The organism is Flavobacterium lindanitolerans, assembly GCF_002846575.1.
In the GTDB taxonomy this organism is placed as follows: Bacteria; Bacteroidota; Bacteroidia; order Flavobacteriales; family Flavobacteriaceae; genus Flavobacterium; species Flavobacterium lindanitolerans.
Genome location: NZ_PJND01000007.1, coordinates 2,131,454 through 2,189,124, shown reverse-complemented (window position 1 = coordinate 2,189,124; position 57,671 = coordinate 2,131,454). Strand labels below are relative to the sequence as shown.

Annotated in this window: 51 protein-coding genes (2 of these 51 running past the window's edge); 31 read left to right on the top strand and 20 right to left on the bottom strand. The window is 37.6% G+C overall.

Features of this window, described 5'->3' with window-relative positions:
- A protein-coding gene (locus tag B0G92_RS09760; RefSeq protein WP_101471964.1) for a DUF1223 domain-containing protein crosses the window boundary here: on the top strand, window positions 1-630 show its 3' portion. It extends 144 nt beyond the left edge of the window; only the last 630 of its 774 coding nucleotides appear in the window; its start codon lies off the left edge, out of view; the stop codon is at window positions 628-630.
- 65 nt (window positions 631-695) lie between these two features.
- Here the strand turns inward: B0G92_RS09760 and B0G92_RS09755 are convergent, their stop codons facing one another.
- The 5 genes from B0G92_RS09755 to B0G92_RS09735 all read right to left on the bottom strand — a co-directional run bounded on the left by B0G92_RS09755 (window position 696) and on the right by B0G92_RS09735 (window position 4,572).
- Window positions 696-1,463, bottom strand: coding sequence for a LytR/AlgR family response regulator transcription factor (locus B0G92_RS09755; RefSeq protein ID WP_101471963.1), 768 nt, complete (start codon window positions 1,461-1,463; stop codon window positions 696-698).
- Window positions 1,444-2,463, bottom strand: a complete 1,020-nt coding sequence (locus B0G92_RS09750; RefSeq protein ID WP_101471962.1) for a sensor histidine kinase — start codon at window positions 2,461-2,463, stop codon at window positions 1,444-1,446. Before B0G92_RS09750 ends, B0G92_RS09755 begins: the two co-directional genes overlap by 20 nt.
- A gap of 185 nt (window positions 2,464-2,648) precedes the next feature.
- Window positions 2,649-3,077, bottom strand: a complete 429-nt coding sequence (locus B0G92_RS09745; protein ID WP_101471961.1) for an organic hydroperoxide resistance protein — start codon at window positions 3,075-3,077, stop codon at window positions 2,649-2,651.
- 20 nt (window positions 3,078-3,097) lie between these two features.
- Window positions 3,098-3,553: a DUF6130 family protein gene (locus B0G92_RS09740; RefSeq protein WP_218971852.1), complete on the bottom strand. Its 456-nt coding sequence runs from the start codon at window positions 3,551-3,553 to the stop codon at window positions 3,098-3,100.
- Window positions 3,554-3,567: 14 nt separating this feature from the next.
- Entirely contained in the window at window positions 3,568-4,572 is a 1,005-nt protein-coding gene (locus B0G92_RS09735) for an alpha/beta fold hydrolase (RefSeq protein ID WP_245867746.1), read from the bottom strand.
- 378 nt (window positions 4,573-4,950) lie between these two features.
- On the opposite strand from B0G92_RS09735, the gene B0G92_RS09730 reads away from it, so the two are divergent.
- From B0G92_RS09730 to B0G92_RS09720, 3 genes are read left to right on the top strand one after another with little or no spacing between them, the layout of a single operon-like run.
- Entirely contained in the window at window positions 4,951-5,607 is a 657-nt protein-coding gene (locus tag B0G92_RS09730; protein ID WP_101471959.1) for a succinate dehydrogenase cytochrome b subunit, read from the top strand.
- Between the two features lie 11 nt (window positions 5,608-5,618).
- Entirely contained in the window at window positions 5,619-7,535 is a 1,917-nt protein-coding gene (locus B0G92_RS09725) for a fumarate reductase/succinate dehydrogenase flavoprotein subunit (protein WP_101471958.1), read from the top strand.
- Between the two features lie 16 nt (window positions 7,536-7,551).
- Entirely contained in the window at window positions 7,552-8,301 is a 750-nt protein-coding gene (locus tag B0G92_RS09720) for a succinate dehydrogenase/fumarate reductase iron-sulfur subunit (RefSeq protein ID WP_101471957.1), read from the top strand.
- A 98-nt stretch (window positions 8,302-8,399) separates the two neighbouring features.
- Here the strand turns inward: B0G92_RS09720 and B0G92_RS09715 are convergent, their stop codons facing one another.
- Window positions 8,400-9,383: a fasciclin domain-containing protein gene (locus B0G92_RS09715; protein ID WP_101471956.1), complete on the bottom strand. Its 984-nt coding sequence runs from the start codon at window positions 9,381-9,383 to the stop codon at window positions 8,400-8,402.
- A 261-nt stretch (window positions 9,384-9,644) separates the two neighbouring features.
- Complete coding sequence (locus B0G92_RS09710; protein WP_101471955.1) at window positions 9,645-10,541, bottom strand: MerR family transcriptional regulator; 897 nt, start codon at window positions 10,539-10,541, stop codon at window positions 9,645-9,647.
- 326 nt (window positions 10,542-10,867) lie between these two features.
- On the opposite strand from B0G92_RS09710, the gene B0G92_RS09705 reads away from it, so the two are divergent.
- From B0G92_RS09705 to B0G92_RS09665, 9 genes are all read left to right on the top strand, one after another.
- The gene (locus B0G92_RS09705) at window positions 10,868-11,545 is read left to right on the top strand and encodes an SDR family NAD(P)-dependent oxidoreductase (protein WP_180326425.1); all 678 of its coding nucleotides are present in this window, start codon (window positions 10,868-10,870) and stop codon (window positions 11,543-11,545) included.
- A 2-nt stretch (window positions 11,546-11,547) separates the two neighbouring features.
- Window positions 11,548-12,966, top strand: coding sequence for an SDR family oxidoreductase (locus B0G92_RS09700; protein WP_101471953.1), 1,419 nt, complete (start codon window positions 11,548-11,550; stop codon window positions 12,964-12,966).
- Window positions 12,963-13,250: a TIGR03643 family protein gene (locus tag B0G92_RS09695; RefSeq protein ID WP_310793708.1), complete on the top strand. Its 288-nt coding sequence runs from the start codon at window positions 12,963-12,965 to the stop codon at window positions 13,248-13,250. Before B0G92_RS09700 ends, B0G92_RS09695 begins: the two co-directional genes overlap by 4 nt.
- Complete coding sequence (locus B0G92_RS09690) at window positions 13,247-13,387, top strand: DUF2256 domain-containing protein (protein ID WP_101471952.1); 141 nt, start codon at window positions 13,247-13,249, stop codon at window positions 13,385-13,387. The genes B0G92_RS09695 and B0G92_RS09690 overlap by 4 nt, the downstream gene beginning before the upstream one ends.
- A gap of 144 nt (window positions 13,388-13,531) precedes the next feature.
- The gene (locus B0G92_RS09685) at window positions 13,532-14,203 is read left to right on the top strand and encodes a TetR/AcrR family transcriptional regulator (RefSeq protein WP_101471951.1); all 672 of its coding nucleotides are present in this window, start codon (window positions 13,532-13,534) and stop codon (window positions 14,201-14,203) included.
- 3 nt (window positions 14,204-14,206) lie between these two features.
- Window positions 14,207-15,877, top strand: coding sequence for a peptidase domain-containing ABC transporter (locus tag B0G92_RS09680; RefSeq protein ID WP_101471950.1), 1,671 nt, complete (start codon window positions 14,207-14,209; stop codon window positions 15,875-15,877).
- Window positions 15,871-17,220 (top strand): HlyD family secretion protein, encoded by a 1,350-nt coding sequence (locus tag B0G92_RS09675; RefSeq protein WP_056071274.1) that lies wholly within the window; start codon window positions 15,871-15,873, stop codon window positions 17,218-17,220. Before B0G92_RS09680 ends, B0G92_RS09675 begins: the two co-directional genes overlap by 7 nt.
- Window positions 17,217-18,605, top strand: coding sequence for a TolC family protein (locus tag B0G92_RS09670; protein WP_310793707.1), 1,389 nt, complete (start codon window positions 17,217-17,219; stop codon window positions 18,603-18,605). Before B0G92_RS09675 ends, B0G92_RS09670 begins: the two co-directional genes overlap by 4 nt.
- A gap of 140 nt (window positions 18,606-18,745) precedes the next feature.
- A complete protein-coding gene (locus B0G92_RS09665) occupies window positions 18,746-19,936 on the top strand; it encodes a retropepsin-like aspartic protease (RefSeq protein ID WP_101471949.1) in 1,191 nt (396 codons plus the stop codon).
- Window positions 19,937-20,058: 122 nt separating this feature from the next.
- Here B0G92_RS09665 and B0G92_RS09660 read toward each other — a convergent pair whose 3' ends face one another.
- The gene (locus tag B0G92_RS09660; RefSeq protein WP_101471948.1) at window positions 20,059-20,295 is read right to left on the bottom strand and encodes a hypothetical protein; all 237 of its coding nucleotides are present in this window, start codon (window positions 20,293-20,295) and stop codon (window positions 20,059-20,061) included.
- Window positions 20,296-20,430: 135 nt separating this feature from the next.
- On the bottom strand, window positions 20,431-21,225 hold the full coding sequence (locus B0G92_RS09655) for a hypothetical protein (protein ID WP_101471947.1): 795 nt from the start codon (window positions 21,223-21,225) through the stop codon (window positions 20,431-20,433).
- Between the two features lie 259 nt (window positions 21,226-21,484).
- On the opposite strand from B0G92_RS09655, the gene B0G92_RS09650 reads away from it, so the two are divergent.
- On the top strand, window positions 21,485-23,644 hold the full coding sequence (locus tag B0G92_RS09650) for a tetratricopeptide repeat-containing sensor histidine kinase (RefSeq protein WP_101471946.1): 2,160 nt from the start codon (window positions 21,485-21,487) through the stop codon (window positions 23,642-23,644).
- A gap of 290 nt (window positions 23,645-23,934) precedes the next feature.
- Window positions 23,935-25,896, top strand: coding sequence for a tetratricopeptide repeat-containing sensor histidine kinase (locus B0G92_RS09645; RefSeq protein WP_180326424.1), 1,962 nt, complete (start codon window positions 23,935-23,937; stop codon window positions 25,894-25,896).
- A 60-nt stretch (window positions 25,897-25,956) separates the two neighbouring features.
- Here B0G92_RS09645 and B0G92_RS09640 read toward each other — a convergent pair whose 3' ends face one another.
- The 6 genes from B0G92_RS09640 to B0G92_RS09615 all read right to left on the bottom strand — a co-directional run bounded on the left by B0G92_RS09640 (window position 25,957) and on the right by B0G92_RS09615 (window position 34,717).
- Window positions 25,957-27,021 carry an HNH endonuclease domain-containing protein gene (locus B0G92_RS09640; RefSeq protein ID WP_101471944.1) on the bottom strand — a complete coding sequence of 355 codons (1,065 nt, stop codon included), beginning with the start codon at window positions 27,019-27,021 and terminating at the stop codon, window positions 25,957-25,959.
- Between the two features lie 176 nt (window positions 27,022-27,197).
- A complete protein-coding gene (locus tag B0G92_RS09635; RefSeq protein WP_101471943.1) occupies window positions 27,198-28,631 on the bottom strand; it encodes a TolC family protein in 1,434 nt (477 codons plus the stop codon).
- Window positions 28,624-31,794: an efflux RND transporter permease subunit gene (locus B0G92_RS09630; protein ID WP_056071252.1), complete on the bottom strand. Its 3,171-nt coding sequence runs from the start codon at window positions 31,792-31,794 to the stop codon at window positions 28,624-28,626. Before B0G92_RS09630 ends, B0G92_RS09635 begins: the two co-directional genes overlap by 8 nt.
- 235 nt (window positions 31,795-32,029) lie before the next feature.
- On the bottom strand, window positions 32,030-33,109 hold the full coding sequence (locus B0G92_RS09625) for an efflux RND transporter periplasmic adaptor subunit (protein WP_056071250.1): 1,080 nt from the start codon (window positions 33,107-33,109) through the stop codon (window positions 32,030-32,032).
- 179 nt (window positions 33,110-33,288) lie between these two features.
- Window positions 33,289-33,678 carry a hypothetical protein gene (locus B0G92_RS09620; protein WP_101471942.1) on the bottom strand — a complete coding sequence of 130 codons (390 nt, stop codon included), beginning with the start codon at window positions 33,676-33,678 and terminating at the stop codon, window positions 33,289-33,291.
- Between the two features lie 163 nt (window positions 33,679-33,841).
- A complete protein-coding gene (locus tag B0G92_RS09615; RefSeq protein WP_101471941.1) occupies window positions 33,842-34,717 on the bottom strand; it encodes a pepsin/retropepsin-like aspartic protease family protein in 876 nt (291 codons plus the stop codon).
- 152 nt (window positions 34,718-34,869) lie between these two features.
- Here B0G92_RS09615 and B0G92_RS09610 point away from each other — a divergent pair, with 152 nt between their 5' ends.
- The 4 genes from B0G92_RS09610 to B0G92_RS09595 all read left to right on the top strand — a co-directional run bounded on the left by B0G92_RS09610 (window position 34,870) and on the right by B0G92_RS09595 (window position 43,011).
- A complete protein-coding gene (locus B0G92_RS09610) occupies window positions 34,870-38,121 on the top strand; it encodes a toxin-antitoxin system YwqK family antitoxin (protein ID WP_101471940.1) in 3,252 nt (1,083 codons plus the stop codon).
- Window positions 38,122-38,185: 64 nt separating this feature from the next.
- Entirely contained in the window at window positions 38,186-40,036 is a 1,851-nt protein-coding gene (locus B0G92_RS09605) for a DUF3857 domain-containing protein (RefSeq protein ID WP_180326423.1), read from the top strand.
- Window positions 40,033-42,009 carry a DUF3857 domain-containing protein gene (locus tag B0G92_RS09600; protein ID WP_101471938.1) on the top strand — a complete coding sequence of 659 codons (1,977 nt, stop codon included), beginning with the start codon at window positions 40,033-40,035 and terminating at the stop codon, window positions 42,007-42,009. Before B0G92_RS09605 ends, B0G92_RS09600 begins: the two co-directional genes overlap by 4 nt.
- Window positions 42,010-42,165: 156 nt before the next feature.
- On the top strand, window positions 42,166-43,011 hold the full coding sequence (locus tag B0G92_RS09595; RefSeq protein WP_056071241.1) for an EamA family transporter: 846 nt from the start codon (window positions 42,166-42,168) through the stop codon (window positions 43,009-43,011).
- Here B0G92_RS09595 and B0G92_RS09590 read toward each other — a convergent pair whose 3' ends face one another.
- From B0G92_RS09590 to B0G92_RS09580, 3 genes are all read right to left on the bottom strand, one after another.
- Window positions 43,012-43,761 (bottom strand): LytR/AlgR family response regulator transcription factor, encoded by a 750-nt coding sequence (locus tag B0G92_RS09590; protein ID WP_101471937.1) that lies wholly within the window; start codon window positions 43,759-43,761, stop codon window positions 43,012-43,014.
- Window positions 43,762-43,764: 3 nt separating this feature from the next.
- A complete protein-coding gene (locus B0G92_RS09585; RefSeq protein ID WP_143395014.1) occupies window positions 43,765-45,456 on the bottom strand; it encodes a tetratricopeptide repeat-containing sensor histidine kinase in 1,692 nt (563 codons plus the stop codon).
- A gap of 147 nt (window positions 45,457-45,603) precedes the next feature.
- Entirely contained in the window at window positions 45,604-46,125 is a 522-nt protein-coding gene (locus B0G92_RS09580; protein ID WP_101471935.1) for a hypothetical protein, read from the bottom strand.
- 87 nt (window positions 46,126-46,212) lie between these two features.
- Between B0G92_RS09580 and B0G92_RS09575 the strand changes: the two genes are divergently transcribed.
- From B0G92_RS09575 to B0G92_RS09525, 11 genes are all read left to right on the top strand, one after another.
- A complete protein-coding gene (locus B0G92_RS09575; protein WP_101471934.1) occupies window positions 46,213-46,812 on the top strand; it encodes a hypothetical protein in 600 nt (199 codons plus the stop codon).
- Between the two features lie 21 nt (window positions 46,813-46,833).
- Window positions 46,834-47,535, top strand: coding sequence for a DUF2589 domain-containing protein (locus tag B0G92_RS09570; protein ID WP_082482210.1), 702 nt, complete (start codon window positions 46,834-46,836; stop codon window positions 47,533-47,535).
- 28 nt (window positions 47,536-47,563) lie between these two features.
- The gene (locus tag B0G92_RS09565; protein WP_056071227.1) at window positions 47,564-47,845 is read left to right on the top strand and encodes a hypothetical protein; all 282 of its coding nucleotides are present in this window, start codon (window positions 47,564-47,566) and stop codon (window positions 47,843-47,845) included.
- Between the two features lie 20 nt (window positions 47,846-47,865).
- A complete protein-coding gene (locus B0G92_RS09560) occupies window positions 47,866-48,321 on the top strand; it encodes a DUF2589 domain-containing protein (RefSeq protein ID WP_056071224.1) in 456 nt (151 codons plus the stop codon).
- Between the two features lie 34 nt (window positions 48,322-48,355).
- Window positions 48,356-48,745 (top strand): hypothetical protein, encoded by a 390-nt coding sequence (locus B0G92_RS09555; RefSeq protein WP_056071222.1) that lies wholly within the window; start codon window positions 48,356-48,358, stop codon window positions 48,743-48,745.
- 99 nt (window positions 48,746-48,844) lie between these two features.
- On the top strand, window positions 48,845-49,057 hold the full coding sequence (locus B0G92_RS09550; protein ID WP_101471932.1) for a hypothetical protein: 213 nt from the start codon (window positions 48,845-48,847) through the stop codon (window positions 49,055-49,057).
- A 12-nt stretch (window positions 49,058-49,069) separates the two neighbouring features.
- Window positions 49,070-50,296, top strand: coding sequence for a TolC family protein (locus B0G92_RS09545; RefSeq protein ID WP_101471931.1), 1,227 nt, complete (start codon window positions 49,070-49,072; stop codon window positions 50,294-50,296).
- A 15-nt stretch (window positions 50,297-50,311) separates the two neighbouring features.
- A complete protein-coding gene (locus tag B0G92_RS09540) occupies window positions 50,312-51,088 on the top strand; it encodes a hypothetical protein (RefSeq protein WP_101471930.1) in 777 nt (258 codons plus the stop codon).
- Between the two features lie 60 nt (window positions 51,089-51,148).
- Entirely contained in the window at window positions 51,149-52,219 is a 1,071-nt protein-coding gene (locus tag B0G92_RS09535; RefSeq protein WP_101471929.1) for a hypothetical protein, read from the top strand.
- 65 nt (window positions 52,220-52,284) lie between these two features.
- Entirely contained in the window at window positions 52,285-53,559 is a 1,275-nt protein-coding gene (gene gad / locus B0G92_RS09530) for a glutamate decarboxylase (protein WP_101471928.1), read from the top strand.
- Between the two features lies 1 nt (window position 53,560).
- Window positions 53,561-54,577 carry a ligand-gated ion channel gene (locus B0G92_RS09525; RefSeq protein ID WP_180326422.1) on the top strand — a complete coding sequence of 339 codons (1,017 nt, stop codon included), beginning with the start codon at window positions 53,561-53,563 and terminating at the stop codon, window positions 54,575-54,577.
- Window positions 54,578-54,668: 91 nt separating this feature from the next.
- Here B0G92_RS09525 and B0G92_RS09520 read toward each other — a convergent pair whose 3' ends face one another.
- Together B0G92_RS09520 and B0G92_RS09515 are read right to left on the bottom strand one after the other, a co-directional pair.
- Entirely contained in the window at window positions 54,669-55,304 is a 636-nt protein-coding gene (locus B0G92_RS09520; RefSeq protein WP_180326421.1) for a response regulator transcription factor, read from the bottom strand.
- A 6-nt stretch (window positions 55,305-55,310) separates the two neighbouring features.
- Window positions 55,311-57,314 carry a sensor histidine kinase gene (locus B0G92_RS09515; protein ID WP_101471926.1) on the bottom strand — a complete coding sequence of 668 codons (2,004 nt, stop codon included), beginning with the start codon at window positions 57,312-57,314 and terminating at the stop codon, window positions 55,311-55,313.
- Between the two features lie 165 nt (window positions 57,315-57,479).
- Between B0G92_RS09515 and B0G92_RS09510 the strand changes: the two genes are divergently transcribed.
- Window positions 57,480-57,671: the 5' portion of a hypothetical protein gene (locus B0G92_RS09510; RefSeq protein ID WP_101471925.1), read on the top strand. It continues 237 nt past the right edge of the window; only the first 192 of its 429 coding nucleotides appear in the window; its start codon is at window positions 57,480-57,482; its stop codon lies off the right edge, out of view.

Genomic DNA, 57,671 nt, shown 5'->3' with positions numbered 1-57,671 from the left:
ACTTCTGAAGGTTGTTCAAGCTGTCCTCCTGCCGATGAACTTTTGGCCAATATCCAAAATGAAACCAAAGGCAAAAATGTTTATGTTTTAGCTTTCCATGTGGATTATTGGAATCGTTTGGGTTGGAAAGACCGATTTAGCAAAGAAGAATTTACGGATCGTCAACGTCAATACCAAAAATGGCTAGGACTTAATGTGATGTATACGCCTCAATTTGTAATCAACGGTACTAGTGAATTTGCAGGGGACAGTAAGCTGACATTATATAAACAAGTATCGAAAGCGTTAAATAACATAGCTGAATCAAACTTACATTTGGATGCAAAAACTACCGGAAATTCTTTAAAAGTTCATTATAAAACTGATCGAATTTCAGAAAACTCCAGTTTATTTCTAGCCATTGTTACCAAAAAAGCAAGTACAAAAGTAGAACGGGGTGAGAATACCGGAGTTCTTCTAAACCATGTGCAGATTGTTAGTAGCTCCTATACATTTACATTAAAAGGAAAAGAAGATGTTGTAGAAATTTTGAAACCTTCTAGTGTTAATTCCAAAGATTATGAACTTATCGGTTTTGTACAAAATAATGAGACCGGAGCTATAATTTCGGCAACAAGAATTAACCTCTAAACTAAAACCTGAAAAAAACAGAAGATTAACTCTTCTGTTTTTTTCAGGTTTTAAATTTTGAGTTATTATCTATTTTCTAGCCAACTCAAAAAAAGTGTAGCTTTATCTTTTCCTACTAATAATTTTTCTTCCGTAGGAACAGCCAACTTTAAAATTAGCTTACGTGAAAAATAATGTTCTGCTTCTTTTATTGCAGAAAAATTGACTAAATATTGTCTGTTGATTCTAAAAAATTGCTGAGACGACAACAGCTTGCTAACCTCATCCAACGACTGTGTTACCTGGTATTCTAATTTATCAAATGTCATGATTGTGGGAGTCTCATTTTTAATAAAAAAATAAGCAATATTCTCGGTCTGAACCGTCATATACTTATTGTTTTTAAAAACTAAGAAACTGCTTTTACCCGTTTGTTCCCCGGTTTTGGTAAGCAGATAATCAAAATCGGGAAGGTTCTTCTTATTTCTTTGAAAAAAATTCTTCAGTTCACCCGCTTTTTTTATTGCCTGTGCGATACTTTCTCTTGAAAATGGCTTTAAAACATAATCAATTCCATTGGATTTAAAAGCTTCAATAGCATAATCATCAAAGGCCGTACAGAATATTACGGGTGAAATGACTTCAACATTTTTAAAGATTTCAAAACACAGGCCGTCTGCCAACTGAATATCCATAAAAATAAGATCAGGTTGGTCATTTTGTGACAGGTAATTTATGGCACCATCCACACTTTGAATGTATGAAAGTATTTGAATATCCGGTCGAATGCTAAGAATCAACTGGCCAAGAGCTTTAGCCGTTTTAACTTCATCTTCAATTAGTATTATATTCATGAATAATCGGTATTTTTACTTTAAAAATTGTTTCATTTTTGTCTATTTCAATTTCTTTATGAATCAGATGACTGAATCTTTGGTTGATATTGTCAAGTCCGACACCTGTCGATAATACACCTCTTTTCAACTGAATTTGGTTTTGAACTACCAAAAAATCACCTTCATTATACAATTTTATTTCCAGAGGTTTTTCTAATGAAACGATGTTATGTTTGATACAGTTTTCTATTAATAATTGCAATGTAAAAGGTGGGATTGCTGCATCGTGATATTTCGTTTCTATTTCGTTAATCATTATGAACCCTTCTTCAAATCTGGCTTTTAACAAATAAGTGTAAGATTCTAAAATTTGAAGTTCTTCGCGTAAAGGAATCAAATCCAATTTTCTGCTTTCTAATGTAAACCGATAAAAATCTGATAGCTTTAAAATAAATTCTGTACTCTGCGGATCTTGCATTTCCACCATAGATTTTAACGTATTTAAACTATTGAACAGAAAATGAGGATTCACTTGCTGTTTCAGAAGTTCATACTGTGCGCCTAAATTGACTGAAATCGTACGTTCTAATTCTACTCCCATTTGCTGGGTTTGATAATTTTGAAACAGCAGATGCAGAAACATATAAACAATTAAATTTATCAAAACCCCACGCAGTTCAAACATGATTGGTGCATCCATTTTAGAAACCTGGAAAAGTTCTTGATGTGCTATAACCAAAATCACCATGATTACGATTCCGAGGATAACACTCAAAAATAACTTCCAGTTTAAAAAACTCTTTGTGTTGTCTTTAGATGTAAATTTAGGAAGGCTGTAAATATTGTAAAACCAGATAAAAAGCGAAAATAAAAAAGTAATGGATGAATTTATTAGAATATCGCTAACTGTGGAATCTGTGTCAAATAATTTGGGAATCGAAGCCAGAATCGCCAGCGCCAGGGAACTTCCCCAGATAACACGTCGCGACACTTGAAATCTTCTTTTTTCTTTTTCCATTCTTAATGTGGATTAATTGCTGTGATGAGTCATAACCTTCTCAAGTTTCAGGCTGTTTTTTCAAAACAAAGGACTATAAAATTAATGAATATTTAGCCTCAAAAATGGAGGATACTGAAAAGCTATCGCAAAATACTAGAGGGCGCCCCATTATTTTGCGATAGTTCCAATAATTGATTTTTATTTTATAGTAAGTTAATCTCTACATCAATATTTCCCCTACTCATCTTTGAATAGGGACAAGTTTGGTGTGCCCCCTCTACAATAGTTTTTGCCAATTCTTTTTCGATTCCCGGTAGTTTGACGTTCAACCGGGCTTGTAAAAAATATTGATCGCCATTGAGACACAAATCAACCTCTGCATCAACAGCACTATCTTCTGGTAGTTTAATTTTTAATTTGCTAGCAGCAATATTCATCGCTCCGATAAAACAGGCAGACCAACCTGCTGCAAAAAGTTGTTCCGGATTGGTTCCTTTACCATTTGTTCCTGGTGAAGAAAGTAAGATGTCTAATCTACCATCTGAACTTTTTGAATTGCCTTCCCTTCCTCCTATTGTTGTTGTTTTCCCTGTGTACAATACTTTTTCTGCTTTTGTGATGTTGTTTTCCATTTTTATAATTATTTATTTGATTAATGTTTATGCACTGTTTTAATGTCTGGAATTTCAAATGTTATTAGCTGGCTTTGAAGCACTTTATGCGTAGAATCGGCCAGTTCAAAAAGAATGCTGTGTTTTCCCGGACTCATTCCAACTATGATTAACGGCTCGTTACTGGCATCTGCCCAATGCCATGGCAAATTATCTACGGTTATATGCAAGTGCCCAATGCGTGGTGAAATTTTCAAAGCTTCCTGTCCATAAACCGGAAGTATCCTCAGATTTTCTGTTCTGTATTGAACAATAACCTTTGCTTTTGCCAATTCTTCAGCTATTGGCGCATCTACTATGAGCTTTGGAGCCGGTTCTGAAGTAATCGGAATTATTGCCGGCGCTCCAATAAAATCTCTTGCTGATTGTGCGTTTGTATTAAAGCTAAAACCAGCTAAAAATGCGACTGCTGTAATTTTTTTAAATAAATTTTTCATGATTTTTATTATAATTATTTCCACTTTGCAACGTCAAGTATTGCTTGTGCAAAAGCCTTAGGATCTTCCTGTGGCACGTTATGACCGATGCCTTTTAAAATTCGATGCTCATATTTATTCACGAACTTATCGGCATACGTTTTTCCATCAATATTACTTCCGTCGAAGTCACTTCCAATAGTAATTGCAGGCACTTTTATATCTGGTCGTGCTTCAAGTCGCTTTTCAAGAGCATCATACCGCTTATCGCCAGGAGAAAGTGATAATCGCCATCTGTAGTTGTGAATAACTATGGCCACATGATCCTTATTGTTAAAAGATCGGGCCGTTTGGTCATAGGTTGTCGTATCAAATTTCCATTGCGGAGAGGCTAATTTCCATATCTGCTTATTAAATTCGTAGGTGTTTTGCTCATAACCAATTTTACCGCGTTCCGTAGAAAAATAATACTGATACCACCATCCATATTCTGCAGCCGGTGGTAGAGGCTTTTTATTGGCTTCAAGATTTACCAGCAGGTAACCACTCACTGAAACAAGTCCGTTTAAACGCTCTGGCCACAATGCTGCCATTGCTACTGCTGTTCTGGCTCCCCAATCAAATCCGCCAATAATTGCTTTTTGAATGTTAAGAGCATCCATCAAGGAAATAATATCGCTTGCTGTTGCCGCCTGCTGTCCGGTTCTTTGCGTCTTATCTGAGAGAAATGAGGTCGATCCCGAACCTCTCAGGAATGGTGTAATTACCCTATATCCTTCTGCTGTCAACAAGGGAACTACCTCTTCATAGCTATGAATATCATAGGGCCAGCCATGCAAAAGAAGAACAACCGGTCCATCTGCAGGGCCTGCTTCTGTGTAGCCAACATTCAAGAGCCCGGCATTAATCTGTTTTAATTTTCCCAAACTACTTGCTACAGAATATTTCACATCTGTGATATTTTCTGGTAATCCCTGTGCTTTTTGGTTCTGCGCTGATGCTGGACCAACAAAGAAAACAGAGATCAGAAGTACTATCAAATTGAGAGGGTAATGAAGATGATGTGTGTTTTTTTGAATTCCATCAGTCAAGTTTATTGTTACTGCTTTTTTTGTACTACCTATTTCCATTATTTTAGATATTAATGATTGATACTTAGTTAATTTCTGTACCAAAAGTAGCATGGGTATGATAGAACAGAAATTAATAAATAGGCCAACCGGACAAATTGATGGTTGAATCGGACTTTAGAAAAGGGGAATATTTAATTGCAATCCTGATTTCTGAACTTCAAATGATTATTCAAACGTAAAAAAATCATACGTCTGAAAAATCGTATTTTTTTATTGATTATCTTTATTGGCATCAGAGAACTTTGGATACTAATTCCTGGTTAGTAGTAATCTAAACTGAAAAGTATGCTTTCAACTTTATCTCGAAAAATGCTAATGTGCCTTACGGGGCTTTTTCTAAGCTTCTTTCTCCTGATTCATTTCCTGGGAAACCTCCAACTATTTTTACCACAGGAACAGGCGCATCTTCAATTTAATGCGTATTCCCACTTCCTGTCCGGAAATATTCTTATTAAATTAGTTTCATATATACTGTATGCAAGCATTATCCTCCACGCAATTGATGGTTTGGTCATTACCTTAAAAAACAAAAAAGCAGGCGGAAACTACCAAGTGGAAAATCGGGGAAGAGCAAGCAAATGGTACTCCAGAAATATGGGCGTTTTGGGAACACTGATTTTAATTTTCCTTGTCATTCATTTTCAGAATTTCTGGTATGTCTATAAATTCGGAAATCCGCCTTTGGATGCCAATGGAAATAAAGATTTATATATTATAGTAGTGACTGTTTTCCGGGAATGGTGGTATGTCCTTATCTATGCCATTTCAATGATTGCTTTATGTTATCATTTAATTCACGGAATTCACAGTGCCGCCAGAACTTTGGGATTGTACCATCCGAAGTTTGTAAGATGGTTCCAAAGAGTTGGTATCGCCTATTCTGTTATCATCAGTATAGGATTTGCATTGATGCCTGTTTATATATTCTTCACTTACCGCTAAATTGAAATCGTATGGTTTTAGATTCAAAAATACCCGAAGGCCCTTTAGAAAAAAAATGGGAGAACTATAAAAAAACGGCAAAACTTGTAAATCCGGCTAACCGAAAAAAACTGGATGTCATTGTTGTTGGAACCGGTCTGGCAGGGAGTTCCATTGCAGCTTCATTGGGAGAAATGGGTTATAATGTAAAATCATTCTGTTTTCAGGATAGCCCGAGAAGGGCGCATTCTGTTGCAGCGCAAGGCGGTGTAAATGCTGCAAAAAACTATAAAAATGATGGTGACAGTGTCTACCGGATGTTTGTCGACACATTGAAAGGCGGAGATTTCAGGGCCCGGGAAGCCAATGTTTATCGAATGGCAGAATGTTCACTAAACCTGATTGACCAGGCGGTTGCACAGGGTGTTCCTTTTGGAAGAGAATACGGTGGTTATCTCAACAACCGTTCTTTTGGTGGCGTCCAGGTAAGCCGCACTTTTTATGCGAGAGGACAAACCGGACAGCAATTGCTATTGGGTGCTTATCAGGCTTTGATGCGACAAGTCGGGAAGAAAAGCGTACAACTATTTTCAAGACACGAAATGCTCGACCTGGTTGTGATTGACGGAAAAGCAAGAGGAATTATTGTCAGGAATCTGGATACAGGAGCAATTGAACGACATGCCGCACACGCCGTGGTTTTGGCAACCGGAGGTTATGGCAAAATATATTATTTGTCAACGCTGGCTATGGGATGCAATGGTTCTGCCATCTGGAGGGCGCACAAAAAAGGCGCTTTGATGGCATCACCAAGCTGGATACAGGTTCATCCTACTTCCCTGCCCCAATCTGGTGATTATCAGTCAAAATTAACGCTGATGTCCGAATCCTTACGAAATGACGGGCGGATATGGGTGCCATCCAATAAAAACGAAACCAGAAAAGCGAATGATATTCCTGAAAATGAAAGGGATTATTATCTGGAAAGAAGATACCCTGCATTTGGAAATTTAGCGCCCAGAGATATTTCCTCAAGGGCTGCAAAAGAAAGAATTGATGCCGGTTTCGGGATTGGCCCTTTAAAAAATGCGGTCTATCTTGATTTTTCCAAAGCCATAAAAGAACAGGGGAAAGAAAAGATTCAGGAGAAATATGGAAATCTTTTTGATATGTATCTTAAGATTACCGGATATGATGCGTATCAGGAACCGATGATGATTTCCCCATCCGCACACTTTTCGATGGGCGGGCTTTGGGTGGATTATGAATTGATGACGACCATTCCGGGGTTATTTGCCTTGGGAGAAGCCAATTTTGCAGACCATGGAGCCAATCGATTAGGTGCCAACTCCTTACTACAGGCTTCCGTTGATGGCTATTTTATCGCTCCTTACACCATAGCAAATTATTTATCGAATGAAATTCATACCGGAAAAATAGCTACTACTACTCCAGAGTTTGAAAAAGCTGAGAATCATGTGAAGCAGCAAATTGAAAACTTCATCTCTATCAAAGGAACAAAAACGGTAGATTATTTCCATAAAACTTTGGGAAAACTGCTCTATGATTATTGCGGTCTGGCGCGAAATGAAGAAGGATTAAAATATGCCATCAACGAAATCAGGAAACTGAAACAGGAATTTTATAAAGATGTGAAAGTTTCCGGACAAGGAAACGCAATGAATAGCGAACTTGAGAAGGCTGGCCGTGTGGCAGATTACTTCGAAATTGGCGAATTGATGTGTTATGATGCGTTAACCCGGAATGAATCCTGTGGCGCCCATTTTAGGGAAGAATTTCAAACTCCTGACGGAGAAGCATTACGAAACGATGCTGAATTTCAATTTATTTCTGCCTGGAATTGGACGGGTGAAAACAAGGAACCGGAGCTCGTCAAAGAACCGTTAATTTTTGAAGAAGTAAAACCGACGGTTAGAAGTTATAAATAAGAAAAACACAGGAATTATGGATTTACACCTGAAAATATGGAGACAGAAAGACCGTCAAAGTGAAGGGAAACTGGTAAATTATGATCTTACTGAACTTAATCCACATATGTCATTTCTGGAAATGCTGGATACTTTGAATGAAAAGCTGATTCTTGAAGGCGATGAACCCGTAGAATTTGACCATGATTGCCGCGAGGGAATTTGCGGACAATGTGGGATGATGATTAACGGTATCGCACACGGCCCTCTGAAACAGACAACCACCTGCCAGCTTCACCTGCGTTCTTTCAAAGACGGCGAAACAATTTTGATAGAACCTTTTCGGGCAGAGGCTTTTCCTGTCAAAAAAGACCTTAAAGTTGACCGGTCGGCATTTGACCGAATTATCTCTTCCGGTGGATTTGTTTCGATAAACACAGGCCAGGCTCCAGATGCAACAGCCATTGCCGTTACGCATCAGACTGCTGAAGAAGCATTCGATGCCGCAGCCTGTATTGGTTGCGGGGCTTGCGTGGCTACCTGTAAAAATGCAAGTGCAGCCTTATTTACATCTGCAAAAATCACGCATATGGTTTCGCTTCCTCAAGGAAAGGAAGAACGCAGCGAACGTGTGTTGAATATGGTACGACAAATGGATGCTGAACACTTCGGACACTGCTCAAATACAGAAGCCTGTGAAGTCGAATGCCCTCAGGGTATCTCTGTCCTGAGTATTGCAAGAATGAATTATGAATATAACAGAGCTTTGTTTTTTAAGAAAAAATAAATATTGAACGATTTCAGATTATAGCAATAAATTACTAAATAAATGAGGGTGCCTTTAAAAAAGACACCCTGTAAATTCTACTCACTTCTTTTTAGCTATTACATAGGAGGTAAAAGTACCTTATTAATTACATGCACAACACCGTTAGAAGCCTGAACGTCAGTTGCTGTAATTGTAGACACTCTACCATTAGCATCTCTTATAGAAGCCCCACCCTGAGTATTAACCGTAAAGTTGCTACCCTGGAATGTAGTCACGCTCATATTATTCATAAGCGATGCGGACAATATATTTTGTCCTGCCACGACATGATATTTTAGAGTATTTTCCAAAGTTGCCTGTGGAATCTGTGACAGACCCGTAAGGTTAAGTTCGGTCAACAGGCTGGCAAATGCTGAATTGGTTGGTGCAAATACCGTAAATGGTGAATTTTGTGTACCAGAAAGAATGCCAGCAAAGTCAGGCTGATCGTTTCTTGTAAGTGCCTGAACAAGAATCGAGAAATCAGGATTGGCAATGGCATGGCTCGTCACAGTAGGCAAATCGATAACATTTCCCACAATGTGTACTACACCATTACTTGCCATTACATCGGCTGTAGTTACTGTGGCACCTCCATTGGCTGCACCTCCATTGATCACAACCCCATTAGCTGTATTGATATACATACTTAATGTGTTGGTTGCCGATGCACTTCCTTTGGCCATTGTCTTCACATAGCCAGTAGTAAGTGACGATGATGTAACCGCACCTGAAATGACATGGTTAAGCAGTATTTCCTTAAGAACCGGAACCGGAACAGCATCAAGATTCGCAAATCCTTTTTGTTGCAGGAATGCTGTAAATGCCTGGTTAGTTGGTGCAAACACTGTAAAACTTCCGTTTCCGTCAAGAGTTGCCGCTAAGTCAGCTCTATCAAGAGCATCTACCAGCAAAGAAAGATTAGCATTCGATGAAGCTATATCAACAATGGTATTGCCCTGTGGCATTTGCTCATTATCATCATCACTGCACGATGACACAACTGGAATAAAAGCAAGGGTGAGTATTGCAATCCCCTTTCTGAAAAAATTTCTTTTCATAAGTTCTATTTTTAGGTTAGTGTCTCAAAATTATAATACAAAATTTTGTTTAACAAAAACACTTAAACAATTAAACAAAAAATTAATTTTTGTTTAGGTAATAGTTATTTATAGCTGTACTATAAATTACAGAAAGTCTCTAAACAGAAGGCAATTGAATAACTAGAGAATAAAAAACAGGAAGAAAGGCTGAACAAAACCATATAATTTGCTAATGTAAAAGTTTAGATTTAAAATCTAATACACCTATTTGCAGTATAGTTATGATAATTTTGCAGCAATATCCTGCAACGTAGTAAAAAGAGTAAGGCTATCCCTATCATCCAGTGTCAGTTCGGCAACACGGCGACCTACTATCCAAAGTTGCGAATGGTTGTCTCGTACCTTTTCGAGTAATGCCTCAACATATTCATCGAGCGGTTTTTCTTCAGGCAGTACCGTCATGTAGGTGATGAAAGTAACACCTCTGAAAAGCTTGGTAACCTCTGACAGGCTATCTAACGGAATACTGCTCCCGAGATATACGCAACCCTCACCGTAAGAAGTAATTAAGTATTGCAGAAACATGAGACCCAGTTCATGGATTTCGCCAAAAGGAAGGAAAAGCACATACGCAGGCACCGTGCCTTTTCTGACTCTTCTGCTACACAAAGAAATCTGCTGGATTAATATCATACGTATCAGACAACTGATAAAATGCTCGTGAGCCGGTTGGATAGTTCCGGCCTGCCACATCAGGCCAATCTCCTGTAAAAAAGGAATGTAGTACTCAAGGAAAACTTTTTCAAATGGCATTTTTATTAAAAGATGATCAGTGGCATCCAAAAACAGTGGTTGGTCAAAAGTCATCATTGCCAGCTTGAAGAGATGGAGTGTATGTTTGATGTCCTCCCTGCCAACACGAATTTCGCCCACCATCATCTCGATTTCCTCGGTTCTCATTTTGGCTACTTTAGAAATCTTCACTCCGTAACCTGTCAGAAGTACCACATTAAGAAGCTTACGCAATTCATCAAGACCATAATAACGTAAGTTATTTTCGCTCCGCTCTGGTGAAAGAAGACCATATCTTTTTTCCCAAATGCGTATTGTATGTGCTTTTATCCCAGATAGTCCCTCAAGGTCTCCAATTGAAAATACAGTCTTGATGTTGTTCATCGATTAAGGATTTAATACTTAATTGCAAAAGCCGGAAGCTCTACTTATGAACACAAAAATAATAAATTTGTTTAACAAAAACACAGAATTGTTAAACAGAAAAAATGTTTATGTATATTTGTATTTTATTTAAACAAGTAGATAAAATAATATACAACCAATGGAGTTTCAAATGTCATTTAGCAATCTCAAAAAGCAAATCGACAATTTCGAAACCCACTCCTGTGCTTTGCTCCAAAATTCTTTCCCGTTAGCTGACTGTCATTTAATAATTACAATCGTCCAATACAAAATAAATAATGGAAAATATAGCAAATACCTACATTGTGGCGGGTGCAAGTAGTGGAATTGGTCTTGAGCTTGCCACTTTGCTCATACACCATGGATTTGAAGTGTGCGGCCTCAGCCGTACCCCGGGACCGCTTAACGGTCACAAGCTTTACAGACACTACTCACACGATTTCCTTAGTGATGAACCGCTGCCAGATATTACCGTTAAAGCTGCGGGACTGGTGTACTGTCCGGGAAGTATCATGCTTAAGCCTCTGGCAAGGCTATCTAAAGAAGATGTCAACAAAACTATAACTTTAAATGCTACTGCTGCGCTTTTATTTGTACAACAATATCTGGCTAATATAAAAAACACAAAAGATCCTTCTATACTCCTCTTTAGCAGCGTAGCTGTTCGGACGGGAATGCCTTTTCATACTGCAACTGCAATGGCCAAAGGTGCCGTAGAAGGTCTTACCCTTGCCATGGCTGCAGAACTGGCACCCGATGTACGCGTAAATGCCATTGCACCTTCCCTAACAGATACACCGCTAGCAGCTGGACTGCTTAATACACAAGCAAAAATTCAGGCCGCAAAGGCACGGCATCCCATGAATACTTTCGGCACATCAGCAGAAATTGCTAAGGTTGCCTTTCATATGTTGACCGAATATCGTTGGGTAACAGGACAGGTTTATAATATTAATGGAGGTCTTGGAACTATAATTAAATAGGCATGAAGATACTTTTGACAGGTGCAACAGGATATATCGCACAACGGCTCCTTCCGGTGCTGATGGCGCAAGGACATGAGGTAATATGTCTTGTGCGCAATAGCCGCAGGTTTGACACCGGAAAATTTACGGGAATTATTCCTCCGAAAATTTTGGAAGCAGACTTATTGATACCTGAAAGTCTTACTTCCGGAATACCAAAAGATATTGATGCTGCCTATTATCTGGTGCATTCTATGAGTGCCTCAGGCGAATTCACATCACTGGAAGAACAAGCAGCCCGTAATTTTACAGAAGCAATAGGAAAGACAAAGGCTCAGCAGGTCATCTACCTCAGTGGGATTATTAATGACTCAAAGCTATCACCACACCTTGCCTCCCGCAAAAATGTGGAAGATATACTTGCTTCCGGCCATGTTCCGCTTACTTCTTTGCGGGCAGGTATTATTGTAGGTTCCGGCAGCGCCTCCTTTGAGATAATACGTGATCTGGTGGAAAAACTGCCTGTAATGGTAGCTCCAAAGTGGCTACATACCAGATGCCAGCCTATCGCCATACGGAATGTTGTTGAATTTCTTGCCGGAGTGTTGCTTCAAAAACAGACCTTTGACAGACATTATGATATTTACGGTCCTGACATACTGACCTACAAACAGATGTTGATGTACTTTGCTTCCGAGCGTGGATTACAGCGTCGGATTATTACCGTGCCTGTAATGACACCGAAGCTCTCCTCCTATTGGCTTTATTTTGTCACTTCCACTTCATATCCACTGGCAAAAAACCTGGTGGATAGTATGAAAGTGGATGTTGTTGCAGTTCCTAACAACCTTGCCGGGTTATTGAAGATCCAACTTATATCCTATCGCGAGGCTATAGCTCTGGCATTTGGAAAGATTGAACAGGACATGGTGCTCTCTACCTGGAAAGACGCACTCGGTTCAGAACGTCAGGCGCGCCTTTATTCCACAGTTCAGGTACCTGAATTTGGGGTTTTTAAAGATGTCAAAACCATGAAAGCCACAGATCCGCAACAGGCCGCAAATAGAATTTTCGCAATAGGAGGCACAGCAGGTTGGTATTACGCAGACTGGCTCTGGAGTTTTCGAGGCTTTCTTGACAAACTCTTTGGAGGTGTCGGTCTTAAACGTGGGCGCAGGAATGCCTCTCACATTTCTACGGGAGAGTCACTTGATTTTTGGAGGGTTTTGTATGCTGACCGTGAAGAGATGCGACTTCTCCTATATGCTGAAATGCGATTGCCCGGTGAGGCATGGCTGGAATTTACCATCGCTGATGGCATTGTTAAACAAACCGCAACTTTCCGCCCTCTGGGCCTTTTGGGCAGACTATACTGGTACTTTGTACTTCCATTTCATTATTTCATATTTAACGGCATGATAAAAAAGATTGCATCGTGAAAAAGAGGCTGAATACTTTCAATGACCGGGATCTGGACAGGATCATAGAAATGGCCTGGGAAGACCGTACGCCGTTTGAGGCCATAACATTACAATTTGGACTTACGGAGGGAGAGCTTCGTAAACTGATGCATAAAGTATTACGTCCTTCCAGTTACAGAAATTGGCGAAGCCGGATTGAACAGTGCAAAACAAAACATGCATCCAGACGCTTTCAAGGTATCACGCGCTTTAAGTGCAGCAGGCAACGAATTATTACAAACAATAAAATCTCCAAGCGTTGAAACGTGTCGCAAAATCAAACCTCCCAACAAAAACTTGCATTCACTGTGGATTATCCTTCTCCTGGAGAAAAAAATGGAAAAAAGATTGGGATAATGTAAGATATTGCAGTGAACGATGCAGAAAAAGGAAACGATAAATATGTAATTTTTAAGACTTAAACTTCCTTATTTAATAAAGTTTCTATGGTATGTAAATTTTAAAACCTAAACAAAAGTTAAATACTATTAATAATTTCAAACATAATAGCATTACTATTAATTTTGCGTGTAAATTTTACAAAATGAAAAGTTTACTAGCGCATTTAAAAATCCAGGTAAATCCAAAAATTTACCTCAAGGATCCGCAAACTTCCGAGCTGGGACGTAAAATCGTTCAGGAAAGTATCAAACTTATTGATGAAGTGGGATTTGACAACTTCACTTTTAAGAAACTTGGAGAACGTATCGGTTCTAATGAAAGTTCGCTATACCGTTACTTCGAAAATAAGCATAAGCTGCTAGTATACCTTTCTTCCTGGTATTGGAGTTGGATGGAATACAGGATAGTATTTGCTACAGCTAATATTTCTGATCCTTCCGAAAAGCTGCGCCAGGCCATAACGCTTGTAACCGAACAAATAAAAGATGACGCAAGCACGGACTACATTGATGAATCTGTATTAAACCGTATTATTATTGCCGAATTTACCAAGACTTTTTTGACCAAAGAAGTTGATGAAGAAAATAAGGAAGGTTTTTTCTTAATTTACAAGCAGGTAATTAATAGAATTGTAGCAATGATTATTGATTTAAACCCTGATTTTCCCTATCCAAAATCTTTTGCATCAAGTATTGTGGAAGGTTCGCTCCATCAGCATTTTATTAAAGACCATTTCAAAACGATCACGGACTGCAATGAAAAAGTCAGCCCCACTGATTTCTATTTATATCTCATCACATCGTTAAATAAGTAAAAAATGACACCAGCCAAACGATTTTTCAGCCTTTTACGACTCGACAGTAAGGACGTTTCACAGATATTTTTCTATGCCTTGTTTGCAGGGTTTATCAGCTTGTCATTACCGCTGGGCATACAGGCAATTATCAACTTTATACAAAGCGGAAGAGTGAGTGTTTCCTGGATTGTCCTCGTAATTTTTGTTATTGCCGGTGTAGCCCTTGTAGGCATACTGTCATTAATGCAATTGCGAATAACCGAAAATTTACAGCAAAAGATTTTTGTCAGGTCGTCCTTTGAATTTGCCTACAGACTTCCCAAGATCCGTTTTGGAGAAACGCATACTAATGTGTATCCTCCAGAGATAGCCAACAGATTTTTTGATACCATGTCCATACAAAAAGGTGTTTCTAAACTTCTCATTGACTTCTCGTCCGCCTTGCTGCAAATTGGCTTTGGTATAATACTACTGTCATTATACCATCCATTCTTTATTCTCTTTGGAATACTGCTGATTATATTATTGTACCTTATTTTTAAATTCTCCTACCGGCCGGGTCTGGAGACGAGTTTGAGCGAGTCAAAGTACAAATATAAAGCGGCAGACTGGTTGCAGGAAATTGCCAGAAATACTTCCTCTTTCAGGACAATCCTAAACTTTAACTTTGCGCTGGATAAAAATAATACATTAGTAGAAGGATATCTTAAGTATCGCGAACAGCACTTTAATATTATCAGGAGGCAGTTCATCCAATTGATTATCTTTAAGATCATCATTACAGCCGGACTTCTTCTGATTGGGGGATTTCTGGTAATCAACCAGCAAATGAATATCGGGCAGTTTGTCGCTGCAGAAATTGTAATCCTCCTTGTGATTAATTCTGTTGAGAAAATCATTATAGGACTTGAAAGCTTTTATGATGTGCTTACCTCTGTTGAAAAGATTGGCCAGGTATCTGATATGGATCTTGACGATGAAAAATACAGTGATGTCCTTCCGGAAGGAGCCGAAATGACTATTGCAGCAGAAAATGTCCGCTTCCATTATCCTGATGCAAAAAAAGACGCACTCAAAAATGTGAATCTTCAGATTTTACCCGGTGAAAAAATACTATTGCAAGGAAATAACGGAGCAGGTAAAACTACATTAATAAGGATACTTTCCGGCCTGTTACAGCCAACATCAGGTGTACTATCCATAAATGATGATTCCTTGTTAAAAATTGATCCGGCCTCCTACCGTGCAAGGATTGGATACATTATTCAGGGTGAAACGCCTTTTGAAGGAACTATTCGTGAAAACATTACTTTCAACAATCCTTCAATTACCATGGAAGATTTGCGTTGGGCCCTCGATGCGGTACAATTAACCGATTTTGTAAAATCGCTGCCAGATGGTCTCGACACCAAAATTTTCCCGGAAGGAAGGCACCTCTCTTCTTCAAACGCCCAAAAGATATTACTTGCGCGAAGTATCGTTCACAGACCATCGATTCTATTTTATGAGGATCCGACAGACCGTATGGATAACGAAGCCACAAAAGCAATCATAAAATTTATTTTTTCAGATAAAAATCCCTGGACCGTAGTGGTTTCTTCTGCCAGTTTACATTGGGAAGAAGGAGCAACAAGGCGCATTACAATGGAAAACGGCAAGATAATTAACGATCAATACTTCACGCCATGCTAAATATTTCGAATAATAAAAAAGTGCGAATTGAGTCAATGCAGCACTTAAGTACAATAAAGCAATTGTCAGACAGGCCGCATTATAAGATATTGAAAAGGATAATCATCGGACTGTGCCTATTGGGTATAGTGTTGCTATTCCTTCCCTGGACACAAAATGTTTCCGGCAACGGGGCAGTCACAACACTAAAGCCAAATCAGCGTCCGCAGACCATCCATACTGCCATAGCAGGTAGAATCGAAAAATGGTATGTCCAGGAAGGAGATTTTGTAGAGAAAGGCGATACGATACTCTATATTTCAGAAATTAAAGAAGATTATTTTGATCCGAACCTGGTAAAAAATACCAAACAGCAGGTAGATGCAAAAAAAAGCGCCCTGCAGTCGTATGATGGTAAGGTAAAATCACTGGAATCTCAAATGAGCGCACTTTCGAAGGAGCAGAACCTAAAAATACAGCAGGCCACCAACAAAATCAGGCAGGCAGTTTTAAAGGTTAAAAGCGACAGTATTGATCTGGAGGCAGTCAAGACGCAGCTAAAAATTGCCAACACGCAATTTGACCGTTCTGTACAGCTCAATAAGGATGGCCTGAAGCCTCTTACTGATGTGGAAGAAAAACGCCTTAAACTCCAGGATGCGCAAGCCAAGATCATCACTCAGGAAAATAAATTGCTTACCGCAAGAAACGAGCTCATTAATGCGAAAGTCGAGATTGGAAGGATAACGGCAGAATACAATGAAAAAATTGCAAAGTCAAGCAGTGATAAATTTACAGCACTAAGCAGCCAGTATGATACAGAAGCTCAGGTATCAAAGCTCGAAAACCAGTATGTCAATTACAGTATACGCAATGGCATGTATTACATAAAAGCACCCCAAAGTGGTTTTGTTAACCGTGCCTTACAATCAGGGATTGGCGAAACTATAAAAGAAGGTATGCCTGTTGTCAGTATAATGCCGGCAAGCTACGAAATTGCGGTTGAGACCTATGTTAAGCCTATTGATCTTCCCCTGCTTAAAAAAGGCGACAGAGTTCGGGTATGGTTCGACGGGTGGCCAACCATCGTTTTCTCCGGATGGCCGGGTATGTCCTATGGTACATTTGGAGGCAGGATAGTTGCTATTGAAAATTTCATCAGTCCGAATGGCAAGTACAGAGTGCTGATCGCACCAGACAAAAATGAGGCTCCATGGCCAAAACAACTCAGCATTGGTGCCGGAGTACAGACTATAACCCTGCTTGATACCGTACCGATATGGTTTGAAATCTGGAGAACACTCAACGGATTTCCTCCTAATTATTACCAGCATTCCCAAAATCAGAATTCTAAAGAAAAATGATGAAACGAGTTTTTATAATCTTATTGATACTGATTAGCTATCACATTAAGGCTCAATCATTCAAAGAAAAAGAGCTTAGCTTTAGCGAATATATTGGTTATGTAAAGAAATACCATCCGCTTGTGAGGCAATCCGGATTGATGCTCAGCAAATCTGAAGCCGAGCTTTTGACAGCCCGTGGTGGATTTGACCCTAAAATTGAGGTAGATTATGATCAGAAGGATTTTAAGGATAAGAATTATTATTCACTGCTAAAAAGTACTTTTAAGATACCTACCTGGTATGGAATTGAAATTAAAGCTGCATTTGATAACAGCGAAGGCTTGTATGTAAATCCACAAAATACAACACCTAACAATGGTCTGACTTCCATAGGAATATCCATCCCTTTGGGACAGGGACTTTTTATCAATAAACGGATGGCTGATGTCAGGATGGCAAAAGTACAACTTCAACTCAGTGCCGCAGAGCAAAAAATGGAGACAACAGATGTCATATATGAGGCATCCCTGGCCTATTTTAACTGGAAGCGAGCATTTGATGAAGCAGAGTTATATAAAACCTATTTGGAATATGCACAGAAGCGCTACGATGGGATATTACGTCTTATAGAAACCGGCGATAAACCGGCAATTGACAGCGTAGAAGCGGGTATTTTGGTTAAGACACGTGAGCTAAGCCTAAAAGATGCCCAGCTAAAACTTACAAAATCACGACTGGAATTGTCCAACTTTCTATGGATTGATAATGTTCCCGTTGAACTCGAAGAGAATATCACGCCGGAAGAAAATGTCAGAAACAGTGTCGATACCAGCCTGAACACCAATTTACAATTAAACCCGTCCGCTGCTTTAGACAGCCATCCTAAAATACAGTCTTTGCAAAGTAAATTGAGTATGCTCGAAATTGAACGTCGTTACAAGGCAAACATGCTACTCCCTGAAATGAATGTAAGCTACAATTATCTTTCTGAGCCAGCCTATTTTACAGATTACAGGTTTCAGGATTATAAGATAGGTCTAAATTTCAGTTTCCCTTTGTTCCTTCGTAAAGAAAGAGGTTCATTGCAGCTAGCCAAACTGAAAATCCAGGATGGCCAACTGGATCTGGAATTGGAACGTGTAGCGCTAAAAAATAAAATCCTTACTTATAGTGCAGAAATTGAATCGCTTAACCAACAGCAGCTAACCGCAGCTGAGCTTGTAAAGGATTATACCGTAATGCTTTCATCGGAAGAAAAATTGTTTTCCTTTGGGGAAAGCTCTCTTTTTCTTATTAATTCCAGGGAAAATAATGTGGTTAGCAGCAGACTGGCCGAAATCAATACGGAAAACAGGCTTCTTGCCTCAATAGCTAATCTTTATAAGGTCTTGAGCATTCCTTAATAATTACTTTAACAGCCAGATACAACCGTTTACCAACATCAGAAAGTAGTACCCTAAATAAGAAATATCAAATATCTTTTTTTAGCATTCCTATTTTGGCATAAATTGTGTGAATGTGTATTCAACCAATCAAATAATTTATGAAGCTACTTTATCTCGTTTCTGCACTTTTGTGCCTTAATTTATCCACTGCCCAAAACATTAAAACTCTCAATAAAGGCAGGGTTGTCCAAAAAAATTATAATGTCAGCGTTCCTTATCAGGACATTAACGGTCTGGTAATAGTTGAGGCTGTTATTAAAGGGAAGACCTATAATTTTATTGTCGATACCGGAGCACTGAGCGCCATTTCGCAAGAGCTGTATAATGAATTGGGGCTGGAATCTGTTAATGGGCTTGATGTTGGCGATTCCAGCAACCTGCGACAGAATATGAAACTCGTAACACTGCCACCTGTTCAGGTGGGCGATATTACCTTTGCTGATGTCCCTGCAGTGGTTACCGATAGTAGTTTCTTTTTAGAATGCCTAGGAATTGACGGATTTATTGGTAGCAATATGATGCGTAACAGCATCGTGAAATTTTCATATAAGGATAAGACCGTTAGTTTTACCGATAAACTGAAAAATTTTAGCATTGATAAAAAGAAAAGTGCCGGTTTATTAAAGGACCAGTTTCAAAGTAATCCATACTTAAAGATTGACATCAAAAATAAGGATGCAGAAGCAACTGAAACCCTTTTGTTCGATTCCGGAATGGTTGGGCTATATGATTTGTCATTAGGTGTTTACGAAAATGCATTATCCCAAAAAATTAATCTTTTTTCTCTACTCTATCAGGCTAAGGGAGCCTATTCGTTAGGCATACATGGTGTTGAAAGCCAAAAAGAACATTTTATGCTGTCGATTCCCGAACTAAGTTTTGCAGGAGTTACCCTTAAAAATATTACCACGACTACTACCAGCGACACCAAATCGAGAATAGGAAGCAAAATATTATCCTATGGAGATGTTGTAGTCGATTATCCGGGCAGACAACTCTATTTCAATCCTTACCAGGATGGGGCAATAGATTTGGCCGAAAAGAACTGGCCTGTACAACCTGTCATCAAAGACGATAAATTTGTTGTGGGTATAGTGTGGGATGCTGCATTGAATGACAGGATTAATGAAGGAGATGAAATACTAAAGTTCGGGGAATTTGATTTTTCAGATATGAATCCTTGTGAATCATTTAAATTGAACAGGAAACCTCAGACGGATACTGCTGTAATGGTACTGAAAGACATAAAAACAGGAGAAGTCAAAAATGTAGAGCTGGTTAAAAAATAAAGTAATTAACTTCTTTCTCTTGTAAATAATATGAAAACAAAAAACCAACCCATTACAGGTTGGTTTTTTTTATTAACTACAATAGATATGCTTCCGCTTCCCTTTATTAAACCAATAATTACCTATCTCCAGGAATTCATTTCATAATTTGAAAAGTTTGTTTTCATGTCTTCTATCCTGTTTTCAAGGGATTTAATTCCTGTACTTACATATTTTTCCTTTTCAGATTCGTTTAAAGTATACAGAATGTCAAATCCCGGATTTGGTTTAGGAATGGGAACAGATAATGTGATACTATTGTTTTCTTCATAAACATAATAATGCCAATCTTTTTTTTCTATTAGTTTCTTGGTGTTCATTACTACCCTATAATCATTTTTATTTATTTCTCTATATTTTCGTGTGGCTTATTACGTCCAGTTAAAATTAAAGGCTCCACATTTAGGACAGTTTATATACTGATATTTGCAGACGCATAGTATTACACAATACAACTATTCGTCATCTCCAATAATTTCAGCCAGCAAATCTATTTTACGCCATTTTTTCAGGGCTTTCCTTGAAATGTTTTGTGGTACGGGAGTAGTACGGTCGTTGCTGAAATGGGTAAAATTTGAAATAAAATCCTCCAGGCTGTCAGTTTCCTCTTCAAAAGTTTCGAGAAAAGATTCAGAACTTAAAAGATTTATAATCGCAGTATAAGCTTCGTCGTTAAGTCGGTATTCGTCGGTGATATCGATAATAGCTTCAAGTAATTCCTGATTATTGTCAAAGTCATCATCAGCGGTAGCGATAAGCCTTAGTACTTCAGTAGAAGGCGATTTATAATCTTTATTATCTACCATTTGTTTAATTTCCAATACGCAGGAAAGTTCAAAAGGCACATTGGTATTGTATTCGCCTTCAAAGCCCAATTCCTCAATTATGCCTTTCCAGTGTACATCAACTTTGTTGTTCTCAATTTTTCCGAATGTGATTTCATTGTCCTTGATACCGTTGTGTCTAAACATGTAAAAGGTAAACAGATGTTCATCGGTCACATAATCATAGGAATCTTTTACAGAAATGGTTTTCCCAACCAGCGATTGCAAATTGCCCTGCGTAGCCATCATCTGTTCACAACGGATATTCCCGCTATGATTTCCTTCTATAAAAGGAGCCTCATCACTTTGTACCCAAATATCCCAGACGGTACAAACGGGTTCTAAATCTTCTTGGTTGTATTCTTTTATGAATGATTTCTCAGTATTGATAGGAAATTTATAGTCTTTAATTTTAAGGGTATTCATTGGGATTGGTTTTTCCAAATGTAGATAAAAATCAATTCGGATGACCCAATGAAAGATTTTTTCTACAGAATTATATATTCATAAAATATTTATTAATCGATACTAATTTATCAGAACTATTGTATTTTCAATTATAGCAATAAGGAAATAATAAACAAAAACGATACTTGTTTATAGTTTAGTCAGTTTACTACAAAAATTATTCTATTTTTGATTTTCTAAAAACATAACAAAACCAAAAAAAGCCACCGCCTTACTGATGTTTACTATCAAATCGTCCCTATTTCTAAAACGAATTTTTCTTCTATTCTCTTTAGCCAGCCTGTCGAATGGTTTTTCTCAAAATAAAGCAGTAGACAGCTTACAGACCTATACAAAAAAAGATACCATAAGAGTCAAATTATTAAATGCCGCGGCACTAAAAATAATAGAAAGCGATACTGACAAAGCATTGCAGCTCTATAAAGAATCGGAACAACTTTCTGAAGCCTTGCAGTATAAAAAAGGAAAAGCCTATAGCTTACTGATGTCCGGTAGGGCCTATTCCAAAAAAGGAGATTATCCAACTTCCATCACTTATTTTCAGAATTCCCTTGAAGTCTATGAAGATCTAAAGATTAAAGTAAGTGTCGCCAATTGCCATTTGAACATAGGCAGGTCTTATTACTATCTTACCGATTTCCCAAAGGCTTTGGAGCATCTTAAAACTGCCACAGAACTTAGTGAGCAATCCGGCAAATTAAGAGTAGCTTCAAATGCTTTGATGATTATTGCCATGATTTATAACACTCAGGGAGATTATGACAAAAGCCTGGAATATTATAAAAAATCAATTGTAATCGATGAAAAGCTGGGAGACAAAAAGGGACTTGCCGTTACTTATATTAATTTGGCGAATCTTTATAAACAGCAAAACCAACCCACTCTTGCTTTAGAGCATTATAATAAATCCCTGGAGATCTATAAACAGTTTAACGACGAGTATGGTGTTGCTTCCAATTTAAACAATATTGGAACGCTGTATCAGGAAATGGAAAACAACAAAGCCGCTCTTCCTAATTACTATAAAGCATTAGCCATCTTTGAAAAGCTAAAAAAAGATAAGGAAGTTATGGGTTGTCTGAGTAACATTGGTATTATCCTGATGTCGGAAAAAAATCCTAAAGCCTTAGCAATATTTAAGAAAGGATTACGGTTAAGTCAGGAAGCTAATGAAGCCTTTGCCGTTGCTTTTTTCAATAACAATATAGGCGGTTATTACTTTATGACTGAAAACTACGATGCCTCACTTCCTTATTATGAAAAAGCGGTAAAAACATATAAAAAAATAGGAGCTCAGCGGGAATTGTCTAACAGTTACCTGAATATGAGCCGGATTTATTTTTCAAGAAAAGAGTATGATAAAGCATTGCAGTTTGCCAAAGAAGGAAGTGATATTGCTAATGAACTTAAACTATTGAGCCTGCAAACTGATTATTCTCTTTTATTTTCAAAAATTTATTATGCTCTTAAAGAATATAAGTTGGCTTATGAAAGCGGACAGGAACATAAAGAACTGAATGACAGTCTTTATAAAAAAGAAACCTTTGATAAGCTGGCAGAAATAAAATATGAATATGCTTATAAGGATACCCTGACTACGGCAAAGAAAAGCGTGAACACCTTAAAGAAAACGGTAGCAGTTTCAGAATTACAAAAAAAATGGCTGATTGGTGGTTTTATAGGTCTCTTGATTGTTTTAGGTTTCTTACTTGCCTTATTAAAAATCAGACGGGTAAAAATGCAGAACCAACAGCTTTTGTTAGAACAGAAGTTATTAATCACTCAAATGAACCCGCATTTTATATTCAATTCCATACAAAACATCAGAAGCCTGATTAACAACAGGCAAAATGATGAAGCGGTAAATTATTTGGGTAAGTTTTCTAAATTAACCCGTCAAATTCTTGAACACTCCAACCAGAACTATATTTCATTGGCTGAAGAATTGGAAATGCTTGAGAACTATCTCACCATACAGCAACTTTTATATGAAAACAAATTCACTTTCAATATCCATATAGAAGAAAATATGGATACCGAATCGATATTTTTACCGCCTATGCTCGCGCAACCCTATATTGAAAATGCCATCAAACACGGGTTAAGCAACACGACAGAAAACGGAAAAATTGATGTTCATTACTATTTGAAAGAAGAAAAACTCTATTTTGAAGTAACCGATAACGGTAAAGGGTTTGGAACAGATGAGAAAGTCAGCAATCACAAATCACTGGCCATGACCATCACCAAAGAACGTTTGACATTCTATACTAAAAACAAAGATTTTGTGGTGCAAACCAATAACGTAATCGCTTCAGACGGAACTATAGAAGGAGCCAAAGTTGCTTTTGAAGTTCCTTATATTTATGAAAGCTAAAGTGATAAATAATATAAAAATCCTAAAAAAACCAGTTAAAGTATTTTAACTGGTTTTTTATTTTCGCTGGGTTTAGCAGTATGTATCTATCAATTGATTATTTTTACTTCCGTTTTTTAATCACATCCCTCACGTTTATGTTAAATTGCAAGCATTTAGTATCTTTTCTACTCCTTCTCTTTATCAGCCTCCCTGTTTATTCCCAGAATAAAACAATTGATTCTATAGAAACGATATTAGCGAATCGCAAAATTAGTGACACAACACGCATTAATACAATTATTGCGGGTATGGATAACACAATCATGTTGAGCAAAGCACATGTGGCCTACTACAATCAGCTACTTCCTGTTTTTACTAAAGGACTGGCAATGCCCAACCTTCATCCAAAAGTAAAGCAGATATACCAATTTGCTGCAGGTGTGTATTACTACAATACCGCAAAAAAAGAAACAAGTGAGGGCAACAAAAATGCACCAATCCACTTTGATGAAGCTATAAAGTATTGGAAAGCCTCTAAAGACTATAAGCCTATGGCATTAGCGTTGGTTGGTAAAGGAACGTACTACCGCCATATTGCCGACTGGCCAAATACGTTCAAATACTTTTTTGAAGCCTTAAAATTCTACGAGAGCATTCATAATGAAAGCGGAATATCAACCGTAAATATGGAAATAGGAACCGCTTGTATAGCCCAGCAGGACTGGAATAAAGCTATTGTCCATCTAAAAAAAGCATTGCCCTATTATGATGTTCCGGAGTCAGAATTAAGAAAATCAGACCGCCATAGTTTAGCGGTAATTCATAATAACATAGGTACATCTTATACCCGCCTTAAAAACTTTACCGAAGCCCATAACAATTTTCTAAAAGCGTACTACTATATCAAAAAAAATAAAGACCCGCAGGCTGAATCGATAATTTTAGTACAATTGGCGCAATCCTCCAGTGAATTGGGAAAACTAACTGAGTCGGAAGATTATTTAAAAAGAGCCTTAGATTTATGTAATGATGATATTTCAAGGCAAGGAGTATACGGAAGTGCTGCACGTATTAATTACAAGAATAAAAACTATGATAAGGCGGCAGAGTATGGTGAGTTGAGCTACAGCCTGGCAAAAAAGAATAAAAACATCAATTCACAGTCCGGTCTCACCTCCCTGCTATATAAAATTTATAAAGAAAGCGGACAGTATGAAAAAGCATTAAAAATGCATGAAGCGAATATTGTAATAAAAGATTCTACAAATTTAGAAGCCTCAAAAAACGAATTGGCACAACAGGAACTCAAATACCAGTTTGAGAAAAAAGAACTGCAGCAAAAAATACTCCAGCAAAAGAAAGTAACAGCCGTTGAGCTCGAAGCCCAAAAGAAAATGGCACTGGAAACTTCAAAAAATAAATTAGCCCGACAACAGTTGGTATACGATTTTGAAAAAAAACAGCTGAACCAGAAACTCGCTCAGGAAAAGAAAGTAGCCGCCATCAAACTAATTTCTGAAAAGAAAACAGCCGTTAAAAATAACTGGCTGATTGCCGTTTCTTCTGTATTTCTACTTTCGTTATTGGGCGCTTATTTCTACTACCGAAACAATAAGCAGAAACAGGCTATTACGGTACTGGAAAAAAACCAGATCAAGCAAAAGTTGCTCATTACCCAAATGAACCCGCATTTTATATTCAATTCGATTCAGAACATCAGAAGCCTGATTAACAACAGACAAAATGATGATGCAGTAAACTATTTGGGCAAGTTTTCTAAACTAACCCGACAAATTCTTGAACACTCCAACCAGAACTATATTTCATTAGCTGAAGAAGTTGAAATGCTTGAGAATTACCTCGCCATACAGCAACTTTTATATGAAAACAAATTCATTTTCAATATCCGTATAGAAGAAAATATTGATACCGAATCCATATTTTTACCCCCAATGCTGGCGCAGCCCTACATTGAAAACGCCATCAAACACGGATTAAGCAACACAACCGAAAACGGCAAAATTGATATTCACTATTATCTGAAAGAAGAAAAACTCTATTTTGAAGTAACCGATAACGGTAAAGGATTTGGCACCGATGAGAAAATCAGCAATCACAAATCACTGGCCATGACCATTACCAAAGAACGCCTGGTTTCTTACACCAAGAATAAAGATTTTATAGTGCAAACCAATAATGTAATCGCTTCCGACGGAACTATAGAAGGAGCCAAAGTTGCTTTTGAGGTTCCTTATATTTATGAGAGTTAAAGTGGTCGATGATACAAACTCTTTAAAGAGTAATACAAATTTATCATAGTTATAGATATATTATCTTTCAAGATATTCAAAACCATTATTTCTGGCAATTGAAATCAGTGGTGAAATTATCTCTTTAAATTTCTCATATCCGAAGTCAAATTCGTGTTGTTCTTTACCAAACAGATTTATGTATTCTTCAAGTAATTTAGACTTTGGATTATTTTGTGACACTATTTCAAAAGCAGTCTTCTGAATTTTGTAGAATTTGTCAAAGTATAGGTTAATTTCTGGAAGCATATCGCTCTTAACAGAATTAAATGAAACACTTATTGGAACGAGATTCCATATTAGATCATGTGAAACAAAGGCATGAGGAATAAAATGATCTAAAGCATACTTTTGAATACTTAATGGCACGCCAGTATAAATACAATCAATAGTTCCTAACTCTCTAAAAACTATATCCCAGAAATTTTTACGCTGGTTAAAAAGTGTGCTCCGCATTGGCGGCTTGATAAGCTTTCCTTGAATATTTGGTACATTTGGATTTCTTACTTGCAAAAAACCGGATAAGTTCCAGTAACAATAGTCTTTCAAAATTTTGGCATTATTAGTAAGATAGTTAATCCATATTGGATTAATATAAATTCTATCTGGAAACAAGGCGTACAAAGTTTGATTAGAAAACTGTTGAGATTCGGAAATAATCCTTTTGCAATACTTTGTATCATTCTCTTCTTTACTCCGGCCAATCCAAGGAGTTAGAAACCTGTGCGGAACATTTTTGTCAAAGTGTTTAAGAATGTCGTTTGTCTTCTTATGGGGGCTATTCAATAAAAGATGTAGTAAATTATGTTTCTTTATATTAATAGGAATTGTTTCATTTTTTGAAATATTCTTGATTGCCCTTTGTATCAAATCTTGATTACCAAAAGATATATGGAAATAATTTACTGTGTACCATGAATTTGTAAGCATCCTAGCAAAAAGTTCCTTTTTTCCTATTTCTGATTTTCCTTCCTCGAGTGATTCAATTATGGCTAGCAACCAATAAAATTTGTACGTTGCTGAAGTATTGTTGAAAGCAGATGATAAGGGGGCAATATTTAATGAATGAGATAGTGGCAGGCTCATTTTAAGTCTATAAAGAATTGGGTATTTTCCTTTTAATTTCTGCTAAAGATAGTGATTGATATTATATTTTAGAATTTTTGACATATTTTAGGAATTAAAACTTTATTGGACATAAAAAAAACTAGCCAAGGAATAATACCCCTTGACTAGTTCTCCAATCAACCTAACAAATCAACCTATTTCCAGCCTCCTCCTAAATCTTTATATACATGAACAACAGCGTTCAGTTGTTCTTTTTTGGTTTCTATCAATTCGAGTTTGGATTCCAAAGCATCTCTTTGGGTCATCAGTACCTCGAAATAATCGACTCTTGCCGATTTAAACAAATCGTTTGAAATATCAATAGATCTATTCAAAGCATCCACCTGTTGCGATTTTAAATCGTAGCCTTTTTGTAGGTTTTCGATTTTAGAAAGTTGGGTAGATACTTCCAGATAAGCATTTAAAACTGTACGGTCGTAATTGTACAGTGCCTGAAGCTGTCTGGCATTGGCACTTTTAAATTCTGCTTTGATGGCATTTCTGTTAATCAATGGTGCTGCCAGATCACCTGCTACAGAATACAAAAGCGATTCCGGGAACGTAAACAGATATGCCGGTTTAAAGGCACGTACGCCAAACGCTGCTGAAATATCAAGCGATGGATAAAACTCAGCACGGGCTACTTTTACATCCAATTTGGCAGCTACCAATTCCAATTCTGCCTTTTTGATATCCGGACGATTGCTCAACAATTGTGACGGAATACCTGAATTTACAGTAGCCGGCAATAAGTCCGTAAAATTGGTTTTGTCTCTTTTGATTTCCTGCGGATAACGGGCCAGCAAAAAGTTAATCTTATTCTCCGTTTCCTTGATTTTTTGCAGGATTTCAAACTCTAAGCTTTTTGAAGTCAGTACTTCAGCCTGGAATTTCTGAACTGCCAATTCTGTTGCTCTTGCTGCCTGTTTTTGGATTTTTACAATTTCCAGGGCATTGGACTGCAATTCGATGGTCTGTTTTACAATATCCAGCTGACTGTCTAAGGCCAACAATTCATAATACGAATCGGCTACTTCTGCAATAAGATTTGTGATGACAAAGTTCTTTCCTTCAACGGTTGCCAAATATCTGTTGACAGCCGCTTTTTTAGAATTACGCAGTTTTTTCCAGATATCAACTTCCCAGTTGGCATAAGCACCAATCGTATAATCCGGTAACGGGTCTGGTGTTTCAACTCCGGGTTTGATTTCGGTTGTGGCATCACCCGCACCCTGGCTTGTATATCGGCCCACTTTTTCAAGTCCGGCTCCGGCACGAAGTCCAACCGTTGGTAACAACAATCCTTTTTTAACACGGACATCGTTTTTTGCGATTTCAATTTCCTGTAAAGTGATGTTCAGCTCCTGATTGTTTTTCAACGCAGTATCAATCAATTCCACAAGATTCGGGTCTTTAAAGAATTGATTCCATTTAATCGTCGACATATTGGTCGTATCCTTGCTGGTTCCGAAAGATTCCGGAACCGGTTTGCTAGGAGTCTCGGCTATTGTCTGCGGCGCCTTACAGCCAATTACGGCAAGGCAAAACGCTACGACAATACTATATTGGTATATTTTGGATTTAAACATGATTGTTATCGATTTCTTCTGTTAATGGGTTCTCTTCTTCATTTTTAACCAACTTGTGCTTTTCGGCAATTCGGGCAAATATGTAATACAATCCCGGTATTACAAATACACCGCAAATCGTTCCGAGAAGCATCCCTCCTGCCGCGGCAGTACCAATGGTTCTATTACCTATTTTTCCGGGCCCGGTTGCAAAAACCAACGGAATCAAACCTGCAATAAAGGCAAACGAAGTCATCAGAATAGGACGGAATCTCGCTTTTGCTCCTTCCATAGCCGACTCTAAAACCGACTTACCGGCAGCATGCCTTTGAATGGCAAATTCGACAATCAACACGGCATTTTTACCAAGCAGACCAATCAACATTACCATAGCCACCTGAGCATAGATGTTGTTTTCCAATCCCATGATTTTCAGCAACAGGAAAGCCCCGAAAATACCCGCCGGAAGCGAAAGAATAACCGACAATGGCAGAATAAAACTTTCGTATTGTGCAGCCAGTACCAGGTAAACGAAGCCTAAACAGATAAGGAAAACCCAGATAGCCTGATTTCCTTGCGCCACTTCATCAGCAGAAATACCAGCCCAGTCGATTCCGTACCCTCTTGGCAGTTTTTTCTCCGCTACTTCTTTAATCGCCTTAATGGCCGTACCACTACTGTAACCTGCCGCAGCAGCTCCACTAATTTCCGCAGAAGTATACATATTGTGTCTTGTAATTTCAGAGAGCCCGTACACTTTTTCCATTCTCATAAAAGCAGAATAAGGTACCATTTCATCTTTATCATTCTTGACATACAGTTTTAAAATATCATCCGGCAAAGCCCTGTATTGCGGTGCTGCCTGAACGATTACTTTATAGTTGAATCCGTATTTAATAAAGCTGATTTCATAGTTACTACCTACCAATGTTGACAAGGTGTTCATGGCATTTTCAATAGAAACTCCTTTTTGCTGTGCCAGGTCGTTGTCTACTTTTAGCATGAACTGAGGGAAACTCGCACTGTAAAAACTAAATACCGAAGAAAGTTCAGGGCGTTTGTTTAATTCTTTTACAAAATCCTGAGTAACGGTTTCCATTTTCTTATAGTCGCCCGAACCTGTTTTGTCCAACAGACGCAATTCAAACCCACCTGCGGCTCCATAACCCGGAACAGCCGGCGGTTGGAAAAATTCGATATTAGCACCCGGAATTTCTTTCGCTTTTTCTTCCAACTCTTCCATTACTTCCTGTACAGAATGTTTTCTTTCACTCCAGTCTTTCAGGTTAATCAGACAGGTTCCTGAGTTGGCACCCGTACCTTCTGTAAGGATTTCATATCCCGCCAAAGCGGAAACCGATTGAACACCTTCTACCGTTTCTGCCATTTTCTGAAGCCTTTCCGCAACATTATTTGTTCTTTCCAGAGAAGAACCCGGTGGCGTCTGAATGATGGCATAAAACATTCCCTGGTCTTCATTCGGGATAAATCCTGAAGGAACCGTGCTGCTTATAAACCAGGTTCCGGCACAGAAACCAAGTAATGCAGCAAAGGTTACGGTTCTTCTGTTTACAATTTTCCCTAATACATTCTGATATTTGTCAGAAGCAATATTGAATGTCCTGTTGAAACCGTCAATAAAGATTTTTACAGGAGTTCTCTTTTTTGGTTGTCCATGGTGATTTTTCAGCATGATAGCACAAAGCGCCGGTGTTAGCGTCAAAGCCACAATACCCGAAAGGATAATTGCCGTTGCCATAGTAATAGAGAACTGACGGTAGAATATACCTACAGGGCCCGACATAAAAGCTACCGGAATAAATACCGCTGCCATCAGGAACGTAATTGCTATAATAGCCCCTGCTATTTCATGCATTGCTTTTTTGGTGGCTTTCAGTGCCGAGAGATGTTCTTCTTCCATCTTGGCGTGGACGGCCTCGATGACGACAATGGCATCATCGACGACGACCCCAATTGCCAATACCAGAGCGAATAATGTAATAAGGTTTAGGGTAATTCCGAAAAACTGCATGAAAACAAAGGTTCCGATAAGGGAAACCGGTACTGCTATAGCCGGAATAACCGTCGACCTCCAGTCACCCAGGAAGATAAATACTACGATACCTACCAGAATAAACGCCTCAACCAACGTATGGATTACTTTTTCAATAGAAGCATCCAGGAATTTAGAAACGTCATAACTGATTTCATAGTTCATTCCTTTCGGGAAAGAACTTTTCTTGATTTCTTCCAATTTAGCCTTAACGTCTTTAATAACCTGGCTCGCGTTACTTCCATAGGATTGTTTTAATACGATTGCCGCAGATGGTTTTCCGTTCAGGTTGGAATAGATATCATACATGGAGCTTCCCAGTTCAATATCGGCTACATCTTTCAGTCGCAACAGCTCTCCATTAGGATTGGAGCGTAAGACTACATTTCCGTATTGCTCTTTCGTTGTAAAACGACCGGAATATTTTAATACGTATTCAAATGCCTGCGACCTTTTTCCGGAACTTTCACCTGTTTTTCCCGGTGATGCTTCCAAACTCTGGCTTGACAGGGCTTCCATCACTTCATCGGCAGAAATTTTATACGCCAGCATTCTATCCGGCTTTAACCAGATTCTCATGGCATATTCACGGGTTCCTAAAATATCCGCAACACCCACACCATTAACCCTTTTAAGTTCTGACAGGATATTAATATCGGCAAAGTTGTACAAGAATTTCTGGTCGGTATTTTTATCATCACTGTAAAGGTTGACATACATCAGCATGCTTGATTCTTCACGCGTAATCTTTACTCCTTCCCTCACTACCAATGGCGGTAGTTTATTCACTACAGAGGCTACGCGGTTTTGTACGTTTACAGCTGCGAGGTTAGGGTCTGTTCCAAGGTTGAATACGACCTGGATACTTGCTTCACCGTCGTTACCGGCATCTGAGGTCATGTATTTCATTCCGGGTACTCCGTTCAGCGCTCTTTCCAGAGGAATGATTACTGATTTAATCATCAGCTCACCGTTAGATCCCGGATAATCTGCTGTTATATTCACTTTTGGAGGCGAAATCGAAGGAAACTGGGTCACTGGCAGGTTGAGTACTGACAAGGCTCCTAAAAAGACAATTATGAGCGATATTACTATCGACAACACAGGTCTTTGTATAAATTTATTGAACATTTACTTTCTTTTTAAGATTTTTGATTTTTGATTTTGGACAGTAGAGAATGGGCAATAGATGATAGATGGCAGATGATAGAGAATAGATGATAGATGATAGAGAATAGATAATAGACTTATAACTTAACAACTCTCCGTTATTAACCAAAAGACTAAAGACTATAAGCTATCAATTATCAACTAAAAAGACTATCCACTATAAACTATCCATTATCAACTAAATAGACTAATTCGTTTATTCTGCTTTTAATCTAAGACTACTCATTACCTTTTTAGGAGCTACATAACCGTAAGCGATTCTGTCATCGTCTTTGACTTTCTGGACGCCATCCAATAAGATTTTATCATTTTCGTTAATGCCGTTATTGACTACATATAAGTCCGGCATTTCGCCACCAATGGTGATTTCTTTTGAACTCAACACATTGTTTTTACCGACTACAAAAACATATTTTTTGTCCTGGATTTCATAGGTAGCTTTTTGTGGAATTACAATGGCATTTTTTAAAGGCACAAGCATTTGTACTTGTCCTGTTTCACCATTTCTTAGCAATTTAGTCGAATTTGGGAATCGGGCTCTGAAAGCAATGTTTCCTGTTTCGTTGTTAAATTCACTTTCAATTACTTCAACATCACCTTTGTATTTAAAAGGCTGACCATCGGCTAAAATCAGATTGACTTTGGTTTCTGCGCGGTCTTTGACGTTGGTCTGGTATTGAAGGTATTCCGGTTCTGATACGTTAAAATAGGCAAACATCTGGCTGTTGTCTGAAAGCGTTGTCAGTAATTCGCCTTCTTCGATAAGGCTTCCTAACTTTAATGGAATACGGTCAATAGTTCCGTCAAACGGAGCTCTGATTTCTGTAAATGACAAGTGGAGTTTTGCCAATGATACTTCTGCTTTTGCGGCCTGAAGTTTTGCCTGGGCAGCAGCCAGTTCATTTTTTGAAACTACGTTTTTATCTGCTAAGATTTTAGTGTTCTGTAATTCTATTTCGGCCGATTTTTGTTCTGCCTGGGCTTTCAGTAATTCTGCCTCATACATTTTAGGCATGATTTTAAACAGCAATTGCCCGGCTTTCACGAACTGGCCTTCGTCAACATAAATGTTTTGCAGAAATCCTTTTTCCTGGGCACGGATTTCAATGTTTCGTACCGACCTGATTTGCGATACATATTCTTTAGTAAAAGTAGTGTCGATTTTTATCGGGCTGGTTACCGTAAATTTATCGGCTTCTTCTTTTTCTACTTTTTTAGTTGTGCAACTAGCAAGGCACAACAAGGCAGTGATGCCTGTTAGGATGATTTTCTTCATTAGGTAAATAAATGGAAATTAAGCGATTGATTGATTGCTTGGAATACGACGATTCCTTTGGATCCGTAAAAACATCAGTAACCAGAAGCTACGCGAACAGCCATATCTGAAGAAGTGTGTTTAATAACAACTACAAAATATAATGATCACACTCAGGTAACCGATATATTCGAGTTAAATCAAATACGTAATACCCTATGGGTAATGTAAATAGGATTGGATTGGCCACAAAATGGCGAGAAGGTTTTAAAATTCTTTTGATAACGGTCCAGGATAGGCTGACAGTAGATTGTCTCATACCAGTTATCAGATAAGCTATAATTTCCTATGAAAAGTTTATTCCATATTCCGTCTTTGAGATCGTCTCCACCTGGTTGTCCTTCATCAAGATCTAAGTCACCCTCTTCGAGTAAGGTATTGCTTGTATCCTGATTGGTAAATTTTACCCTGTGTTTTTTCTGAAAACTATGAGACGAATGCGAAGTTGGTTGCGTAGCTGCATTAAGGTATTGCCCTCCGCTTAGCAGAAGTAAAGAGACATATACGAATAATGCAAATAGCTTTTTCATTTGCCGCCAAAAGTAAACAAAGTATTGAAACAAAAAAAGAAATTTCACTACGCTTTAACAAGTAAATGCTGCTACAACGTTTTCTTTGATTGAAAAAATGCTTTCTCAGTGTAATTTATTCTGTGCCAATATCTAAAAAGTGGCCAAGCCGATAGGATAAGTATCAGCTTTTCTCAATATATTCTGCATTGAAAAGATGATTTGGCTTTAAGTAGACAAAATTGTTTTGAAAGTCAAGAAACATATTAAACCTTTTCAAAACTTCATTCCCAAGAATATGAATGTTTTGTCCATGCATTGGTTTATTCGTAGTTACCAGTTGTACAGGCACATCTTTAAATTCATATTTACCGATTTTCAATTTTTGCAGGCTTGAGGTTATCACCGGGACTTCGTTTCCTTGTGCTCCTCTCATAATAACCTTTTTTATTACTTTCATATTCTGAGTAGGAAATTTGCCAATTTTGAGCAAATCATTATCGAGCATGGCTGTCCTTTGATAGCCCGTATCAAATAGAAAAAAGTCTGAGTTTTCTACTATATCCTGAAAAATTTGGCTTTCTACCAAAAAAATCCCCTGAAAAAAAGTAATCATGAGTTTTGAGAAAGCATCTTCTTTCAAAACAGAGATGGGCAGTTGCGGATGGACAACCATGATGTTCTTGTCATAATTAAGCTCTACGACTTTCCCTTTAAATAAATCCCAACCAAACCTGCCATCTGTATCATGTCCGGTTAATTGTGCGTCAAATACTCTTGTGCTGTAGTCCTGATTTCCTATTTTGATATCATAAAATGTGTCATACAGCTTAGGCACCGACTTTAATTTGTTTTTCATGACATCATTCGTCAGTACCAATTCTGTCGTGCCCGTATCAAAATTCAGATTCAAGGTATCGATTTTATTAAAAACAGCCTTGACATAGATAGTATTCTGTTTATTAATGGTTAAGGGAATGGTGTCTGGTAAAGATGCTTTATTCTGCGAATATGCAATAATTGGCAATAAGGCAAGTGTGAAAAGCAGGTATTTTTTCATGGAAAAATTTTCAGAATTGTTTCAACACAAATATAAGTTGGTTCTACCTAAAAATATTCTTTAAAACGCAGTAAGAAAAAATATATTAATTTTTCATAAAAAGATTAAAAAATTTAACAAAAAAATTATATTTGAAAAAATTAATTTCCAATATGAAAAACATATTCATCGCCTTTGTTTTTGGGTTTAGCAGCATTAGTTATGCGCAAACAGATTATTCTTTTGTTTATGACAGTGAGTCTTTTTTAAGTGATGGCATACGCCTCTATGAAGAAGGAAAATATCAGGACGCTTTAAAAACATTTGATAAAATTGTAAAAGATGATCCTAATTTTTATTCTGCCCAATATGAGAAAGCTATAACGCTTGCTGTTGGCGATGACAAAGAAGCCGCCAGAGCATTTTATGAAAATGCCTACAACAAAGGTTACATGAAAGAAAACCCATTATTTTATATGGCTTATGGAAATTTTTTAAGTGACCAGAAAGATTATGATAAGGCAGAAAAAATGTTTCAGGAATCATTAAAAATTTATCCTAATTCAAGTTCATTATTCTACAATCTTGCCTTGCTTTATCTTCGCAAAGAAGAACGTCAAAAAAGTGTAGACTATCTTGAAAAAGCAATTACAATAAATCCAAATCATGCTGGTTCTCATTATATGTTAGGTCTGATAGCACTTGAAGATGGTCGTGTAACCGAAGGCTCCATGGCTCTTCTCGCCTATCTATCGCTTGTTAATGAAGGTAAAGGCTGTGAAAATGCAATCTTAAAACTTAATGCTAAGTTTTCAGAAAATTACTTGGACAAAAGCAAACTGACATTCTCCAAATCAGGCGATAATTTTGAAGAAATTGACGTTATCTTACGGAATTCTTTGCCCTTAAAAAGTGCCTATAAAGTGAATTCGACAATTGATGACGTAATCATTCGCCAGGTACAGGCCATTGCTGAATATGCCGCAGAACATAAAGTGGAAGGTGGCTTTTTTGAAACAATTTATGTTCCATGGCTTGCTGATATTGTAAAGAAAAAACAATTTGAAGGTTTCTCCTATCACATATTATTAGGAATGAAAGAACATCTGGGCAAAAAAATTACTTCCCAGAATAAAAAAATAACAGCCTTTAATGAAACTTATCTTTCCCGAGATTTTTGGCAGGTATTTGCAAGACGTACTGTCGATTTATTTGGAAAACAAGAACAGGTAGTCGTTTATCTGAAAAACAACAAGCCTTATCTTTTAGGCAAAGAAGAAAACGGAAAAAAAGTTGGCAAATACAAAGTTCTTAATGAAGACGGAAACATGGTCGGCGAACTCAATCTGGTTAATGACGAATTGGATGGCCTGCAAAAATATTACGATGCCAAGGGCCGGCTTACAGAAGAAAAGAACTATTCGAAAGGTAAGGCAGAAGGTAAAAGAACCAAGTATTATGAAAACGGAAATGTTGAATTTGTAGAAAATTACAAAAATGATTTGCTGGAAGGAATCAGTACCTCCTATTATTACAATGGAGGAAAAAGCTGTGAAGTAAATTTTGTAAATAATGAACGTGATGGGGCTTTTACCTGCTTTTATGAAAATGGTTCAAAGAAAAGTGAAATCAACTATTCAAAAGGTAAGTTTAATAGTAATTATATTCTATATGATACCGCCGGAAATATCTCAAATAGCTACTCTTATGTAATGGGTGAAATTGATGGTAAGGTATACGAATACTATGATGGAAAAATAGTAAAATCAGAAATTGAATACAAGACAGGAAAAATTTCATCTCCTTATAAAGTCTATTATCCTAATGGAATCCTTAAGGAAGAAACTACCTATCAGAATAATAATCCTGCTACTCTGGTTTCCAATCTTCCTAATGGGAAAAAATCGTATGAAACACTTTATGACAAAGATGGATATGTCGCAACAAATAACTATTTTAACGGCAATGACATTCTCTATTTCCAGGAAACATACAAAAAAGGAGAAATAAAAACGGCCCTGCAATTTGAATCCGGAAAATCAAAAGCAACAGATGTACCTGTGAGCAAGGGGAACTATGTAATGAAAAACCTGGAAGGTATAGTACTCACCAAAGGCAGTTATGAAAAAGGAAAGAAAAAAGGAGAATGGAATTATTTTTATAACACGGGTAGCCTGAGTGCAAAAGAAAACTTTGACAACGGAAAGCTAACAGGACTAGCAAAAACCTATGCTACTGACGAGCGACTTTCATCTGTTCTTAATTACGTTAATGATACTATTTCCGGAGTTTATGAAAACTATGAACATGGAGGTTTATCTAATGTTTATCACTATAAAGGTGGTCAATTAAACGGCCCAAATAAATCTTTTTACCCTGACGGAAGCATTTCAAAAGAAAATTTCTACATCAATGGACAACTGTATAAAAGCATTCGTTATTGGCAAAATGGTAATGCCAACCTTGTGTCATGGTATGTAAATGATTCTGCTATAAAATTAGAAAATTATAGTCCTGATGGTAAAAAACTAAACGAAATTAATTATACAAATAAGAATGAGAAAATGAGTACTGCATTTTTTGGTGGTGCAGAAATACATGAAACTACGCTTAAAAATGGTGCATTCGAAGGAAAGTATATTGTAAAAGACAAGAATGGCAGGATAATAAGCGATAATAATTATGTAAATGGTCTCCGCCATGGCAAACAGATTGCTTATGGTCCAACGGGAGCACCAACCAGTGAAAGGAATTATTATTCTGGAAAACCAAACGGTGCAGGCAAATATTATGACATTGCTGGAAACCTTAGAATGTCTGATAATGATATGTTTGGCAGTGACACGGGACCTTTGGCACGCTATTATCATAATAAAGGGAAATTTTTAGAATACAACCAGTATAATGGCAACATTGAAGGCGAGGCTAAATATTACAATCAAAAAGGCGATAACATTCTTATAGTAGGCTATCAAAATAATGAACTGCTCTACTATATAAAACTAGACAAGAACGGAAAACTAAGCGAAAAAACTCCGGTTGTTGGTCAAACAGCCAAAATAATTTCATCTTATCCAAATGGAAAGACGGCCATTGAGATTAATTTTGTCAAAGGCAATATTGATGGTAAGTTGGTAGTTAATAGCCAGGATGGTAAACCCGAATATGAAGCCAATTACGATATGAATCTTTTGTCCGGACCAAGAATTGAATATTATGTCAATGGAAAGGTTTATAAAAAGGAAAACTTTAAAAATTCCAGTTTTGAAGGACTACAGCAATTTTTTAAAGAAGATGGAAAACCTTGGGTAACGGCTGAATATAAAAATGATGAATTGCACGGCCTTTGCAAAATTTATACTAACGGAATTGTTTCACAAACCCAAAGATATGATTCAGATGCGCTGGTTGAGATTATTAAATAAAAACTGCTTTTTTATATTCCTGTTTTTTTTGTCCTTACAAGTTGAGGCCCAAGAAAAAACGCCAGTGTTTTTAGAATATAAAAAAAAGTATGGTGACATCAATGAAGTCGTTATTAGCAATAAAAGTTCTTATGATATTTTTATTGAAAATAAGAAACTTCGCGTTTTACAAGACAGCTATTATGAATCCATGATACTGTCTGAAAACGGGATTCAAAATAATCAGGAAAACTTTTCCTATTCCGAATTGGTAAAACTTAACAAATATGAAGCCTATTCCATAATCAATGACAAAGGGAAAGATCGGAAAATTAAGGTTACACAAACGAATGAAAAGCAAGCAAAACAAAATTCTGTTTTTTACAATGATGTAAAAGAAAGACAGCTCATTTTTTCAAATCTGGAAGCCGGAGCTAAAAAAGTATATAGCGTACAAACGGAGTTTCTGGATCCTTTTTTATTGCACAGTTTTATTTTTGGAGACAATTTTCCAATAGTAAATTCCACATTAGAAGTCCGTACAGATAAAGACATCAATATTGGCTATCGTATATTCAATGACCCTACAAATAGTATTGAATTCTCTAAATCTGAAAAAAAAGGAAAATACATTTATAGCTGGACATTAAAAGATGTAAAAGCAGTAAAAATGGAGCCTAATAATCCAGGCTTCCGCTATTTCATACCGCATATAAATATTTATGTGAAAGACTATACTATTGACAAAAACACAACCAAGGTGCTTGATAATACGGAAGAACTGTATAATTACTATAAATCGTTTATTAAAAACCTAAACAAAACAGACGATACTGAACTCAAGGAACTCTCAGTTGAACTGACAGAAGGACTGTCTTCAGACACCGAAAAAATCAAAAAAATATTCTACTGGGTAAAAGACAATATCAAGTATATTGCTTTTGAAAACGGGTATGAAGGCTTCATTCCGCGTGAAGCCAGCCTGGTCTTCAAACGTAAGTTTGGCGACTGTAAGGACATGTCCAGTATTATTACTTCAATGGCTAATTATGCAGGAATAAAAAATGTAACCGTTTCATGGATTGGGACACGTGAAATTCCCTATTCTTATGAACAACTTCCTACTCCATCAGTAGACAACCATATGATTGCCGTATACAACGACAATGGAAATTACATATTTCTCGATGCTACCGATAGGGAGAGCCGCTATGGAATCCCAACTTCTTTTATTCAGGGGAAAGAAGCCCTGATTAGCAACGGCGATACCTACAAGATTATAACAGTTCCTGTGGTTGATGCAGAAAACAATGAAACTGTGGAAGTACTAAAACTAAGTTTTGATAAAGAAAAGATTATAGGTTCCGGAACTGTAGATTATAAAGGATTTGCAAGAAGTAGTATACTCTCCCAAATTGGAGACGCTTCTAATAAAAGGCGCTTTGATATGATTAAAAGTCTTGTGCTGAAAGGAAATAATAAATTTAATCTCAAGGGGTTTTCTGAAAAAAATGTTTCTGATCGCGACAAGCCTTATCAAATCGATTTTAATTTCGAACTTTCTGATTATGCCCTACAAGTGGATAAGGAATTATATGTTAACCTTTTCTTAGATCGCCTATATGAAAAATTGTCATTGGAACCGGATCGCGTAACCGCATTCGATTTAGAATATCTGGCAGCTTATAATGGTAGCTATGAGTTAGAATTGCCTAAAAACTATTCCGTAAAATACTTGCCGGAAAATGTCAGTTTTGATAATGCCCTCATGAAATTTGAAAGCCAGTATACCAACATAGCCGGCAAGGTTACTCTAGCCTTAAAGATTCAATTAAAAAAAATATTGCTTGAGCAACCTGATTTTGCCTTGTGGAATGAAACCGTTAAAAAACTTAAAAATACTTATACACAAACTTTAATACTTACCGAAAAATGAATTCTAAATTTAGAATAAAAGCAATATACGTTTTCCTTATTTTATTCAGCCTTAATGCCTTCGCGCAAGACTTTTCCTTTAAGAACTATAATTGGGATGAAAAGTCGGCTAAAATAGACATCCCTTCAAAATACAAAGAGGAAAAGGAAGCAATTTTAGAACGAAATACAAAAATTGAGCTACTTATTGATAAGGGTAAAGCCATCCAATATTATCTCATACATGAAAAGAGATATATCAACAGTGATGATGCCGTAGAGCGAAACAATAAAATCTATATTCCTTTTGGAGCCAATGAAAGTGTAGTTTCTACAAAAGCACGAGTTATTCTAAAAAATGGCAAAGTAATCGAACTTCATAATAGCGATATAAAAGAAGAAACAGATGAAGAAAGAGGTATCAAATACAAATATTTTGCAGTAAACGGACTTGAAAAAGGTGCTGTAATTGAAAAGATATTTATTATAGAAGAATTTCCTGAAGTCAAGGGCTATACCGTAAAAATGCAGGATGAATATCCAATCGTAAAAAGTACCTTCCAGTTAATTTATCCTGAACATTTGATATTCAGAACTAAAAGCTACAACGGACTTTCTGAGGCTGTAGTCGAAAAAAAGCAACCTAATGAAAAAAGCAACACTTTAACTGTGGTTGAAACCGATACGCCTGCACTTGACGACAATGAGAACTACTCGAATTGGAACAGTAATATTAAACGATTCCGTTACAAGTTGGATGAAAATTTAGCTAACGGTTCTAAAAATCTAAATAACTTTAAGGAATTCTCAACAACCTTATATGAAAGATTTCATCCTCAATATGACAAAAAAGAACAAAAAGCGATAGATGAATTTTGCAAAGGAATTGCTAAATCTAATGACATACAGGAACAGGTTTGGAATATTGAAAATAAAATCAAGAAAACAATAAATTATAACCGCTATATCAATAGCCAGGAAACACTACAGGATATTATCAAAACGAAACAGGCCAACCAAAGCGACATTTTAAGGCTGTACATTGCCGTATTCCAAAAAATGGGTGTTGAGAACAATATGGTATTTACATCCAATCGTTATAAGATGCCTTTTGATAAAGAATTTGAAAGCTATGAAAACCTCGACGAATTGCTATTCTATTTCCCTGCTATAAAAAAGTTTATGACTCCAACGGAAATTGAATACCGTATTCCATTAATTCCTAATGAATTGGCAGGAACTAATGGGCTTTTCATAAAAGAAAAAGCTTTTGCAGGTACAAAAATGGGAATTGGTGAAGTTGCAGCCATCGACATTCCAAGCGTAGAAGTAACACATGATATAATTGACGTTGTCATTGATTTTACAAAAGATCTTGAAAACCCTGTGGTAACAGATAAAATCCAATTTGGTGGCTATTCTGCTTTTAACTTTCAGCCGATCAAAGATTTTGCTTCACCGGAGCAATATAAAGATATGCTCAAAAGCATTGCCCAGAACTATACAGTCGAAACCGAATTCAAAACACTTACAACCGAAAATGACGGAGTTGACAACATTGGTAAAAAACCATTTGTAATGAATGTAGTATTTGAAGGAAAAGACTTGATTCGTAAGGCAGGGGAAAATTACCTGTTTTCTGCTGGTCAGACTATTGGAAAACAAATGGAACTCTATCAGGAAAACAAGCGAATGATGCCTGTAGAAATCAACTATCCACATGCTTATACACGTAAAATAAGAATAATATTGCCTGAAGGAGTTACTGTAAAAAACCTTGACAAATTCAATATGAATTATACTGCCGATGTAAATGGTAAAACGGAGGCTGCCTTTATCAGCAAATATGAGAAAAAAGGAAACGAAATTATCGTAGAAAATAAAGAATATTATAATATTCTGCATTATCCCTTAGAAAATTTCGAAGCCTACAGAACCGTAATTAATGCAGCGGCAGATTTTAATAAAATTGTTATCATATTAAATAAACAATAAAGTGCTAAAAATCCGGGCTACACCCGGATTTTTTGTTTTTAATGGCCTTGCGACTAATCTAAAATTAAATTATTAACCTATCAAAAGTATTTTTTCTTTTATCCATTAGCCGCAAGCTATTTTTGTAATTTTGCCCTCTCCAAAGTTATCTTTCCTATGAGATTCAGAAACATCAACATACCTCCTATTCCTGCTGTTCTTTTAGCCATAATCAGCGTGCAATCAGGAGCGGCAATTGCCAAAACACTTTTCCCATCCATAGGGGCTGCGGGAACGGCTTCATTGCGAATTGGTATTTCTGCTTTGATTTTAATGGCAGTCTACAGACCAAAGCTCACAAAACTCACCAAAGAACAATGGAAGTTTGTGATTCCTTACGGTCTTTGTTTAGGAGCCATGAATCTCGTTTTTTATTTTGCAATTGAAAGAATACCTATCGGGTTGGCCGTGACGTTAGAATTCATAGGTCCGCTAATGGTAGCCGTTTTAGGTTCCAAACGTGCTGTTGATTTTTTATGGGTATTACTTGCCGCCGCAGGCATTGTTTTGATCGCTCCCTGGACTACAAACGGAGTGGATATTCTGGGTGCGGCTTTAGCTACATTGGCTGGCGCTTTTTGGGCGGCTTATATTGTTCTGGGAGGAAAAATTTCACAAAAAATGGACGGTAATGAAGCGGTAGCAACGGGTATGCTTCTGGCGGCCTGCCTTGTGGTGCCATTCGGAATTTTTGGTGGCGGATTGGAAGGGCTTACTCCTAAGTTTTTAGGCATGGGAATCGCTCTGGCTCTTTTATCGAGTGCCATTCCGTTTACTTTAGAAATGAAAGCTTTGGGCAGGCTTCCTGCACGAACCTTCAGCATATTGATGAGCCTGGAACCGGCTGCTGCTGCCATCTGTGCTTTTATATTTTTGCAGGAATACCTTTCCTTCAACGAAATTCTGGCCGTGGTTTTTGTTGTTGCCGCATCAGCAGGGTCAACAATTACCTCCAGACGGTAGCTATTTCAGAATGGAATACCGTTCCATGAATTTTTCCTTAAATCTTCTGCTCATTGGTATCCTGTTGCCGGACAAAAGCTCTATTTGGTTATCTGACAGATGCAGTTTTTTGACAAGATTCATATTGACCACATAACTGCGATGTACCTGAATGAATTGTTTTTCAGGCAATTTTTGCTGCAACAGCTTTAAAGACATTTCAATCAGGAAAGATTCTTCATGGGTAGCAATAAAAACATATTTGCCCTCAACCCTGACATATTCAATACTGCTGAACAGTACTTTGGTCAGGGCTTCTTTCTTTTTGATTAAAAGGAAAGCCTCCATTATTGCAGTTCCGGTTTGGTGGGCAGAAAACATTCCCGGCATTTCCAGAAATCTTTCTATAGCAAGCTCAATGGCAAACTGCAACTCCAAAACATTAAACGGCTTAATCAGATAACTGTAGGGATTAGTCAATCGTGCCGATTCAAAAGTTTCCCTGTCTACAGAAGATGTCAGGAATACGAAGGGTTTCAACGTAGCCGGGTTTTCATTAATGCGTTGGGCAAACAATATACCGTCCGGGTCATTACCAAGGTAAACATCAATGATAACAATATCCGGTTTTTGAGCATAAAAATAACCTAGTGCATCTTTCAGGTTTGAAGCAGTTGCGGTTACTTCATATCCTTTTTGTTCTAAAGCTTCCTGCAATGATGCTGCCTGAAAGCTATCATCTTCAATAATCAATATCCGTATTTTTTCCATAATCTATTTCTTTACCAATTCCAGTACTATTTTAACCGAAGTTCCTTTTCCTTCTTCACTTTCTATCATCAGCCGCTCACCGTTTTTTTCAGTCATAATGCGGCAAAGCTCAAGACCAAGACCCGTGCTTGTCCTTCCTGAAGTATCTTTTTGACGCACTGTCTTTCCTGATTTTATAGTGTCCAGCATTGCTTTATTAATTCCTATACCGTTATCTTTTACAACAATTTCTGCCTGGTTTTCATAAATACGGGCATCTATTTTTATGGAACCTCCATCCTGCGTAAACTTTATAGCGTTGTCTATAATATTGCGAAGCACAATCTTAATAGCGTTGGAATCTGCATAAACCTGTATTCCCTCAGGTATATTCTTATCCAATCTTATATCTTTTATTTTTAGCGCATTACCATAATTCACAAGAACCTGTCCTACTATGGAATGTAAAGGCAATTGTTCTTTTTTATAAAAGGAGCCGTTTTTTTGTTCCAGTGACCAATATAATAAATTATCAAGCATGGAGTAAGTATTTTCTGTCATATTGATATTTAGGTCCAACTGTTTTTCCAAATCGGTAAGCTCATTTTTTATCAGGGCTTTCTTTAGTCTGAGGTTACTTTCTTTAAGCAAATACACCGGAGTACGTAAATCGTGTGCGATGATAGAAAAAAGTCGGTCCTTGGTTGCATTTAATTCATCAAGCTGTATATTTTGCAATGCAATTACCCTATTCTTTTTTATACGTTGGCTGTAAGAATACAATCCCACCAAAAGCAACAGCAATAAAACAGCAGCAATAGAAAAAAAGGTATTGCTTTGCATCCGTTTGGTATCGAGTTGCATTTTTTGAAGTTTAGCCTCTTTCTCTAAAAGTTGGATTTCCGTCTGTTTTTTATCGACAATAAACTTTTTTTCCTGTTCGGCAAGTCCCCAAATCCTATCCCTGTTCCAGATTCCTTCCAACTGTTCCACATATTTCTTATAAAATTCCAGCGCTTTTTTGGTTTGTCCGGCAGATTCCATAGCCAGAGAAAGATTAAAATAAATATCGTCTTTTATATCCACCGCTTCAGAAACCTCAGAATACAGAAGTGCCTTTTTTAGATGGTCAACCGCCAGACGATCTTTGTATTGCTCAAAATACAGGTCGCCAAGATTAAGATGGACAGCCGCAAGATTCAGACTGTCCTGAAACTCTCCATAAAAAGCAAGGCTTTTTTTATAATAAGACTCTGCTTTTTCGTAATCATGCTTATCAATATTGGCATAACAGCGGGCAATATTATTGTATATCGCACCTTGAAGTTTTTTATTGGCACTGAAATCATTTTTATGCAACAGGTCTAAATAATATTGAAGGGCATCTTCATATTGCTGGAGCTCAAAAAAAAGATTGGCAATATCAGAATAGAAACCAACATTTCCCGGAGGATTTTTTATGTTTTTACTAATTTTTTCTGCTTGTAGCATTGATGCCAGTGCCTCGTCTTTCAGTCCTTTTTTCCTGTAGAAACTTCCCCTGGCATAATAAGACAAATACAAAAGCGTATCATTCTTTGAAGTTTCACTGTAGACAGCTATAGATGCCAGTATAGAAGGAAGTACCTCGGAGTATTGCCTTTCATACAACTGTATGTGCATATTGTGAAAAGGGACAAAATCCGGTTGCTTTCTTCCGTCTTTTGTCCCTTTCATATTGTCTGTCAATAATGGGAGTTGCTTATTGGTATGGTGTCTGCAAATAGGGCATTGCTGTTTCAGTAATGATGCTACGCCAAAAGTTTCGTTTTGTCCAAATACAGTATAGCATCCAAAAAAAAAATAATTATATTTTTCATCTTTTTAAAATTTAGAAAGAGACGTATATATTCCCACGGTCTTTCCTCCTCTTTTTTTGCCACAACCACCCAGATTATCATCTATAGTAAGTTCAATAATATTATAAAATTCTTCCAGTTCAAATTCTTCTGTTTCTATATACCATAAATTTTCAACATCATCTTTTATATCTCCAATCCTATTCATGAATATTTTCTTTATTGGCAGTATTCCCATCATATGAATGCCTTCATCCATAAAAATATCTATACTTCTTTCGATAGAATCCGGAGAAACTTTTAGTAAACAGAAAATTTCCAAAGTCCATTTCTCATTGCCTGTATCGCTCTCACGAAATTTTGCATTGAGCAAAGGGGAATCAATTTCTAAATTTTGTTTCAGATCCGGAGCAACTAGGAGAACAGGGCGTTTAAACTTAATTTTTGTCATAACATAATTTTTTAGCGGGTTAAGTAATAGTAAAAATAAACAAATAAACTTTATTCCTTTTATCCTACCGTTCATACCTCCTGTTTTACCGCTCATGCCATTTTAGCCGAAAAGCCTTTTGAGTTGGGATAATATTGCCTTGTAAATCATTGAAAATCAATATTCATTTAAAAAAACAAGACAATGAAACCATCAATTGCTGAAATTCAAAAAGTTCTTACAAAAAAAGGATATGCCTTTTTTGACCAGAACAAGCCTTATAATGTCAACATTATTGGCATCCGAAGTAAAAATACCGTGGCTAATTCTTTTGACGACACTTTGTGCCTTGTTTACAGGGATGAGAGCCTTAGCCCACAAATTTTCACCTTTTCGGTTACTACCGATCCGGGATTATACTGGTTGAAAAATCCGACTAATGTTAATGGAACAGCGATTCTGGTTCCGGGACAATACAAAGGTTCGCATCAAATTGGACTCCATAAAGGCCAATATGAAGCTTTAGTACAAAAAGCACCTGTAAAAGTCTGGAGAGATGCCAATAAAGACGGCAAGTTAGATTTTTCCGGACCGCAGCACCAGGGTATTTTCGGAATCAACATCCACAGGAGTAATCCGGTTTCGGAATCGCTGACAGTTGAAAAATGGTCGGCCGGATGTACCGTGTTCCAAAAAGTAGCCGACTTCCATTTTTTTATGAGTATCTGCAACAAGTCTAAAGGACTTTACGGCAATTCTTTCACCTACACGTTGCTGGAAGAATCCGACTTCACTACGAGTTAATAATTCTTAAATATTTTCATTATGAACATTGGAGACCAATTTAGGGGACTTCCTATGGAAGACCTTATCGGTGGGCCGTTATCGGCTGCCGTAAAGTCAAACACCGACCTGGCAAAATCTACTGCCGCGTTCATCAACGACATCGGTTTTGAAAAAGTAAAAGATGCCGACGGCTCAATTATGCCGGGGCCGGCACGTATGGTAGATTTCGTTTTCGAACGTCCGGGACAGGACAAGGAAGGAAATGCTACCGTTGAAGAAGTAAAAATGAAGGTGCCGATGCTTGCCATCGTACCCATTCCGAACCTACAGGTAGACCTTGTCGACATTACTTTTGACATGGAGGTTAAAAGCTCCACCAAATCTGTCGAATCTTCTGCTTCAAAAGGAGAATTCAGTGCTTCTATGAGCGCAAAAATTGCCTTCTTTTCTGTCAATGCCAGCGTTTCCGGGTCGATTTCATCGAGCAAAGAAAACACGCGTTCCACAGACCATTCTGCCAAATACCATGTGGCCGTAAAAGCTACCAATCACGGTATGCCGGAAGGTTTGGCCAGAGTACTGGACATCATGAATGATGCTGCAAAACCACGTCAGATTGTAGCCTACAAGCCTAATGCCAACGGTGAAATCGAAAGAGGCGAAGACGGTAAACCTACAGAGCAAGGCAAACTTGTCAATGCTGACGGTACCGAAGTAACTCCTACTTCAGACACAAATTAATTAATCTATTAAGTTAACGCCAACTGCCATGATTCCTGACAATTCAAAAAAGACCACAATCGCAGAGATACGATATATCAAAAAAGTAACGATAGGTACTGTCAACCCAAGTGCACCCTTTACAGACGATATGCGGGAAGATCAGTTGGCGTTGCTTAACAAATGCCTGTCACAGCATCCAAAAGGCATCATCATAGGAAAAGACATTTCTATCGGGAGCTTTAAGCTGGGCGAGCATGAACTCAACATGCAGAGCACTACCTACCATGTTGGATTTGCCAGAAAACCTTACTGGCTTGATGAAAAATAACTTTAAAAAACACCCATACCATGTCGCAACAAAGATTTGACCATTTGTTACAGGCTATCCACAATGCTGCACTAAAAGCCCAGGAAATTACGGAAGAGCAGCATATCATGCAGATAGCGAAATATTTCGATGAAGACGGAAAACCTATCACACAGGAAATCCAGGTACCGACTCTCGATCCGGATGATGACCCGGAAACAATGACTACGCTAAAGGTTCCTTTGCTAAGCCTTCTTCCTCCGTCTGCTATAAAAATCAAGGAATTGAAGCTGAGTTTCAAAGTTGGGCTTGGCAAAATAAAGATAGACCCGTCTGATAACAAAAACGGACCAAGCCTGGACATCGATATGGGCGGCGGTGGCGGTATTTTCGGTAAGAAACAGGCCACGGCTAAAGTTGACATCACCTTTGAGGCAGGAGATCCTTCGGAATCTTTTTTAAGAATCAATGACTATTTAGTCAAGAGTGTAATCTAAAAAATCAATTACTAATCATTAAAATTAAAAAATTATGGCACTTATTTTCAAAAAGGGCTGGAACGAAGCCCGCAAAGACTATGTTAAAAAATATGGCAAGTACCAGGCCTTTCTGGACACACTTACTGAATCGCTTATTGTTGGCGCTTTTCGTAATGCCCGCAATCATTTTAGCGACCATTGGGTACTTGAGTTTATTGATATTGCTACTAACCCTGGCAGGGTTGAACAAGTTTCTATCGAACAAGGTTCGCACCAGCCGGAAGACCTTACAGGAGGAGGCTTTTGCCTGCATTTCACAGGAAGAGACAACTCGGGCTATGCTTTCCATTTCTATATTATCCAGAACCTGGACGGCACGCCGCGAATCATAGAAATTTCCTATCGTGAGAACGGGCAAACCGTTAGCGATTACAGAAGATAGTTTTTCTCAAGCACAGCATAAAAACCCGTAGCGGGTTCCTCAAAAAAACATCCGGATGTAAAGAGGTTTAACTATTTGTTTCACCTAAAAAATATTGTCATGGGAAGCTTACTAACCGTTAAAGGAAAACATCATGAAATGCTTTATGTAACCAGCGTCAACAGACTGGCCCTGGATGATGAATTATGCATTTTCGCCATAGCCGATTTTTCTCAAAAAAATGGCGTGCCCTACCCTAATTGTGAAATCCGGCAAAAGGTCGATATCAGCAAGTATGAAGCTGTTAACCTGGATGAATTGGCAAAGAACTAATACAAATTGACCATGAAAAAACATATCCTACTTTATCTGGGCCTATTCTATCTGGGCCAAACAGTTACGGCACAAAATATCTGGTCGCTTAAGGAGTGTATTGCTTATGGACGAGCCAACAGTTTTGAAGCTTCCGAAATTAAAATACTCAACGCTTCCTATAAAGAAGACAGGAAAAGCATTCGTGCTTCCTACCTGCCGCAGTATAACCTTGTTGCAAACGGTGCTTTTACGGCCAATGACAATGCTGTTGCCTGGAATCCGAATGCAGGCCTTGAAATCAATGCGCTCCTTTATTCCGGTTTCAGGAAAAAACATGAACTGCAGAAAGCCGACCTGATAATCGCCCAAAGTCAATACAATATTGCTATTGCCGAAAACAACGTCGAAATGCAGGTGTTGTATGCCTATACAGAAGCCCTTACCAAAAAAGGCCAGTATCAGGTCTGTATCGATTTTTATGAAAAGACCCGGCAGCTTTACGATGAATGCAGTGCCTCTAAATTGCTTTCTCCGGCCGATGGATATTTTTTTGAAGTTCTTTTACAGCAAGACTGTCAGGAAATTGAATCGTTGGAACAGCAATATGCCATAGCCTTGTTAAAAATCAGGCAGACCATCAATCTTTATGACGATCCAGATTTTGAAATTGCAGAAATCCCATCGTTTACACCAGGCCATACCACTCTTGACGTGGCTTATCCGCTGGCTCTTATTGCCGACCCTGGAATCAGCAGTAATCAGCTTGATATTGATATTGCCCGTGAAAGCAGCCAGATTGCCAAAACTTTATTACTGCCTTCGATAAACCTTCGTTACACGCCTTATTATGAGCTCCATAAATCAGGATTGCAACATTATGCCGGATTGCAGATTTCACTGCCCGTTTTCAATCGTACTGTTCAAAAAACAGCTATCGAAAAAGCTACCATACAAGGCTTGTTTCAGGAAAAACAATTGGACAACCAGAAAGAAATGCTTTGGAATGCGGTAGTGCTTATCATCAGCGAATTAAAAAACAGGCAGTCATTATATGAAATCAGCCTTACGACCTTAAAAAAATCAACACGTCTGCTAAATGACAGTGAAGAAAAGCTGAAGAATAAAAATACATATCCCGAAGCTTATCTGATCGTACGCAACTGGAACAAACAATGCGCTCTGGATTCTGTTGCCTTGAAATATCAGACCATTACGCAGGCCAAGCTTCTTGATTTCTATACCGGAACCACCTTATAATTCAATACAGTCCTTATGAATGCAATAGTCGAAAAAATTAAAAACCGTTCCTATTTCCATGAAACGGACAATATCGCCAGCGAAGACGTTGAAATCATTCCATCTGAATGGGAGAAAGAAAAACGCAGACTCGTGCTTGCCCAAAAAAAGCAGAACAAAACAGCCATGGAGCGGCATATTGACGATGAAATTAAATTGATGTTGGACCATATCCACAGAAAAAGTAACGACACTCTAGAAGTTGCAACATACGATTTAAAACTTTCTCAAAAAATCGAATGGCACGGGCAACTTCAAAAAGTCATAGCTCCTGCCAGTCTAAAAAGTATCAAATATGCAACCCGATTTTGTGGAAATTTCCCAACAGGAAGAAGCTTTTTCAAATTACCATTGGCAAAATACTTTTTTGGCCTTATTATTCTTATGGCAATTGTGATGGCAGTTGGTTTTTGCACCAAAGAAACCCGATTGTTTACCGGTTACTATTCGTTCGAATTAACAGATACAGCTATTTTGTATTTTATCAAAAGTTATGGCATTTCAACGGCCTGTTTAGGAAACCTGCTTTATTTGACCGCCAAACTTTCAAGACAAATCCATGATGTTACTTTAACTGCAGAACGTATTCCTTTTTACCGGAACAGCCTTTTATTCGGGCTAATGGCAAGCAGTTTTATTGCGTTTAAAATCCCGGAACTTCTTTTAATCGAACTCACGCCAATAGGCTACCTGTTTATTGGCATAATTGCCGGACTTCTTATTGACATTCTAAACCTGATATTCAAGGAATAACCTCGAATTTTTTCCTCATCGCAAGCCTATACGGCTAATTCTAACCTTAAAATTTTAAACATGAAAAAACTTTTTTTATGGTACTCCGGAACGGGTACCACAGCAGAACACATGCGTAATTTTTTCAACATTACCGCAAGCGACACCATCAAAATTGCCTATGTCGATGGTCTTGGAACTGAAAACAATCGTACAGAAAGCCAGACTCTCTCCAACAACCAGACCGGAAGCTGGACAGAATGGTTAATGGGCTTTTTTAGAAAAACAGAACTTTTGCATGACCAGGCCTACGGCTACAAAGAAAAGCACCAGTTAGCCCAACTGGAACACTATTTCAAATTGCTGGAAGAAATTGATCCGGAAAAAGACAACCATGTAGAACTCATCATTGGAGGGCACAGCCGTGGTGCGGCTGCTGGTGTATTGGGCTTTATCACAGCCTTGTATTCCTGCTGCAAGGAAGGCAATACGCTGGAAGGCAGTCCTATCAAAAAAATACGAATCCTGGGCGTTGACCCGGTACCGGGCACCAAAGGCAATGACCTTTTAGGACTTGAATCAGAAACGGCAGAATTCAAGAAAAATCCAATTCTTAATATGCTCAATTTTATTGAAAGCAGCAGTAAAAAAGAGGATTTGTTCAGTGTAATCTATTATGCTGCCCGTTTTGATGCGCGTAATGAATTCAAGGCAGACGATTACTGGCTTAATTTCTATAAGAGCCAGCTCCTGAACAAACAGATTGATACCGAATTCTATGTAGGCGGATTCAGGCATTCAGCTATGGTTTTTGAAGATGATGAAATCAGTTCATTATACAATGGCAACGCACGTCCAACAGCTTTGATGAAAGAGCTTGTCAAGCGTGAATTGGGTCTTCCATGCGCCAATATAGTCACCTTATATAACGGGCTGACTGCAACAGAACTGACAGCCTTGTCTAATCTGGCCAATGATACGGGCAACACGACTCTGATAAACCGCACGAATAAGAGCAGTTATGGTTCGGCTAGTGTGGTTTATACCGGAAGTTCATTGCAGGAAATCGTAAAAAAAATAACGGCCAACGGTACTAAAAAATCCGAACTCAATAAGGTAAACCTTATCAATAACAGATATTTAACCCTTTAGTCATTTTGAAATATCCCTATAACTTTTTTAGGGATATTTCTTTTTCAACCCCAATCCTTACTTCCATGAAAGAAAAACCTACTTCTAAACCGTATCAGTTTCCTAAAAAAGGAGAAGGAGCTTTTCGCGCTTATCAAAAAATCAGTAACGAGCTGACTTTAGACGGCAACGTACAGCTTGATTTGGGAAGCTTTAGCACGACTTCCATGAATCCGCTTGCCGACAAGCTTATTACAGAACAGCTCGGCAAGAATTTTATTGATTATAATGAATATGGGCAGACCAAAAAAATCCATGACAGAATAATAGGGATGCTATCCGGATTATTGCATGCTGCTGACCCCAATAACCCAACCGGAACCTCAACATTAGGTTCTTCTGAAGCCATACATCTGGCATTACTGTCGCACAAATGGAATTGGAAAAAAAGACGGGAATCTTTTGGTCTTTCTGCTTCAAAGCCCAACATCGTATACAGCGGAAATGCTCATGTCTGCTGGGATAAATTTGCACTTTATTTTGATGTGGAACCTCGCAAAATACCGCAAACATCACATGATTCATATCCTATTGAAGAAATACTGAAAAGCATTGACCAAAACACCATTTGTGTTGGCGCCATAGCCGGAAATACTTATACCGGCAGTATTGACCCCATTGAAAAACTCAATGATGAAATCATACGATTAAACAAAAAACACAATTGGGATGTTGGTATCCATGTCGATGCGGCCATTGGCGGATTTGTATTTCCTTTTATCAAAAAAGAAGTCAAAACCTGGGATTTTCGCCTGCCTTTGGTTCGGAGTATTAATTTATCCGGACATAAATACGGACTCGTATATCCGGGTATAGGATGGTTGATTTTCAGAGAAGCTGCTGTATTGCCAAAAGAACTGATTTTCACGTCCCATTATCTCGAAAAGCCAATAGAAACTTATACCCTTAATTTCTCAAAAGGAGCTTCCATGATTCTGGCACAATACTTTTCTATACTGCAGCACGGGAAGCAAGGTTATGAAAAAACAATACGCGATTACTGTAAAACCGCAGATGTTATACGAAAGAGGCTCCGCCTGTCAGGCCACTTTGAAACCATAGACGAAGGAATACTTCCTGTAATTGTGTTCAGGCTAAAAGATGTAAAAGAGGATATGCTAACCGCCTTATTGCTACACCTCCGTTCTAAAAACTGGATGCTTCCGGCCTATCAGATTCCGGGTATTTCCAAAAAGGAAACACTATTACGGATTGTTGTAAAAGAAAATATCAGTCCTGAACTTGCCCAATTGTTTTGTGACGACCTGATTTACAGTTATGAAACCCTTAAAAATGACTAAAATGAAAACTATCCTGTCACTGGTTCTCCTGTTGTTTTCCCTGTTTCCAAAGGTACAGGCGTCTGAACCTGCAAAACAGAAGGATGCCCCGCTTGAGGTAGCAGTATCCATACACCTAAACAAAATATACGACATCAATTCCGTCAACCAGACCTATATGATTGACGGCTATTTGGTCTTATCGTGGCATGACTCAAAACTGGAAAAAAAATATTGCCGGAAGTATGGCAACAAACTGGTGTATGAGAATAAAGAATTTCCTAAAGACATACTGGTTCCATCCTTTGAATTCATCAACATTTTAGGCGACAGGGAAATTATCAACAGACGTCTGATTGTCAATTCCGACCAAAATCTTATTTATAATGAACGTTTCCATGGCCGATTTACAACTCCTATGGATTTCCATAAATATCCTAATGACAAACAATGTTTTACAATCCAGCTGGAATCTTTTTCTATGGAAAAGGAAGACCTGGTATTTGTTAATCCGCAGCTATTTCCAAAGGTTCTGGACGCATCATATATGGAAGAATGGAACATTCTGGATAAAAAAGATTACGTCAACGAAATGATGTACAACCATCTGAGTGCCAACAAAAAAGGAGAATCGTTTTCACGCTGCAATTTTGAAATTTTTGCACAGCGCAAAATAGAATATTACTTATGGAAGGTTTTTCTTCCGATAGGCTTACTGGTTGTTGCTTCCTGGCTTGTTTTCTGGGTAAAAGATTTCGCCAACCAATTGAACATTTCTTTCACGCTCATGCTTACCATGGTCACTTTCAATTTCTTTACCTCATCATTACTGCCTACTTTGCCCTACAATACTTTTATTGAAATTGTCATCATTTCAGGATATATCTCTATTTTCCTGACACTGATAGCCATTATTTTTACCTATGCCTATTCAAAAAACAAAAGAACAACCGTAAAAATCAATAACTTTTTTCAGGTATTTTTTCCTTTGCTTTATATCTTGTTTATTGTATTATGCATAATTATCATTTTTGTTTAGATTAGTTTAAAAAAACAAAAAAATTACAACAAACTTTGCGGCTCTGCGTCTTTGCGAGCAACTATTTCACGCAAAGAAGCAGAGCCGCAAATTACAAAGCGTTTTCTTTTGCAAACTTTAAAAGCTCCGCAAGATTCCGGGCCTGGCATTTGTTCAGCAAATTTCTTCTGTGGGTTTGAACAGTCAGATAGCTTAGAAATAACGTATCTGAGATTTCCTGGGTAGATTTGCCATCTGCCAATAATAATAGTATTTCTTTTTCCCTTCGGGTCAACCTGGGAACTGTTTTTAAATCATGGATATTGGTTTTCTGTACAATTCCCCTAACTTCATTACTAAAGGCCAATTCGCCTTCAACAGCTTTGTTGATACAGTTTTTGAATTCTTCCAGTGAAGCACTTTTAAGCAGATAACCATTGGCGCCATTTTTAATCATCTGAAGAACAATGCTTCTTTCTGCCTGACTGCTCATGGCAAGGATAATAATTTTAGGAAAGCTCTTTTTTATTTTCAGGCACAAATCGATTCCGTTGGCATCCGGCAGAAAAATATCCAGCAAAATAACATCTACTTTAGCCAATCCCCCATATTCCAATAATGCGGCTCCGGTTTTAAAACTTCTAACGATTTCAACTTCTTTTGACTGCGAAAAAACAACCTGCAATCCTTCACTGACAATAGGATGGTCGTCTACGATTATTGTTTTATAAGGCTTTGTGATTGTCATGTCTGATTAAATAGATAGTTCAATATTAAATGCTGTTCCTTTTTCGGCAGACGAATCAATTTCCATTTTCCCGTTAAGCAGCTCCACTCTGCTTTTTAAATTTTTCAATCCCTGTCCGTTAAAACCATCCATATTTTTACTGTCAAATCCAATACCGTTATCTTCAACAGTAATAAAAAACGTCGACCGGTTCTGGTTGCAATCTACTAAAATATCAGTACCTTTTGAATGTTTCAGTGCATTGTTAAGGAGTTCCTGCACTATCCTGTAAATAGTAATCTGTATACTTTCAGGAATATCCTTACTGATATTGTTGGCATGGAAATCAATCTGTACCTCATCTGTCTGCAACATATGGCACAAATCATTGAGGGCATGTTCCAATCCTAATTTGAGAAGCGATTCCGGAATCAGGTTATAGGAAATCTGTCGCAATTCCGTAATCGAATTGTTAAGCAATGTGTTCATGCTTTCAATTTCGTTCAGGTCTACGGTTTCTGATGCTGAGTTTACTTTCATAAATCTCATTTTTAATGAGGATAGCATACTTCCTATTCCATCATGAAGATCTCTGGCAATTCTTTTCCTTTCTCCTTCTTCTCCCTTGATCATAGCCTGCATTACCTCAATCTCTTTCTGGTCCTTGAGACTTTTTAAGTTCTGTGCGTAATTTTTAGCATGCTGTATGGCTATCTTTTTCTGGTTCTTTGAGTTGATCCAAAGGAAAATAACCAATAACAATAATAAAACCGATAGGGCTACCAATAAACCGTAATACAACTTATTATTTTCTGCAATAAGCTTGTCGCGTTCCTGCTGAGCTTCTAACTGGGCAATTTTCCGTTCGTTTTCAACTTTGTTGAATTTTGCCTCCAACGCAGTTATCTTATCTTTGGAATATTGTTCGTTGAGGCTGTCGCTAAGAACAATATATCTTGATTTATATTTGTATGCATTTTTGATATCTCCCAGTTTTTCAAAGGCATAGGCCAGTTCCAGAGTATATCTTTTTTCGTCAACAGCAAAAAGAGAACCGCTCTCAATGAGATCCGACAACATCTTTTTGATATCTTCATATCTGTTCATCGCTTTTAATGGAAGATATTTGGCAAATTTCAAACGATTTGCAGAATATATATCATTAAAAAGCATGCTATTTGCTATTCCTTTGTCGTAACTTTTAAATGCATTTTCATATTGTTTTATCTTATAGAAATAGTAGCCTTCAGATAAATAATAGCCTCCGTTCATGTTTGACTTCGGGTAATCTTTTATTATCGCATAGGCCTTATCTAATGATTTTTTTGCCCCGGTTAGATTTTCTAGATGACACAGATTTTCGGCATCTATAATATAGATTTCTACCTTAGTTTCTTTATAAGTATAAGATGATCTGGGTGCTTTCTCAATATATTCCTTTGCTGAATTAAGATACTCTTCTGCTTTCTCCCTTTCGTTATTATTCATAAAAATTATAGCAACCGACTTATATAATCCACTTAAGACCTCATAATCTCCTCCTTTTTTAGCCAACGGCATCGCTTCTTCTATGAGCATCCGCATCGCTTCCTTTTCATTATTCTGGAACTGTTGCAGTATCGATAGGTTCCTTACTATATAGGCTCGCAAGGCATAGGATTCTTTTGTCTTGTATTTCTTGAGCTTTGTGTTGGCAAGACTTAATTGCTTTCCAAAATTTACCATATCACCTTTACTTAGATAAGTGGTTGAATTATAATAAACACCAACATCTTTTAAAAAAGGATATCGGGGAGCAATTTTATTAGCTACAGCTATATACTCGTCTGCCAGTTCGTTCTTTTTGCTTCTTCTGTATAATTCAGCAAGCCTGAAGCTGGTAATACCCTTAATACTGTCAATTCGTGTTGTTTTAATAATTTGTATCAGACTATCGGTATAGGTGTGATCATCATCAAGCGAATACACTCTTTGAGAGTATAATGCCTGCGAAATCAAGAAGATAAACGGGAATAATAATTTGTTTTTCATAGCCTCACAAAAATATTAACTTAAACAACATCTTCTGTTAAATTTTTAGATTTTTGACTAAAAAATACCTGAAATCAGGTAGAAAAATATACCCGATTTGAGGTATTGGAAGCCAGATACTGCCCATCTAACTTTGTAACACAAATCCTAAAAAAAATTAAAACAATGAGAAAGTCGATTTTAAAAACAGCAGGAATTATTGCAATTGCGCTATTTGGTTTAGCATCATGCAGTAGCGATGATAGTAACAACGGACCAGGAGGTGGCGGAGGTATTGACGCTGCTGTTGGTACATACAAAGGAACTTTAGATCCACTTGGAGGAGATGCACCAACCTATTTCGATGCAATTTTAATC

Bases quoted from the DNA above. Each gene is read 5' to 3' on its own strand.
- B0G92_RS09620 (WP_101471942.1), bottom strand. From the start codon at position 33,678: ATGAAAAAGCTATTTGCATTATTCGTATATGTCTCTTTACTTCTGCTA.
- B0G92_RS09725 (WP_101471958.1), top strand. From the start codon at position 5,619: ATGGTTTTAGATTCAAAAATACCCGAAGGCCCTTTAGAAAAAAAATGG.
- B0G92_RS09570 (WP_082482210.1), top strand. From the start codon at position 46,834: ATGAACATTGGAGACCAATTTAGGGGACTTCCTATGGAAGACCTTATC.
- B0G92_RS09675 (WP_056071274.1), top strand. From the start codon at position 15,871: ATGCTAAATATTTCGAATAATAAAAAAGTGCGAATTGAGTCAATGCAG.
- B0G92_RS09685 (WP_101471951.1), top strand. From the start codon at position 13,532: ATGAAAAGTTTACTAGCGCATTTAAAAATCCAGGTAAATCCAAAAATT.
- B0G92_RS09515 (WP_101471926.1), bottom strand. From the start codon at position 57,314: ATGAAAAACAAATTATTATTCCCGTTTATCTTCTTGATTTCGCAGGCA.
- B0G92_RS09700 (WP_101471953.1), top strand. From the start codon at position 11,548: ATGAAGATACTTTTGACAGGTGCAACAGGATATATCGCACAACGGCTC.
- B0G92_RS09610 (WP_101471940.1), top strand. From the start codon at position 34,870: ATGAAAAACATATTCATCGCCTTTGTTTTTGGGTTTAGCAGCATTAGT.
- B0G92_RS09635 (WP_101471943.1), bottom strand. From the start codon at position 28,631: ATGTTTAAATCCAAAATATACCAATATAGTATTGTCGTAGCGTTTTGC.
- gad (WP_101471928.1), top strand. From the start codon at position 52,285: ATGAAAGAAAAACCTACTTCTAAACCGTATCAGTTTCCTAAAAAAGGA.
- B0G92_RS09550 (WP_101471932.1), top strand. From the start codon at position 48,845: ATGGGAAGCTTACTAACCGTTAAAGGAAAACATCATGAAATGCTTTAT.
- B0G92_RS09650 (WP_101471946.1), top strand. From the start codon at position 21,485: ATGTTTACTATCAAATCGTCCCTATTTCTAAAACGAATTTTTCTTCTA.
- B0G92_RS09580 (WP_101471935.1), bottom strand. From the start codon at position 46,125: ATGAGCGGTAAAACAGGAGGTATGAACGGTAGGATAAAAGGAATAAAG.
- B0G92_RS09645 (WP_180326424.1), top strand. From the start codon at position 23,935: ATGGATAACACAATCATGTTGAGCAAAGCACATGTGGCCTACTACAAT.
- B0G92_RS09660 (WP_101471948.1), bottom strand. From the start codon at position 20,295: ATGAACACCAAGAAACTAATAGAAAAAAAAGATTGGCATTATTATGTT.
- B0G92_RS09600 (WP_101471938.1), top strand. From the start codon at position 40,033: ATGAATTCTAAATTTAGAATAAAAGCAATATACGTTTTCCTTATTTTA.
- B0G92_RS09630 (WP_056071252.1), bottom strand. From the start codon at position 31,794: ATGTTCAATAAATTTATACAAAGACCTGTGTTGTCGATAGTAATATCG.
- B0G92_RS09680 (WP_101471950.1), top strand. From the start codon at position 14,207: ATGACACCAGCCAAACGATTTTTCAGCCTTTTACGACTCGACAGTAAG.
- B0G92_RS09520 (WP_180326421.1), bottom strand. From the start codon at position 55,304: ATGACAATCACAAAGCCTTATAAAACAATAATCGTAGACGACCATCCT.
- B0G92_RS09590 (WP_101471937.1), bottom strand. From the start codon at position 43,761: ATGGAAAAAATACGGATATTGATTATTGAAGATGATAGCTTTCAGGCA.
- B0G92_RS09740 (WP_218971852.1), bottom strand. From the start codon at position 3,553: ATGAAAAATTTATTTAAAAAAATTACAGCAGTCGCATTTTTAGCTGGT.
- B0G92_RS09575 (WP_101471934.1), top strand. From the start codon at position 46,213: ATGAAACCATCAATTGCTGAAATTCAAAAAGTTCTTACAAAAAAAGGA.
- B0G92_RS09745 (WP_101471961.1), bottom strand. From the start codon at position 3,077: ATGGAAAACAACATCACAAAAGCAGAAAAAGTATTGTACACAGGGAAA.
- B0G92_RS09585 (WP_143395014.1), bottom strand. From the start codon at position 45,456: ATGAAAGGGACAAAAGACGGAAGAAAGCAACCGGATTTTGTCCCTTTT.
- B0G92_RS09525 (WP_180326422.1), top strand. From the start codon at position 53,561: ATGAAAACTATCCTGTCACTGGTTCTCCTGTTGTTTTCCCTGTTTCCA.
- B0G92_RS09665 (WP_101471949.1), top strand. From the start codon at position 18,746: ATGAAGCTACTTTATCTCGTTTCTGCACTTTTGTGCCTTAATTTATCC.
- B0G92_RS09625 (WP_056071250.1), bottom strand. From the start codon at position 33,109: ATGAAGAAAATCATCCTAACAGGCATCACTGCCTTGTTGTGCCTTGCT.
- B0G92_RS09670 (WP_310793707.1), top strand. From the start codon at position 17,217: ATGATGAAACGAGTTTTTATAATCTTATTGATACTGATTAGCTATCAC.
- B0G92_RS09540 (WP_101471930.1), top strand. From the start codon at position 50,312: ATGAATGCAATAGTCGAAAAAATTAAAAACCGTTCCTATTTCCATGAA.
- B0G92_RS09535 (WP_101471929.1), top strand. From the start codon at position 51,149: ATGAAAAAACTTTTTTTATGGTACTCCGGAACGGGTACCACAGCAGAA.
- B0G92_RS09720 (WP_101471957.1), top strand. From the start codon at position 7,552: ATGGATTTACACCTGAAAATATGGAGACAGAAAGACCGTCAAAGTGAA.
- B0G92_RS09715 (WP_101471956.1), bottom strand. From the start codon at position 9,383: ATGAAAAGAAATTTTTTCAGAAAGGGGATTGCAATACTCACCCTTGCT.
- B0G92_RS09560 (WP_056071224.1), top strand. From the start codon at position 47,866: ATGTCGCAACAAAGATTTGACCATTTGTTACAGGCTATCCACAATGCT.
- B0G92_RS09640 (WP_101471944.1), bottom strand. From the start codon at position 27,021: ATGAGCCTGCCACTATCTCATTCATTAAATATTGCCCCCTTATCATCT.
- B0G92_RS09730 (WP_101471959.1), top strand. From the start codon at position 4,951: ATGCTTTCAACTTTATCTCGAAAAATGCTAATGTGCCTTACGGGGCTT.
- B0G92_RS09750 (WP_101471962.1), bottom strand. From the start codon at position 2,463: ATGGAAAAAGAAAAAAGAAGATTTCAAGTGTCGCGACGTGTTATCTGG.
- B0G92_RS09545 (WP_101471931.1), top strand. From the start codon at position 49,070: ATGAAAAAACATATCCTACTTTATCTGGGCCTATTCTATCTGGGCCAA.
- B0G92_RS09655 (WP_101471947.1), bottom strand. From the start codon at position 21,225: ATGAATACCCTTAAAATTAAAGACTATAAATTTCCTATCAATACTGAG.
- B0G92_RS09555 (WP_056071222.1), top strand. From the start codon at position 48,356: ATGGCACTTATTTTCAAAAAGGGCTGGAACGAAGCCCGCAAAGACTAT.
- B0G92_RS09755 (WP_101471963.1), bottom strand. From the start codon at position 1,463: ATGAATATAATACTAATTGAAGATGAAGTTAAAACGGCTAAAGCTCTT.
- B0G92_RS09710 (WP_101471955.1), bottom strand. From the start codon at position 10,541: ATGAACAACATCAAGACTGTATTTTCAATTGGAGACCTTGAGGGACTA.
- B0G92_RS09615 (WP_101471941.1), bottom strand. From the start codon at position 34,717: ATGAAAAAATACCTGCTTTTCACACTTGCCTTATTGCCAATTATTGCA.
- B0G92_RS09565 (WP_056071227.1), top strand. From the start codon at position 47,564: ATGATTCCTGACAATTCAAAAAAGACCACAATCGCAGAGATACGATAT.
- B0G92_RS09595 (WP_056071241.1), top strand. From the start codon at position 42,166: ATGAGATTCAGAAACATCAACATACCTCCTATTCCTGCTGTTCTTTTA.